The sequence below is a fragment of the Actinoplanes rectilineatus genome (genome assembly GCF_000962825.1).
In the GTDB taxonomy this organism is placed as follows: domain Bacteria; phylum Actinomycetota; class Actinomycetes; order Mycobacteriales; family Micromonosporaceae; genus Actinoplanes; species Actinoplanes rectilineatus.
The window spans coordinates 56,624-109,614 of the sequence record NZ_JZKF01000006.1 but is presented as its reverse complement, the minus strand read 5'-3'; the positions used below and the strand labels follow the sequence as shown (position 1 = coordinate 109,614).

The following is a 52,991-nucleotide window of genomic DNA, read 5'->3' as shown; positions in this document are numbered from 1 at the left end:
AGCCGCGCGATCCGGTACCTCCAAGGCCCGGCGACCCTGGACGACCTCGGCGTCGACGCCGCGTTCATCGACCTGGCCGACGAGATGCTACGCACTGGGCACGTCAACGACTACGAGCTGCGGTTGTCCGCTGCGATCGTGCAGATCGGCCTGTTCGGGAAGGTCCGCTACCCGTGACCCTCGACGAGGCGATCGCGCACATCGGCGGCCCGGTCCTCGCCCACGACTTTCCGTGCCTCTTCGAGGGCGAGATCGTGGAAATGGACGAGCGCCGGCGCATGGTCCGGCTGCGAGTACGCCGCAAAACCATGCCTTACGACTTCCTGGCCCGCACCCAGTGGTGGTCGCCCGCACGCCTGACCGTGCCCGGCTGGTGGGCGAGACGGCAGGCGTGCCCAGCCGAACAGGCGGACCACACCGCTGGCCGGGCAAGCTGAGCGCGTTCCCGGGGTGTGGCAACCCGCGGCGGTGAACCTGGTGATCACCAGCAACCAGGAGGAAACCGTGACCATCAACCCGGAACTCATCAAGGCCGCGAACATCGCTGTTCTCGTCATCCTTGAGGCGCACGCGCCGACAGTCCCACGAACGCCAGACCTCGATCATCTTGCCGACGTCATCGTGAAAGAAATCGCCTCTCCCGCTCACGTCGGCACCGGCCCCAGGCCCGACCAACCTGTCGAGCCACGCCTCAACGATGACGAAGAGAGCGCAGCCTGGCGCCGGGAACGAGTGCTTCAGGTGATACCCAACCCTGCCGGTCGCGGAACGAACTGGTTCTGGAACCTGTCCGAGGACGAGCAACAGGAACTCGCCGGGAAGCTGGCGGAAGCGGCTGCGGCCAAGCTACGCGGAGAGAACTGACCTGAGGCCGAGGGCCCGTCACTCCCCTGGGGTGGCGGGCTTTTGCGGGTCCGGGTTCTTACGCGGACGTCCCGGCTGACGCTTCTCCCGGTAGTACGGCCGCAGCTGGGCAAGAAGCCCGTCCTGGTCGGCGACCAGTGCCCGCAGACACGCCTGAACCAGCTGCTGCATCGACCAGCCCGACCCTTCCAGTACCCGTCTCGCCGCGTCGAGTTCGGCTCGTGGGGCGCGGACGTCTACGCGCGGGTCGTTGCGGTCCTCGGTCACGGGGCCAGTGTCTCATTGTGACCACCAAAATCCCCCGCAGGTGCACTCGCACGGGGTCGTGATCGTGGAGGCCGGTCGGTAAACTGGAGACTTAATCTGACCACCAATTCTGATCAGGGGAAACGTATGCAGCCGGAAACCCAGAAGCTGATCGACGACCTCATGAGCGGCATGCCCGAAAGCTGGGACAGCGACTACGCGCCCGCGCACCTCGTCGTCGCCTACGTCCGCGAACTCGAACGCCGCGTCACCGCCCTCGGCGGGAACCTCGAGTGGTACCCCGGCACCACCGACGCCCGCGCCAAATTCGTCACCGCCGCCGCGAAACACGTCACCACCGAAGGCGTCGACGAATGGAACGACATGGTCGACGCCTGGAACGCCTACCTGCGCCAGATCGAGGCGAACGCCTGATGGACGCCTTCACCATCACCATCCGCCACCCCGACGACGAACACCTCACCATCGAGGTCAACGGCCGCACCGTCTCATCCGCCAACCACGACGAACACGGCTGGTCCGGCATGGACGCCGTCGAGAAGACCGCCCGCGCCATCGCCAAAGCAGCCGGCGTCGCCGTCGAAGAGGCGTGGGGCGCCGACGAGGAAGAGGGGCCGACCGAATGACCGACCACCAGTTCACCGAAGGCGACCGCGTCTACCACCGCCAGCGCCGCGAGGTCGGCATCTACGTCAAGCCGGACTGGTGCCGCAAAGACAGCATCGTCGACTTCCCCTCCGACGACTGGTGCCGGGTCACCACCGACCAGCTCATCCCGGCCGACGAGGTGCCCGCGTGACCGTCACGATCCCCCGCGCCGAACTCGACGCCGTGATGCGCCAGTTCGATGCGGTCTGGCCCACCCAAGGCGACACCACCACCCAGACCGTCCGTGAAGCTGTCATCGTCATCCGGGCCGAGGTGGACGGCATCTCCAGCACGAAGTTCGAGGAACAGTTCCGCCGAACCCAGATGACCAGATTGGCCGCCGACCTGGACGCCCTCGCCGACCGCTACGAGAAGGAGACACCCGCATGACCGACGTCCGAGCCTGGGTCTACGAAGGTGACTCCCTCGCCACCCACGTTGAACGCCTCACCGACACCGACGACAACAACAGCTACTACCTGCTCCCCGACCCGCTCGTCACCGCGTACGAGACTGCCGAGAAGCAGATCGCCGCGGCCCGGACGGCGATCGAAGCCCACATCCGGGACAACCGGCTCCAGAAGTACGACCCGGCATGGACAGAGATCGGATCATGACCGTCCAGCCCACCTACGCCTGGTGCTTCTCCCACGGCAGCCTCCACACCTTCCGCGCCGACGGCATCTGGTGCAACGCCACCTGGATCGACCTCGGCACCAACAGTGAAGAAGCCGCCCTCCGCGTTAAGTCCGCCCACTTCGGCGACGCCCGGTTCCTCGACGACCTGAACCCCGACGCACGCACGGCGGTCCTCAACCAGGCCAACGCCCGCGACGACGCCGAGTTCGCCGCCCGGCCGTGGTGTGACGGCTTCCGCTACTCCGCCCGCTGCGGCTCCATACTGCGGCACGCCCCGCACGCCGAGGGCGAACAACCCGCCTGGCATGACGAGAACTGACGAAGGAGACCACCATGACCGCGATCACCCCGCTCGACCTCACCGTAGGCCAGCAACTCCGGCTCGGTGGTGACCCGCACCCATGGACTGTCCGCGCGGTCAGCGAATACTTCGCCGTCCTGACCCTCGACCTGGCCAGCCGGACCGACACTATTCAGCGGCTCTACACCGTCCTCGACTGGCGCAACGGCGTCCGCGGACCCTGCAACCTGTCCGGGCAGGCGTGGGGTGACGGCACCTACAGCACGGCCGAATGCGCGGAGATGCTCGCCGAGTTCGAGGCCGGCCGCCTCGAGGTGTCGCACCGCAACCAGGTGCGCATCGACATTGCCGAGGTGCTGGCGTGACCCGCCCCACCAGCCACGAAGCTGCCATCCAAGCACTCAACCTCCTGGCCGACCGCCTCGACAAGGCGGACAAGACCGGTGTGTGGACGCCCGAGGTCGCCTACATCATCGCCCTCGGCGAGAACATCCAGGCAGCCCTCGACGGACGCCCGGCCGTTCACGAGGCCATGCGGGGAAGCGACGTCGAAGCATGGCTCAAGCGGCACCGCGAGGCGTACCGCGAGCCGGACGGCACGGTGACCGGGGCGTGGCATGCGATCGACGGGATCCTCGACGACTACCGCGACCACGCCGACACCGGCACACCCCTCAGCAGTGAGGTCCAAGGCCCGGCCTGGCTCTGACCGCCGGCTGTGGTGCTCGACAGGTGCGAGCGCCGCGGCAGACGACCAGACCACGACAGGAGACCCGCGATGCAAGAGCCCGACGATAAGCACCTCGTCCTGATCGGCAACCTCGTTGACAACGACCCGTGGCACCTCGAACTCTGGGCCCGCGACGACGCCCAGGCGAAAGACTCCACCGAACGCTGGTACCAGGCCGGACTCGGCGAGGACGTGCTCGTGCACCGCCTGTCCTGGACGAAGCTGGAAGCGCTCGCCAGCACGCGCATGGACACCCTCACCGTCCTCGGCGAGGTCCGTCCGTGACCGGCCACTGCCCGTGCTGCGGCGTCGACTACAACCCCACGCCCGGCCACGACAACACGCCCAGCCGCTCCGGTGTGTGCACCCGCTGCGCCCGCCACTACGGCTGGGAACCCACGGCCGAACCGCCGATCTGGCTCCTCGATATTGATGGGGTCATCAACGCGTCCCGCGCCGGCTGGTCACGTGCCCCGCACTCCACCCAGGTGTGGTCGAGCATGGACCGCCGCGAGTACCGGATCCGCTGGGAACCGCAACTGATCGCCGCGATCCGCCGCATCCACGACAGCGCCCTCGCCGTGGTCCGCTGGTCGACCACCTGGTGCCCCGACATCACCGCCGTCCAGGACCGGCTCGGCACCGGCGCCTACGAGACCGCGTTCGGCGACCGGCCGGCGCACCTGGTGTGGGCGGAGCTGAAAGTGCGTGCCGCCTTGGACGTCCTCGAGGGCGGGCGTCGGCTCATCTGGACCGACGACGTCGAGGTGGACGCAGCCCGGGACCTGTTCCCCGAGCTGGGCGAGGCGGAGAAAGCAGGTCGGGCGCTGCTGATCGCACCCAACCCGTCCCGCGGGCTGCGGCCCGAACACATCGACCTCATCGAAGCGTTCTGCAAGGAGGAGCAGTGACCGACACCGCGGAGGTGCTGCACGCGAAGATGCGGGCCCTCGCTCTCCAGCTGCTGCGCCGCAGTGATGATCCGGCCGTCAACGACTGCGGACAGCTCATCTACGACACCCTCACCGGCGACTTCGACGCGCGCGTCGACGAGGTGCAGTTGTGACTCCGGGGTTGGCTGGGGCGACGAGGAGTCCTCCGCGTCGAAGGTGCGCAACTTGCACCGCTTGGAGTCCGAAAGTGAGCGTGAAGCGCTTGCAGCTCACAGGCTCCCACCAGCAGATACGAACAACTACTACGGAAGGCGTGTCCGGGATTGTGCACGTGAACACACATTGATCACAACCGGGTGTGCGGATCGAACATGTGGCCTAACCAGGCCCGTAACCCATAGAAAACGGGCACGATCCACACCAGACCGAACCCTCCCCGTAACCCACCCGCGAGATCGAGGTTGGCCCACGTAGACACCGATCAACACACCGGGAGGCGACCATGCACGGAGACACCACCCGCGAACACATCGCCCTCGGCACCCAACACCCCGCCGAACGCGGCCTCCCCCAACACGACACCGAAGCCCACACCCAACGACGCGGCGAACACCTCACCTACCTCAGCCTCGGACTCACCACAGGCCTCGCCATCACCGCCCTCGCCGCCGTCATCCTCCTCGACTCCCACGTCTGGGCCGAAGTCGAATACCGGCTCCTCGCCTTCGTCCTCGCCCTTTGCGTCTTCTCCGTCAGCATCACCGCCGGAGTCGCCGGCCAACTCGAAAAAATGCTCCGCCCCCAGCGCACCATCACCCGCCGGGCAGCGATCCGCGCCGACGAAAACGCCCGGCGCATCGAAGCGAACGCGAAGCTGATCGCCGAGAACAACAGGCTCGCCGCGACCCTCACCACCGGCCACAGCGACGTTCTGGCCGAAGTGCAGGAAATGCGTGCCCAGATGGCGCAGGTCGTGGCTGCCGTTCAGAAAATGCCCACCTGGGAAGACGGCGTCAAGCAAGGAATGGCCCTCGGCCGTGCCGGGGCGAGCCTGGCCGACCTCGACCAGCTGCCAATGAGCACCGGCAAGCGCACGGAATGGCCCAACAACTGACCGTTCCCGCGCTCGTTGGTGAGCCTCTGCCGCCCGGGTGGACTACTCCACTCCACCACTAGGCCACCTAGGCGGTATGCCTACTGTCAGGTGAATGATCTCCCCGCGTCCGGGTGCAACCATCTATCAACAAATTGCGGCCCACCTGCGGGAACAGATCGTCACCGGGAAACTTCGACCCGGACAACCATTGCCGTCCGCCCGCAGCCTCGCCCAGCAGTACGGCATCACCCGCGAAACAGCCACGAAGGCCCACGACATTCTTCGCAGCGAAGGACTCGTCACCCGGGCCAGGGGCCATGCTTGGGTGGTGCGCGAACAACCTGAGATGCGCGACCTCACCCCACCGGCCGGCGCAACCGTGACGGCCCGGCCGGCGACCGAGTTGGAACGGGCCGAGCTGGACCTGCCGGATGGGGTTCCGCTCTTGGTGGTGGCAGATCCGGGCGGTGGGGTGACGGTGTTTCCGGCGGACCGGTGGCGGCTGGTCTGGCCCGGCTGACACGCCTCAAAAGCCGGGCTGGTTGCCCCACCGTTACCCCAAAGCAAGATCTGGCCTGCCGTGGATATCAGCGAATAGGATGGCCGAATTCTTCAGCCAGCGCCTTCAGGTCGGGTTCGCCGAATCTGTCGACCATGCGCTTGAACTGGGCGGCCTTGTCGGCGCCGAAGCGGGCCACGCTCGCCGCGAAGGAGGCCGCCGTGACGAAGCCGGGGGTGCCGCCCTTGCTGTGGAACTTGTCGGCGTACATCACGATCTCCTCCTCCGGGGTGTCGGCGAGGTAGTCGGCCACCGGCAACGGCAGGCCCTGCTGCACCACGTCGTCCCTGGTCACGCCGACGCCGGTGTGGTGGGCGCAGAACCGGCTCAGCACGTCCGGCAGTTCCAGCCCGTGCAGCCACTGCTCGCCGAGCACGCCGTGCCGCACGTAGTGCTCGCCGGCCGCCAGGCGGTAGACGCCGATGTCGTGCAGCAGCGCGCCGGCCCGGACCAGGGCGAGGTCGACGCCGGGCGGGGCCACCTGTTCGGCGATGCGGCAGACGATCCGGCAATGGGTCCAGACGAGGTCGAACGCCTCGGCACTGGGGGCAGCCTGTTCGTGCAGCTCACGGATTTGCTGGTCACTGGAAACGATCACCATCCCATGATCCCAGACCGTACGGGGCAACGAGGAATTTACATACATGAGACCGTGGCGGGCATGGCCCATCTCTCTCGCATCGGCGAGGCGGCCGCGATCAGTACCGCCGCGATCGTCGCCGCCGCCGTCGCCGTCCCGACCGGAGCATCCGCCACCCCATCGATCACCTGGTCCGCCTGCACCGAGACCGAGCTGTCCGGTTTCGACTGCGCGGCCTACGAGGTGCCGCTCGACCACGACGAGCCGCGCGGCGCCACCACCACGATCGCCCTCGCCCGGCGGCCCGCCGATGATCCCGCGCACCGGATCGGCACGCTCTTCGTGAATCCGGGCGGTCCGGGCGGCGCCGGGCGCGGCATGGTCACCCGGGCGGCCGACATCGCCTCGCCCGCGGTGCTCGCCCGTTTCGACCTGGTCGGTTTCGACCCGCGCGGCATCGGGGGAAGCGACCCGGTGCAGTGCCATCCGACCGAGGAGGAGGCGGCCGCCGTCCTGGACCGGGTCACCGGTGTGCCGCTGACCGCGGCCGAGATCAGCGAGACCCTGGCTGCCCGGTACGAGTACACCGAGGCCTGTAAGGCGAACATGGGCCCGCTGCTCACCCACATGAGCACGGTGAACGTGGCGCAGGATCTCGACCGGCTGCGCCGCGCGGTGGGCGACGACAAATTGACCTACCTCGGGTTCTCCTACGGGACGCTGCTCGGCGCCACCTACGTGAACCTGTTCCCGCAGCGGGTCCGGGCGGTCATCCTGGACGGCAACGTCGACCCGGAGCAGCGCACCGATCACCGCCTGGAGAACAAGTTCGACCGGGCCGGCGGGTTCGAGATCGCCCTGTCCGGTTTCCTGGCGGCCTGCGACGAGGCCGGTGCGGCCTGCCCGTTTGCGGGTGACGCCCGGGTGAGGTTCGACGCACTGCGCGAGCGGTTCCGGCAGGGTCCGGTGACGATCCCGGGACTCGGCGAACGCACGATCGACGATTTCACCGAGTTCATCGGGGAGACGCTGTACGACATGGCCGAGTTCCCGGAGACGGCGGCGACCCTCCAACTGGTGTACGAGGTGGTGTTCGGCCAGTCCGCCAGGAAGATCACCGACGTCACCTTCCCGAAGTCTTCCGGACTCCCGTCGGACGACGCGTACGGGTTCAACTCGCTGGACGCCTCGCTCGCGGTGAACTGCTCGGACAACCCGCTGCCCCGGAACCCGGCCGCCTATCCGGCGATCGCGGACCGGTTCGAGGCGGCGCACCGCACGTTCGGGCGGGCCGAGGCGCTGAGTGAGGCCGGCTGTGCGAACTGGCCGCGGATCACCGAGCGTTATCACGGTCCGTGGAACAAGCGGACCGCGAACACGGTGCTGCTGCTGAACCCGACCTTCGACCCGGCTACGCGGTACGACTTCGCGCTCCGGATGAGCCGAGAGCTCGGCAACGCGCGGCTGCTGACGCTCGACGGGTTCGGGCACACCACCCGCTACAGCCAGTGTGTGACCGACTGGAAATCCCGCTATCTGCTGAACGGCGACGTGCCCCCGGCGGGCACTCGGTGCACCCAGGACACCCCGCCTTTCCCGGGCTAACCAGACAGAACACCCCGCGGCGCCGGCCCTGACAGGGCCGGCGCCGCTCTGCGTTCACAGCGTTCTTTGAGCTTCCTCTGAGGTTCGCAAACCTACCCAGGCCCTAGGAAAGGGCTTACCGTAACCATTCAAGTTCATCGATGAGTCACCCGCTGTTCACCTTGAGTACCAGGAGGTCGCACCACTATGCCCCGGCTCGCACTCTTTGCGATAGACCTTGTCGCGGTGTCCATCCTGGTCTTCGGCCTGTACTTCCCCCGTCACCGCCGCCGTGACCTGGTCGTCGCGTACCTCGGGGTGAACGTCGGCGTGCTCGCCGTCGCCGGCTCGCTGAGCTCCAGCACCGTCGGTGCGGGACTCGGCCTCGGCCTGTTCGGCGTACTCTCGATCATCCGGCTGCGCTCGACCGAACTCGACCAGCACGAGGTGGCGTACTACTTCTCGGCCCTCGCGCTCGGCGTCCTCGGCCCGCTCAGCGGCGGTCCCGCCTGGCTGGCCCCCTCGCTGATGGGCCTGATCCTGGTGGTGATGTTCCTCGGCGACCACCCGCGGCTGCTGCGCACCTACCACCGGCAGACGCTGGTGCTGGACACCGCGATCGTCGAGCAGACGGCACTGATCGCCAAACTCGAGCAGGTCCTCGGCGCCCGCGTCCACAAGGCCACCGTGGAACGGGTCGACCTGGTCAACGAGACGACCATCGTCGAGGTGCGGTACTCGTACCCCCAGAACCGCAAGGCGGACGCCCTGGCCGGAGCGCACCGATGAAGGTCCTGGATCCCATCTCGCTGGCCGAACTCACCGAGAAGGCCGCACTGCAGACCCGGGTCGACCGCAAGTACGTGCTGCCCCGCGACGCCGCCCTGCAGATCATGGGAACGGTCGATCCGCGGACCCGGGTGCTGGAGATCGGCGGCGAGCGCGCCTTCCGCTACCGGTCGGTCTACTTCGACACCCCGGACCTGATCAGTTTCCGCCTCACCGCGCATCGCCGCCGGCGCCGATTCAAGGTCCGGACCCGGACGTACGTGGACTCGGCCGCCTGCTGGTTCGAGGTCAAGACCGAGGGGTACCGGGGCGGAACGGTCAAGGACCGGCTGCCCTACGAGCTGGACCACCAGGACAGCGTCGAGGCCGGGCTCCCGTTCGTCGAGGAGATCCTGGGCAGCGCCTATCCGCTGGTCCCGACGCTGGTCACGCACTACCGGCGGACCACGCTGTACCAGCCGGCCGGGAACTCGCGCGCCACCGTCGACGTGGACCTGAGCTGGACCTGCGCCGACGGCATCGGCCTGTTCCTGCCGGACATCGCGATCGTCGAGACGAAGACCAGTTCCGCCGCTTCCCCGATCGACCGGTTGCTGTGGGCCCGTGGGCACCGCCCGGTCAGCATCTCCAAATACGCCACCGGGCTGGCCGCGCTGCGCCCCGAGCTGCCGGCCACCCGATGGAGTCGCACTCTGAGGCGACATTTCCGCTAGTCACCATCCACGTAAGGAAGAATCGTGCGAAGACTCCCCCATCTCGCCGCCGTCAGCGCCGCCGCCCTCGCCGTCCTCGTGGTGCCGGCGGCACCCGCCCTCGCCGCCGGCCCCGCCGCGGCGGCGGCGCTCGCCGCCAACGTGGCCGACCACGACGTCGCCGCCGACCACACCTGGTCCGAGTCGGACGTCGCCGCGGTCACGCTGACCGGCACCTCCGCGACCACCACCAGCTCCAACGTGACCGTCTCCGGCAGCACCGTCACGGTGAACGCCGCGGGCACCTACCGCTTCGCGGGCTCCCTCACCAACGGCCAGATCGTGGTGAACAGCACCGGCTCCGGAGTGGTCCGGCTGATCCTCAACGGGGTGACGATCACCAACAGCACCACCGCCGCGATCAACGTCACCGCGGCCACCCGGGTCCTGGTCCACCTGCAGTCCGGCACCACGAACCGGCTCACCGACGGCACCACGTCGGTGGACGGCGCGCTGGTCTCCTCGTCGGACCTGACCATCGACGGCCCCGGCGCGCTGGTCGTCACCGGCAACGCCAACGACGGCATCGCCGCCAAGGACGGCCTGGTGATCACCGCCGGGACGATCACGGTGACCGCCAAGGACGACGCGATCCGCGGCAAGGACTACGTGGTCGTCGACGGCGGCACGATCACCGCGACCGGCAGCGCCGGCGACGGGATCAAGGCCGACAACGAGGAGAGCGCCACCGCCGGGTACGTCTGGATCGGCGGCGGCACGGTCAGCGCCACCGCGGCCGACGACGCGATCACCGGCCAGACCGACGTGCTGGTCAACGGCGGCACGATCACCGCGCGGACGTCGGCCGGCAAGGGCCTCAAGGCCGGCACGCTGGTGGCGATCAGCGACGGCCAGGCCACGGTGACCGCCACCGTCGACGACGGCCTGCACTCGGACGGCAACATCACCGTGGACGGCGGCAGCACCACCATCTCCAGCGGCGACGACGGCGTGCACGCGGAGAACATCGTGACCGTCGCCGGCGGCTCGGTGAACGTCACCAAGTCGGTGGAGGGCATCGAGGGCCTCAAGGTGTACTTCACCGGCGGCACCGCCGGCGCCACCGCCTCCGACGACGCGGTCAACGCCTCCGACCCGGCGTACGAGGAGATGCAGAACTCCCCCAACGCGCTGATCCAGGTCAGCGGCGGAACGGTGCTGGTCAACGGCGGCACCGACGGGCTGGACTCCAACGGCGCGCTCACCCTGACCGGCGGCAACGTGGTGGTCACCGGCTCCGCGACGCGCGGCGGCGGTGAGGGCGGCCTGGACTCCAACGGCGCGCTGACCATCACCGGCGGGACCGTGCTGTCGGCGGGCATCAGCGCCTCGACCAGCACACTCCCGACCGCGGGCCAAGGCTGGGTGCAGGTCACCTTCAGCGCCAACCAGGCGGCCGGCACGATCGTGCACCTGGCCACCACCTCGGGCACGCAGATCGCGACCTACCAGTCGACGAAGGCGTTCAAGAGCGTGGTCTTCTCGTCCAGCCAGATCACCCGGGGCACCGTCTACGCGGTCCGGACCGGGGGCAGCGTGTCGGGCACGGCCGTCGGCGGCGGCCTCTACACCGGAGGCACGTTGTCCGGCACCCAGGTCACCACGGTCACGGCAGGCGTGCGGTCGTAAGGGGTACGCGGTGAGAGCACTCCCGTGCTCTCACCGCTTCCTCACGGCATCGTCCAGTCGATGACAGCGCCCGCATAGATCCACTTGGTGGACTCGACGCCGACGACCATCACCCGGTCCCCGCGCCGGATCCGCCCGCTGCGCCACGCGTCGTCGAGGAAGAGCGGCACCGCGGCGCACCCGACCGCCCCCATCACCGGCAGGCTGTCGATCACCTTGCCGTCGAGGGCCTTCCAGGCGCCCTGGTCCAGGCCCTGGTCGGTGAGCGAGTCGCGCATCCAGCCGACGTTGCCCTCCGGGACCAGGCAGAGGTCGACGGTCTCGACGTCCACCTTCGCCGCGGCGAGCGTCGCGCCGATCCCCTCGATCACCATCTGCGGGGTGAAGTCGCCCGCCCCGACCACGTCGACCCGCAGGTCGACCAGGCGTTTGGCCTTCAGCTGCTCGGCGATCGGCGCGTGCGTGCCGCCGCCGACCGCGTGGATGCCCGGTTTGCGGTCCCCGCCGATGCAGGCCGTCGCCCCGGCCGAGACCCCGCCCGGCCCCTCCCCGGCCCGCATCACCAGCGCGCCCGCGCCGTCGCCGAACATGTAGACCGGGATCCGCTCGCGCATCCGGATCTTCGCCGGGTCCTGCCCGAGGAACACCGGGATCAGCACCGGTGAGATCGCCTCACTGCCGATCAGCAGGGCGGTCCGGTACGTCCCGTCGGCGAGGAACCGGCGGGCGATCTCCATGGCCTGGACCACCCCGGCGCCGCCGGACCGCAGCTCCATGGTGGCGCACCGGACCAGGCCCAGCCGCTCCTGCACCAGGTTGACCACCGGCGGCAGCACGTAGTCGGGGGTGCCGGTCGCCAGGATCATCAGGTCGATCTCGGCGGCGTCCACCCCGGCCGACTCCAGCGCCCGCTGCGCCGCCTTGAGCGCCATGTCCGAGTTGTTCTCGGACTGTGCGCCGGTGGCCGGGTCGGCGATCCAGTGCCGGCTCGTGATCGCCAGCCCCTCGAGGACGTCGGCGGGCAGCGGGCCGACCAGGCGTTCGATCTCCGATGTCGGGATCGGATCGCCGGGCTGATAGCCGCCGGTCCCGATGACGTGCACGTTCGTCATGCCGGCACCTCGGCCCGCTCCGGTGTGCCGGCCTCCATCGCGTCCACCGCCATCCGGTGGATCACAAGGTCGACCAGGTTGTCCACGGTGAACAGGCTCATCACCCTGCGGGCCTTCAGGGTGCCGCGCAGCTCGTCCGGGTCGATCTGCGGCATCACCCGCAGCAGCTGGGCCAGGCCCTTCTCGGTGATGATCTCGTCGGCGTCGCCGAACTCCTCGTCCGGGATGCCGCCCTGCACGTACTCGGCGAGCTGGGCCGCCTGGATCTTCACCTTGAGCGCGCGCTCCAGGCGGAACAGGATGTCCAGCAGGTCGATCGACTCGGCGCTGAGATCGTCGAGCAGGGTCGCGTCGGGGGTGACCTCGTCGGGCTCGGCGCCCAGACCGTCCACCACGGCGGTGGTGACGATCTCGGTGATCTCGTGACGGTCCATTGGTCTCTCCTTCTGTTGTCAGGGACGGCCCACGCCGAGGCCTCTGTTGTCAGCGACGGCCCACATCGGGGCCTCTGTTGTCAGCGACGGTCCACGCCGAGGCCTCTGTTGTCAGGGACGGCCCGCACCGAGTACGGCCGCCGCGCCGCCGTCCACGGTGAGCAGCGAGCCCGTCATGTACGACGACTCCGGCCCGGCCAGGAACCGGACCGCGTCCGCGATCTCCTCGGTCGTACCGAGCCGGCGCGCCGGAATCTGCTTTCTGATGCTCTTGCCGCCGTCCCCCTCGACCAGGGCGGACACCAGGTCGGTGGGGACGAACCCGGGCAGTACCGCGTTCACCCGGACACCGAACCGGGCGGCCTCCAGGGCCGCGCAGCGGGTGAAGGCGTTGACCGCGCCCTTGCTGGCGGCGTAGTTCGACTCGCCGATCCAGCCGCGTTCGCCCATCACCGACGAGACGTTCACGATCGCACCGGCGCCCTTCGCCATCAGGTGCGGCAACACCGCCCGGGTGCAGTGGAAGACCCCGCCGAAGTTGACCCGCATCACGTCCAGCCAGGCGTCCATCGCCATGTCGTAGAGCAGCGCGTCCTGGCTGACACCGGCGTTGTTGACCAGGATGTCCAGGCCGCCGAGCTCGCGGATCACCTGCTCGGTCATGGCGCCGACCTCGCCCGCGTCGGCCACGTCCCCGGCCACCGTGATCGCCCGGCCACCGTGCTCCTCGATGTCGCGGACCACGGACTTGGCGGCCCCCTCGGAACTGCGGTAGTTCACCGCCACCGCCACACCGTCGCGGGCCAGCCGGCGGCACACGGCGGCGCCGATGCCGCGGGAACCACCGGTGACCAGCGCCACCTGACCGGAAATGGTCATCCTCGGACCTCCCTGCGCAGCACCAGGCTGATCTCGGTGCTGCCGATCGACGTGCTGTTGACCACCGCGAGACCGGGACGGCCCGGGTGTTGGAGGGCGAGCGCCGTGCACAGGGCGCCGCCGGCCCCGACCGGATCACCGAGGACCCGCCGGGGCGAGAGCAGCTCGGGACCGCCCCCGGGGAACAGGCGCCGCAGCGCCCGGGACTCCGGGCGGGCCAGCGCACCCCGGCCGGTGGTGGCCAGCCACACCGAGCCGACGTCGGACGGCTGCGCACCGGCCTCGGCCAGAGCCGCGCTCATCGCCCGGAAGGTGGCGTCGCCCAGCCGGCTGCCGGGCTCCCGTCCCACCCGTCCGCTGCTGATCCCGCTGCCGGCCAGGGTGCCGAGGATCCGCGCGCCCCGGTGTTCCGCCGACGACCGTCGTTCCAGGACCAGACCCACACCGCCCTCGACCACGGTCAGGTCCAGACCGGAGGAGGCGTACGCGTACCGCACCGACGGCGTGAGCACGTCGGTGGCCACGCACAGCAGCGTCTCGGCGTGGCCCATCCGCAGCAGGTCGGTCGCGTACATGCAGGCGGCCGGCCCGCTGGCGTGCCCGACGGTCAGGGTGGAGGTGGGCCCGTACAGGCCGAGGTGCAGGGCGATCTGCCCGGCGGCCTGGTTGTAGACGGTGTTCGGGAAGACGCCCGGGTCGGCGGCCGCGTGTCCTTCGGTGAGCACCGGCAGGCTGAACCGTTCCATCGCCTCCATCGGCCCGGTGCCGGTCCCGAAGATCACCCCGACCGACTCGGTGCCCGTCGTGAGGCCGGCATCGGCGAGCGCCCGGGCGGCCACCACCACGCTGACCATGCTCAGCCGGTCCATCCGGCGGCGTTCCTTACGGCTCAGGTAGGGGTCGACGTCCAGGTCGAGCATCGGGTCGTCCGGCGTCCGGCCGTCCCGCCAGGCCGCACGGACCTCGTCGGTGCTCTGCCCGGACGGGGTGAGCACGGCGGTGCCGGTGATCACCACCTCGTCGGTCACCGGGACCGGCGGCGCGGCCACCCTCCCCGGCCGGGCCAGCACCAGGGCCGCGTTGGCACCGGCGAACGCGAAGTTGTTCGACACCGCCACGTCCGTGGTCAACGGCAGCGCGCCGTCGAAGACGTAGTTCAGATCGCACTCCGGGTCGCGTTCCCGGAAGTTCGCGGTGGGCGGCGCCACCCGGTCGGCCAGGGCCCGCGCGGTCACGATCGCCTCGACCGCGCCGGCCGCGCCGAGCAGGTGCCCGATCACCGACTTGGTGCTGCTCACCAGCAGACGGTCGGCGGCCTCGCCGTACGCCGCCCGGATCGCCAGGGTCTCCGCCACGTCGTTCTTCGGCGTCCCGGTGCCGTGCCCGTTGACGTAGCCGACCTGCTCCGGCCGCACACCGGACAGTCGCAGCGCGGACTTTATCGCGCGGGCCGCCCCGGAACCGTCCGGACGCGGCGCGGTCGGGTGGAACCCGTCGGCGGACAGCCCGTACCCGAGGATCTCGGCCACCGCGGGCAGTCCCAGCCGGTCCGCGGTCGCGGCGCGCAGCAGCAGCACCATGCCGCTGCCCTCGCCCAGCGAGAGACCCTCCCGGTTGCCGGAGTACGGGGCCGCCGGTGTCGGCGAGAGCGACTCGAGCGCGTTGAACCCGGCGAGCACCACGTCCGGCAGCGCGTCGGCGCCGCCGGCCAGCACCGCGTCGGCCCGGCCCAGCCGCAGCAGGTCGACGCCGAGCCCGATGGCGTTGGCGCCGGACGCGCAGGCGGTGTTGAGGGCGAGTACCGGCCCGGTGATCCCGAACGCGGTGGCCACCCGCTCGGCGATCGGCTGCGGCGTCACCAGCCGGGCCAGTTCCGGATCGCGGTCGCGCAGCCACGCCCGGCCGGAGAGCAGACCGCCGTTGCAGGTGCCGAGGACCAGGCCGATCCGCTCGCTGGCCACCGCACCGGCGGGCAGGGCGGCGAACGCCTCCGCCGTGGCCATCAGCGCGAAGTCGAGGGCCCGCTCGCGGAACCCGGACGGGCGCTGGTACTCCCAGCGGGCCGCGGGGGAACTGTCCGCCTCGCCGCCGATGTAGGAACCGCCGTAGCCCTCCAGCGGCCGGATCCGGACCCGGCCCGCGCGGGCGCCCTCCCAGAGGTCGGCGGCGGCCGGTCCCTGGGCGGTGACCGCCCCGAGTCCGGCGACGGCGACCCGGTCCCAGTTCACGGCGCGCCCACCACCAGCGCGACCTGCTGGCCCTCGAGGCCCCGGGCGATCGCCACCGCATGGCGTACCGGCGTCTGGCGGGCGGTCCGCGGCAGGTCGGTCAACGGGCACTCCGGGTCCTGGCGGCGCAGGTTCGCGGTCGGCGGGATCGCCCCGGTGCCGACGGCCAGCGCGGCCACCCCGGCGTTCAGCGCGCCGGCACCCGCGACGAGATGACCCGTGACCGGTTTGACGCCGCTCACCGGCGGCTGACCGCCGGCGCCGAACACCCCGGCCAGAGCCCTGGCCTCGGAGACGTCACCGAGTCCGGTGGCGCAGGCGTGCGCGGCCACGTACCCGACGTCGGACGGGTCCAGCCGGGCCTCCCGCAGCGCCGCCCGCACCGCGGCCTCCAGCGGGGCGCCGTCCGGGGCCGGGCACAGCAGGCCGGTGCCGTCGAAGGTGCTGCCGAACCCGGTGACCTCCGCGTGCACCCGGGCGCCGCGACGGGTCGCCGACCCGTGTTCCTCCAGCACCAGCCAGGCCGAGCCGTCACCCAGGACCGAACCGGAGCGTTCCGTGTCGTACGGCCGGAAGGCGTCCTCCTCCCGGGAGGTGGAGAGCACGCCCAGACCCTCCATCTTCGACAGGGTCCACCAGGACGCCGCGTCGTCGAAGCCCCCGGCGATCGCCACGTCACTCTCGCCGCGCCGGATCGACCGGAACGCCCGCCCGATCGCGGTCAGCCCGGCGTCCGCGGTGCCGTGGAAGTACGCGTTGGCACCGCGTACCCCGAACAGCTGGGAGATGTGGAACAGCGCGGCCGACTGCAGTCCTTCGACGTAGAACAGCGGATAGAACGCCGAGCGCGCGTTCTCGCCGAGCAGCAGGTGGTCGGCGGTGCCGTCGGCGGTCCGCGCCACCAGGCAGGCCTCCAGGAAGTGGTCCGGGTTCGACACCTCCTTGTTGCCGCCGACGAACACCGCGGCCCGCTCCGGGTCGCAGCTCTCCAGCGCCCCGCCCGCGTCCCGGACCGCCAGCACCGCACCGGCGATGGCGAGCTGGTCGTTGCGGGTGGTCGCCTTGAGCATCCGGCGCGGCGCGTAGTCACCGGCGTGGAAGTCCGGCAGTTCGGCGGCGTACCGGATCTCCAGCGAGGACGCGTCGTACCCCTTGATCGGGCCGATCGCGCTGCGCCCGGCGAGCATCGACGCCCAGCTCTGCTCCCAGCCGGTGCCGGCCGCGGTCAGCAGTCCGACACCGGTGATCACGACGCGTCTCATCGCAGCACCAGGCACGCGTTGGTGCCGCCGAACGCGAACGCGTTGACCAGGGTGGCCCGGACCCGCCGGGCGCGGGCCTCGTTCGGGGTGTAGTCCAGGTCCAGCTCCGGGTCCGGGTGCCGCAGGTTGACGGTGGGTGGCACCAGCTGCTCGCGCAGCGCGCCGATCGCGGCGATCAGGTTCACCCCGCCGGCCGCCGACGTCAGGTGACCGGTCATCGACTTCGGTGAGCTGATCGACAGCTCGTGGGCGTACGCCCCGAACAGCGCCTTGATCGCGGCGGTCTCGCTGGCGTCGTTGCCGGGTGTGCCGGTGCCGTGCGCGGCGATGTAGTCGATGTCCCGCGGGTCCAGCCCCGCGTCGGCGATGGCGTCGCGCATCGCGGTGATCGCGCCACCGCCGTCCGGCGGGGAATCGGTGATCCGGTACGCGTTGAGCGTCGACCCGTACCCCGCGAGCTCTGCTTTGATCTCCGCGCCCCGGGCCAGGGCCGCCTCCCGTTCCTCGAGCACGACGACGGCTGCGCCCTCCCCGAGGACGAACCCGGTGCGGGTGGCGTCGAACGGCCGGCAGGCCGCCTCCGGCTCGTTGTTGTGTTCCGTGGTCAGCGCCCCGAGCAGGGAGAACCCGAGCACGTCCATCCAGGTGGTGAGCGCGTCGAAGCCGCCGGCCAGCATCACGTCGGCGTCGCCCTCCTGGATCCGCCGGTACGCCTCGCCGACCGCGTGGGCGGAGCCCGCACACGCGGTGCTGACGCTGATCATCGGACCGGCGGCCCCGGCCAGCCGGGCGACCCAGGACAGCGCCACGTTCTGGCTGCGCAGCAGCACGTCCCGCGGGCTCTGCCGGGGGATGTCCGCGCCCCGGCTGCGCACCAGCCGGTACGCCATGTCGACGGCCTCCTGCAGCTCCGGACGGCCGACCGTCCCGCCGAGCGCGACCCCGCAGCGGTACGCGTCGCCGTCCATCACCCCGTCGCCGGCGTCCTGGACGGCCTCCTGGGCGGCGGCCACCACGAACGAGGCGGCCCGGGAGAGGTGGCGTCCGGGCACGCCCTCCGGTGCGGCGAAGTCACGGACGTGACCGGCGATGCGTACGTCGAAGGACCGGGCGTCGAAGGAGGTGAGCGGGCCCACCCCGTTGCGGCCGGCGGCCAGCCCGGCCCAGGTGGACGGGGCGTCGTTGCCCAGCGGCGTGACCGCGCCGAGCCCGGTGACCACGACCCGGTTCATGCGGCGCCGACCAGCATCGCCTGGGCGACCGCGTAGTCGCCGGTGTGCGACAGCGTGATCTCGACGCGGCAGCCGCGGGCGTCGGCCAGGGCGCGGACGGCACCGTGCAGGCGTACCGAGGGGCGGCCGAGCGCTGCGTTGACCACTTCCACGTCGGTCCAGCGCATCGCCGGGCCGAGGCCGCTGCCGAGGGCCTTGAGGACGGCCTCCTTGGCGGCGAAGCGGGCGGCCAGATGAGGGTAACGGTCCCGTTTCGCCCCGCAGTAGTCCCGCTCGGCCGGGGTGAAGAGGTCGATGTCGGCGGTCGCGTGCTCGGTCAGGAGACGGCGCAGCCGCGACACCTGGACGATGTCGATTCCCACCACGTTCTTGCCTCGCTCTACGGTTCGATTCGGTGCTGCATGCACTGAACGCTCGACCGCGGGCCGTTGTACGGCGAAGCCGGAAATTTCCACCTCGCATCGCTCACAGCAAAACTTCAGCCCGGTGCAAGCTGGTCATTCAGCTGACAACAATAACTTTCACCGGTATAGCCGACATTTCGCTGATTTCTCTGATACCCGTTTTATCACTCCGTAAATAAGATCAAATCGGGCGAATACTGAGAAGAACGTCACTATCGACCACCGTGAGCTTGGCACCCGGCACATCGACGTGGTTACCGTCGTGGCCGTCCCGCAGTACGGCGGGCACCGAGGGCGGATCGCCGAATCCTGCCGCCGCCCCCGGACGCGACTCGACGGCAGGAGCGGGGGACCCAGGATTCTCGGCGCGTGACGACGCGCCTCGGGGTGAAGCCGCGTGATGCACCGGCCGGGCCACTCTGCCCGAACCCGACAGCTCACCTCGTAGGCGTGGAGGAAACCCATGTCTCGGATCGGTAGTAGACGAACGCGCCTTGCCCTGGTTCTGATCACCGCGGGCGTGACCGGAGCCGGCGTCCTGACCGGCGCAGCCCCCGCGAACGCCGCCACGGTGAACTGGGACAAGATCGCCCAGTGCGAGTCCGGCGGCCGGTGGCACATCAACACCGGCAACGGGTACTACGGTGGCCTGCAGTTCAGCCGCAGCACGTGGAAGTCCAACGGCGGCGGCAAGTACGCCGCCACCGCGAACAAGGCCAGCAAGAGCGAACAGATCGCCATCGCACAGAAGCTGTACAAGAAGCGCGGACTGAGCCCCTGGCCGGTGTGCGGCAAGAAGGCCGGCGTCTACAAGAAGACGACCACGAAGGTCACCGCCCGCAAGACGGCCACCAAGACCACGGTGAAGGCGACCGGGAAGACCTACGTGGTCCGCTCCGGCGACACACTCGCGTCGATCGCCAAGAAATTCAAGGTCAAAGGCGGTTGGCGTACGCTGTACCGCCTCAACGACGACCGTCTGAAGAGCCCGAGTCTGATCTTCACCGGTCAGCGGATCCGGCTCTGACGGTGTTCTGACGTCCGCTTCGTGACGTCGACTTCGTGACGTCGTTCTCTGTGACGTCGGCGGGTGGGGCGCCACTCCCCCGGGTTCCCCGCCCGCCTTCTCTTCTCCTCAGATGATCGCCTCTCCTCAGATGATCGCCCGGATCAGCCGGGACGCGTCCGCACTGGACGGGCGATCACTGACCTGCCCGTCCCCGATCTCCACCAGCCGCCAGCGGCCGTCCGTCCGCCGCACCAGATCCGCGGTCACGAACGGCGACGCCAACTCCCGGATCGCCGCCGCCACCACGGTCAGGTCCACGTCACCCGGCAGCCGGTCGGGCGAATCCGGGTGTGCGCTGACCAGCCGGCACTCCCCGTCCACCCACCAGGTCCGGGCCTCAGCCCCACTGAAATCCTCGAACCGCCGCAACACGAACCCGCCGGTGAACTCGTCGTCGCGCAACTCCCGGAACCGCCGGGCCACCCGCCACGCCGCGTCGACGTCGGTCACGTCCGGGATGAAACACGCCTCGTCCCAATAGTGCTTCATCGACTTCGTCCAGTCCCGCAGCACGGCCGCGCCCTTGCCGAGCCCCGCGCACGCCTCCAGGAACCCGTCCCGCCCGTCCCCCTCGGTCCACACACTCTCCGGCGTGCAGTCCTGCGCCGCCGGATACCACCCCGGCAGCTCGTGCCCCCGCCGGTAATCCTCGGCCCCGGTCCGCAACCGCACCCCACGCCGCTCCAGAGCCGCCGCGAACCCGGCGTAATCCCCACTCCGCAGCATCCATCCGCGATAGACGGCGCCGTCCCCCGCCGGCACCCGCGCGACAGCGGCGTCCGCGGCCTGCGCCGTGCCCCGGGTCAGCGCATCGTGATCGACCACCGCAACCGGTATCCCCGCCGCCCGGGCGGCCGCCGCCTCCCCCGCGAAATGCTCATCAGGCCGTCGGGGACGCAACACGTCGCAGGGAACCAGCAGCATGCCGAGATCATGCCAGGGCCCGCCTTCCGCACCCCCCTGAACCCACCCGGCCGTGCACCCTCCGCCAGCACACCCGCCCTCGACGCGGAGTCACCCCGTACCGCTCCACCGCCGCCCTCACGCGATGGGCGCCTCGGTCTGAGCCCTGCGTCGATCGCCGTGGGCGGCGCCGCCCCTCACGCGATGGGCGCCTCCCTCAGAAGGGATCGCGGGGAGCCCGGCCTCGTACCCTGGACCGCGGCATGCAACGCCAGAGACGGCGTGGCCGGACGATGCCGGCTGACGGCGTGCCGAACCGCGGTGAGCAGTTCAGTACGGGTGAAGGGTTTCTCGAGCAGGTTCGTATCCGGGTCGAGAAAACCCTTGTCCGCAAGGAAGGGGGTGGCATACCCGGACATGAACAACACCTGGGCATGCGGCTGGACGGCACGGATCCGCCCAGCGAGCTCGGATCCGAAGATCCCCGGCATCACCACGTCGGTGAGCAGCAGGTCGACCGACAGATCCGGCTCCGATGCCACGGTGACCGCTTCGGCGGTGCTTTCAGGAGCCACGACACGGTAACCGGCGGCCAGGAGAAGCCGTCGACACACTTGGCGCAGTGCCGGTTCGTCCTCGAGGAGGAGCACCGTCTGACCGGACCCGTGAAGATCGACGGGAGTCTCGTCGGCCGCGAGGGCATACGCGGGACGTTCAGTGACCGGCAGCATGATGTCGATGGTGGTCCCGACGCCCTCATCGGAGGTGATCCCGACGGTGCCGCCCGCAGACGTGACGATGCCGTAGACCATGGCCAAGCCGAGACCGGTGCCGCGCCCCGGCGCCTTGGTGGTGAAGAACGGCTCGAAAACCCGATCGATCACCTCCCGAGGCATTCCTGTGCCGGTGTCGCTGACCCTCAACCGGACGTATTCTCCCGGCGTCGACGAGGGGAAACCGGACACGTACTCCCCGTCGACCACGACATCCGCCGTCTCGATGATCAGACCGCCACCGTCCGGCATCGCATCACGCGCATTGACGGCCAAGTTGACCAGAATCTGTTCCAACTGTCCCGCATCGATGAGGACGGGTTTGCATTCCGCGGAACAGCGCGTGTTCAGGACGATGTGCTCACCGAGGGAACGGAGCAACATCGCCTCGACGTCTCGTACCACCTCGGAGACGTCGACGACGACGGGCCGGGCGACATCCTGCCGGGCGAAGGCCAGAAGCTGCCTGGTCAGGCTCGCACCACGGTGGGCCGCACGTTGAATCTGCGTCCCGTCCCGGTGGAGGTCGTGCAGCCAGGAGACGTCCGCCGGATCGCCCCCGGACGAGGCCAGGCGTTCGGCGGAGATGTCGGTGATGAACTCGGCGAAGTTCATGATGATGGAGAGAAGATTGTTGAAATCGTGCGCGATGCCCCCGGCGAGCTGGCCGAGGGACTCCATCTTCTGAGCCCTCTGCAACTGGTTCTGCAGACGCTCCCCCTCGGCCTCCTCGCGGAGTCGTTCCCTTTCTGATTCCATTCTCAATCGTTCGCTGACGTCGCGGACCGCAGCGGAGACGAGAAGTCCGGAATCCGTACTCAGACCACTGAGACTGATCTCAGCCGGGAAAACGGTGCCATCCTTGCGCCGCGCGAGAAGCGGCTCTCCCCCACCCATGGCACGATGCTCCGGAGCGGTGAAATAGCGCTGTCTGATGGCACGATGCCTCTGCGTCATGTGCTCGGGAAGAAGGATTTCGACGCGCCGTCCCGCCAATTCGCCCCGATCGTATCCGAAGAGGTGGGAGGCCTGCCTGTTGGAGAAGACGATGACTCCCTCCTGGTCGACCCCGAGCATCGCATCAGGAGCGGAGTCGATGAGCTGCTCGAAAAGGGCATCGCCGACCCTGGTAGATCCCCTGTTCGATTTTCGCCGCCGTGAACCGGACAATTCGATCCCCCTGACCGGTCGCGCCGACCGCACTTCCCGGCGATTCCACATCAAGCTGAATGCAATACTGTGAGGATTTCCGCCAGGCGGCCCCGCAGAGGCTGGCAGTGGAGAAAATCTACCCTACGGAATCTCCCGCGTCCGCGATTCCAGAAAAGCATATCCTCAGACAGATCGGCGCCGCGGAACACCGGAAGACTGTGCCCTGTATCGAACGTGCCTCCCCCAGCGGGCCGCCAGGCGGCGACCGTGCAATGCGGCTTAGAAGTTGATCAAGCCGTGACCAGCAACTATGCGATCCCCTTCGCCGTAGCGATTCGTCGGCTGTTGGCGGTGACCGGTGACGGTGACGGTCGCATCAGCGCGGCTCAGCCGTTTGTCGCAGCGTGGGGCCACGTCCAAGGTCAACTTAGGCTGGGCGGCATCGCGCGACTGCCGACCGTCGCCCACGGTCGTTTCCGACTCGCGGACGGACCGTGCTCGCGGCCACCGTCGCCGCCGCACACCAGAACGGGTGGCCAGCGCCCGGCCCGGACAACCAGCCGATGCCACCTGGGGAGCGGCGGAGCGGGCACGATCAGGCGACGGCGTGCTCTCACATCGAAGCGGAGACCCGGACCTTGACGAGGCCGCATCGTCGCATCCCATCGACGGCGGACGGGGCGCGCGCAGCGTACCCCCTAATGTGACGACATGCTGGAGCCGCCGCAGGACGTCGATGACGCCGCAGTGCTCGCGGCCCTGGCCGCCGGATGGGGTGTGCACGCCGGGCGGGCGGACTATCTGCCGGTGGGTGCGGGCAGCCACCATTGGACCGCCGATGGACTGTTTCTGAAGGTCGACCGGGAGTCGGCGGCGGTGCGCCGGTCGCTGGAGACGGCGCGGGCGTTGCGGCTCGACTTCGTGCTGGCGCCGTTGCCCACACGGGACGGCGGCATCCTGCAGCCGGTGGCCCCCGGGTGGATCATGGCAGCGTTTCCGCTGGTGGACGGGGTTGCTGGAGAGTTCGGTCCGCATCCGCCGGAGGACCGTCCCGAGATCGCCGCGATGCTCACCGAACTGCACCGGTCCACGCCGAGGGTCGCGCACCTGGCGCCGTGCATCGACCTGCGCCTACCCGGACGCAACGATCTCCTGACCGCGCTGGCCGAATCGGATCGTCCGTGGACGTCCGGTCCGCAGGCCGAACCCGCCCGTGCCCTGCTGCGCCGTCACGCCGACCGTCTCCACGGCTGGCTGGCCGATTTCGATCGGCTCACGGCGACGCTTCCGCCACCGGACGCGTGGGTGGTGACGCACGGCGAGCCACATCCCGGCAACGTGCTGCGCACCGCGGACGGCCTCACACTGATCGACTGGACGACGGTCGGGATCGCCCCACCGGATCGGGATCTGTGGATGCTCACCGACGCGTTCGCCGACCTCGCGACGCCGGTCCGTGAACCGTCCCCGGTCGCGTTCTACCAGCTCGGATGGATCCTCGCAGACGTCGCCGCGTTCACCGCCGACCTGCGCCGCCCGCACGGTGACGGCCCCGACGAGGCCGCGGCCCTGCGATACCTCGGCGGCTATCTGGAAGGCTGATCGTGGAAGGTCGCCGTCCCCCGACCGGCGCCCAGATCGAGCACCAGCCGATCCCAGCCCGCCGGATCCAGCACGGTCGTGCCGTGGAACTGCGCCCCGGCGAAATGCGCCACACCGCCCGCGCAGCCGGTCAGGTCGACATCGATCAGGGTGGCCCCGGACAGCCGCAGGTGCAGCCCCTCCCACCGGCCGGGCCGCAGCCGCGCCGCGATCACCCGCTGGGCCCTCCGGCGGGCCTCGATCTGCCGGTCCTGCTCAGCGGTCCGCCGCGCGGTCAGATCAAACCGCAGCGGGGTACGCAGGAAAGCACTCACCGCGTCGACCACCGCCTGGCGCCGGCCCGGGTCCGCATCCCCGATCTCGGCCAGCGCCTCCGGGTCCGCGCGCAGCTCCCACTCCGGTCCCGCAACGATCACGCCGTCGCGCACCTCCCAGCCCCACGGCAGGGTCACGTCGTCAGCGGCTGTCCGCGCCCCCTGCAGCTCGACCTGTGGTGAATCCAGATGGGTCATCCCACCGAACCGGACGTCCCGGAAGTCCGCGGCCGCTGCGAACCGGGCCTTGCCGAACCAGGCCGTCCCCGCGAACACGGCTTCCCGGAACGACACCGGCGCCCCGAAACGCACACCGTCGCCGCCCTCGAGATATCCCTGGTACTCACCCATCACCACGGCCACCGGCCACCGCGGGTCGGCCTCGTTGAGCTCGTCCCAGGGCTGCGGCCGGATGTCGTCGACCGTGTCCCAGGCCTCGTCGTCCTCCCAGAGCTCCTCTTCGCCCCGCCCGAACCAGGCCATGTCCCGGAATTCGGCCCCGGCGAACGAGGTCTCACCATGGAACCGGGCCCGCCCGAACACCGCGAGAGTGTCGAACCGGGCCCGCTCGAAATGCGTCTCCCCGTCGAACACGGCCCGCGCGAAGATCGCCTCCCCGTCGAACACCGCCCCGGCGAACGAGGTCCGCCCTTCGAACCGGGCGTCGGCGAAGTTCACCGCCCCGAACCGCCCACCGGCGAAGTCCACGTCACGCAGCGTCGCACCGGAAAGATCCAGCTCGACACCTTTGAGAGCGGTCAGCGCCCGCACCGCGGCCCGCTTACGCGCACCGTCACCGCCCTGGTCCCGCAGCACGGCGACATACTCCGCCGCCCGCTGGTGATCACCCGAACTCACACACTCACAGTAATCGACGATCAGCCACCGTCCGATGTGACCCGTTGCACTCACGGCCGGGGCGGCGCTCCATCTCCGCCTCCGGCGCCGCGCGCAGGGTGGCGACCGTCTCGTATTCCAGAGCCTGCCTGCGGATCAGAACTGGCCGGGTGTCTCCAGCCGCCGGTAGAAGGTCATCCGCGGCGGCTCGGTCGCGCCGGCCGCCTCGACGAGGCGGTGGGTGTCCGGCTGGGTGGCGAAGAACTGATGAAAACCCGCCTCGTCCGGCCATTCATCGATCACGATGACCTCGCCGTTCCCGGCGGCGAACATGTGCCGGGTGCAGCCGAGCGCCTTGCCCGCCTCGGCGATACCGTCCATCAGCTCCGGTTCGGCGGCGGCGAACCGTTCGAGGGCGGCGGGATCGCCGTCCAGGCGCAGAACCATGATGACCGACATGTGACCTCCGGGGGCCGGACGAATGGACTCCGGTCAGGATGATCGGCGGCCCACGCCGGGGCGGTGTGTCCGGCCGGCGTTCACCAGCCCGGGTGACGGGCCGGTGTGATGGACGAGGGGTGTGACAACTTCAGCGGGCGACAGCCTGCCGCACGCTGAGGACCCGGGCGAACACGAAGGTGAGCACACCGGCCACCACGACGGTGAGCAGGCCGACCCGGAGGCTGGTCAGGTCGGCGACGAAGCCGACGAGCGGCGGTGAGACCAGGAAGCCGACCCGCAGCAGCCAGCTCACGATGGTCAGGCCGGTGCCGTGCGGCAGCCCGGGGAGTTCGTCGGCGGCGTGCATGGCGGCCGGCACCAGCGTGGCGAACCCCAGGCCGGCCAGGGCGAACCCGATCAGCGCGGTGGCCACCGTCGGGAACGCCAGGGCCCCGCCCATGCCGAGGGCGGCCAGCGCGGCGCCGACGCGGGCGACCGTCCGCTGTCCGAAACGGTCCACCACGCGGTCGCCGGCGAGACGTCCGGCGGTCATCGCCGCCTGGAAGACCACGACGGCCAGTCCCGCGGTGGCGGCGGCCGCGTTCAGATAGTCGCTGAGGTACAGCGCGCCCCACGACGCTCCCGCGTCCTCAACCAGCGCACCGCACGCGGCCAGCACACTCAGCGCGGCCAAGATGCGAACGACCGTGCCGCTGTACCGACGCCAACCACCCGCAGAAGACGAAGAGGACGTAGAGGATCCCGACGAGACCGGAGAGGAGTCACGGTCCGCGTCGTCGGGGCCGCTGAGCAGGAAACGGTAAGCAACCAGCGCGACCAGACTGAACGTCACCGCTGAAATGGCCAGGTGCACGGAGAGCGACAGATGAAGCCCGGCTGCGGCCGAACCCATCAGCCCGCCGATGACAGCGCCGATGCTCCACACGCCGTGCAGCGAGTTGAGGATCGATCGCCCGTACGAACGCTGCACCCGCAGCCCGTGCGCGTTCTGCGCGACGTCCACGACCGAGTCCAGGGAGCCGACCAGGAACAGCACCCCGGCGAACGCGATCCAGTTCGGCGCGGCCGGGATCGCCAGCGTGATCAGGGTGGTCAGCACGATGCCGAAGGCGCCGACCCGCGCCGAGTGATAGCGCCGGATCACCACCGCGGCGAACAATCCTGAGATCAAAGCCCCGACGGGGTACGCCGCGAGCGCCGTCCCGAGGACCGCGTTGCCGACCCCCAGCGACTCTTTGATCTCCGGGTACCGCGGGACGATGTTGAAGAAGACTGCGCCGTTGGTGAGGAACAGTGCGGCCACGGCGGCACGGGCCTGCCGGAGCTGCCGGGTGGGGGCGGCCGCGAGGGAGGCGGTCAAGGGGATCTCCAGGTGGGGACGATCAAAATAACGGGTCAGCGCAGGTAACGCTCGATGGCGTGGCGGATCTGGTCGGGGGTCATCGGGTCGGTGGACAGGACGCTGTGCAGGACGAGGCCTTCGATCAGCGCGTCCACCTCGCGGGCGGTGGCCGGGTCGAAGTGACGTTCCAGGGCGTCGCGGCTGCGCTGCATCCAGGCCTGGGTGACCGCCTTCAACGCCGGGTTGCGGGCGGCCGCCACGTACAGCTCGACGGCGAGGATCAGGTCGCCGGGTGAGCCGATCAGGTCGTCGCGGACCAGGCCGATCACCGCCTCGACCGCGCCCGCCCGGTCGGTGGCCGCGCCCAGCCGCTGGTCGAAAACGGTCGCGGCCTGCTCGGCGTGCCGGGTGAAGGCTTCGGCGAGCACCTGATCCAGCGAGTCGAAGTGGTACGTCATCGACCCGAGCGGCACGTCGGCGACCCGGGCGATCTCCCGGTGGGTGGTGCCGGCGACGCCCTTGTCGGCGATCACGGTGAGCGCGGCGTCGATCAGCCGGTCGCGGCGTCCCGGGTCGTGCCGCCGGGCGCGACGGGACGGCTCGGCGGTCACGGGTCGTACCGCCCGGTGCGAAGAAACGGTTCGGCGGTCACTCCTCGTCGATGGTGCGGACGATCCGGGCCGGGTTGCCGACCGCCACCACGTTGGCCGGCAGGTCCTTGGTGACCACGGCGCCCGCGCCGACCACGGTGTTGTCGCCGATGGTGACGCCGGGCAGCACGATCGCGCCGGATCCGAGCCACACGTTGTCACCGATCGTGATCGGCTTGGCGGCCTCCCACTTGTCGCGGCGCGGTCCCGGCGCGATCGGGTGGGTCGGGGTGAGCAGCTGCACGTTGGTGCCGATCTGCACGTCCGCGCCGATGGTGATCGCGGCGACGTCCAGCGCGACCAGGCCGAAGTTCGCGAACGTCCGTGCGCCGACCCGGATGTGTGTGCCGTAGTCGACCCGCAGCGGCGGCCGGATCTCCACACCTTCGCCGACCGCGCCGAGCAGGTCGCTCAGCAGCCGACGGCGTTCGTCGCTGTTGCGGATGGGGGTGGCGTTGTATTCGTCCATCAGGTCGAACGCGCGCAGCGCCGCCTCGCCGAGCTCCGGGTCGTCGGCGATGTAGAGGTCACCGGCGAGCATCCGCTCCCGCATGGTGCGGCTGTCAGACTCCGTCATGTGTACGAGCGTACACATGAGCGGTCCGGCGCGGCGCGCTGATTCACCGGATGACCGCGGCCACGTGACGCTTCCGCGGGACGTGCGACCGGGGCCTGACCGCGGCCGCTCGGGGTCTCCGGGGGCGACGGGACGGGCGGATGGCCGTACCTCCGGAACGGGTGACAAAATCCCGCACATGGCACTGTTCACGCTCGCGGAAGCCCGCGCGGAGCTTGATCGGCTCCAGCCGATCCTGCGGGAGATCGTCGCGCGGCGCGCGGACATGGTCGAGTTGACCGCGGCGCTCGCGGTCGGCGGCGCACCCAGCCTGCTCGGCGGCCTACCGGAACGCAAGGCGGCCGAGGCGCGGCTCAACGAGCTGATGACCGAGGTGCAGGAGACCGGTGCCGAGCTGAAGGGCATCGCGCCGCTGCTCGTCGACTTCGCCGGTGAGCTGGACGGCGTGCCGGTGCTGTGGTGCTGGCTGGAGGGTGAGACCGGCATCGACTGGTACCACCGCACCGACCTGGGCTTCGCCGGCCGCCGCCCGCTGTGATCCCCGAACATCCCGCTCGCCTACATCATGGCTGCAGGGCTCACCACGGAGAGGCAGACCCGTCATGCCGAGCGAGGGCTTGATGCTGGATTTCTGGGCGGTCATCGGTGACGGTTCGCTGAGCGACGCAGCTGCGGTGTCCCAGCGCCTCGGCGAGATCGGCAAGCGGCTGGACGGCGCGTCGCCGATGGCGATCGTGCGGTTCGACGGGCAACTTCGGGAATACCTGTTCCAGCTGGACCGGCGACCGTTCGCCGAGATCCAGGTCAGCGTGCCGGGCGTCGGCATGTTGCCGCAGACCGAGGACCATTTTCTGTACGCGAGATGCGCCTGCGTACTGGCAGGTCTCCGGGAGTACCACTCCGTGCTGCAGGGCCGGACCGGATTCGAGACCTAAGTCCGGCCTGAGCTGGCCGGGGAAGGACTGCTCTATCTCGCGGCCGTGGCATACGAGGCGCGAACCGGACGAGCATTCGTGCAGCAGAACGAGTTTCCGCTTGAGCGGATGTCGAACGCCGCAGGATGGGATGTCGACGAGGGCTGACGGGCGAAGGCAGCGACCACGATCCGGCGGGTCACGCAGTGGCGACGACCGGCAGGCTCATCAGCCCGGCACGGGTCGTTCGAAAACCGCAGCGGTCGATATAGAAGTGCCGCAGCGGGGCCTCGAAGTCGACGTGCAGCCATGAGCAACCCGCGGCGCGCGCCTCGTCAGCCGCGGCCTGGACAAGACGGGTGCCGACAGCGTGGTGCCGGCGGTCCGGGGCGACCGCGGTGTCGAGCAGGAACGCGTGTTTACCGCCGTCCCAGCAGACCTGGACGAATCCGATCAACTCGCCGTCGTCGAAGGCACCCACCCATGTGAGCGCGTGCCTCTCCAAGCGTTGAGCCCACGGCTGGACCTCGTCCGGAGCATCGCCGAACGCCCGGGCATGCAGCGCGCTGAGCTGCCGGTCGTCGACGGGGAAACGGGGCACCAGCCGAACGCCGGGATCGTAGCCCACGGGATTCGCTCCTCGGTTGATTGGCGGGATCTGTTCGAGCGGGAGAACAGCGGCGCGCACGATGGGAACGGCGCCTCGGGCGAGCGGCGGTGAGGGTGGCGTGCTGGGACAGGGTGCTGCCGTGCAGGCGCCGGAGTGGACCGTCACTCGATGGTTCAACAGTGCGCCGCTGACCCTGCACGGCCTGCGCGGACGGGTGATTCTGCTCGAGGTGTTCCAGATGCTGTGCCCGGGATGTCTTCAGCACAGCCTGCCCCAGGCCGTCCGGCTGGACCGGGCCCTCCGCGGGGACCGGGTCGTAACGGTGGGGCTGCATTCCGTCTTCGAGAATCACACGGAGATGACGCCCGCGCATCTGGGCGGGTTCCTGGCGCAGAGCCGGATCACGTTTCCGGTGGCCGTCGACGCGCACCGGTGGGACGGGGAGATCGAGTCGCCGGTGACGTTCGACCGGTACCGGATGAAGGGCACGCCGACGACCGTTCTGATCGATCAGGACGGGATGATCCGGTTCCACGAGTTCGGGCGGTTCGACGACGGCACCGTCACCGGTCTGATCAGGCGGCTGCTACCACCGTCGCCGCGTGGATGACGCCGTCACCGTGGCGGCGGGACCGGTCCGGAGGAACGGGACGAGTCCGGCTGCCGCCTCACCGCCGCCGACACCCCGGACCGGGCGTCGTCATTGCAGCAGACCCTGCCATGGGTACGCTCGAAGCACCTGATGACTGACGAGGACGGCACGGTTGGACCTGACAGAGGCTCGAGAACTCGCCACCTCCCTCATGGTTCAGCATCGCCTCCGCGGCTGGCGTCTGGTGTTCGACAACGCGAAGAGCCGCGCCGGGGTGTGTCGGTCGGACCGCAAGGAGATCGGGCTGTCCCGCCCGCTGATCGGCCTGTACTCGCCGGACCAGGTCCGCGAGACGATCCTGCACGAGATCGCGCACGCGCTCGCGGGCCCGCGGCACGGTCACGACGCGGTGTGGCGGGCCACCGCCCAGCGGATCGGGGCGTCCGGCGCGCGTTGCGTGCCGGAGGACGCACCTCGGGTCGACGGCAGCTGGGTCGGCGTCTGCCCGGCCGGGCACCGCACCACCGCGCATCGCCGTCCGATGCGGGTCAAGTCGTGCCGCAGGTGTTCGCCGCGGTTCGACCTGGCCGCCCTGATCGAGTGGACCCATCACGGCCGTCCGGCGCCGATGCACCCGGACTACGAGGCCGAGCTGGCCCGGCTGCACACCCGGGTGGAGGCGGCGCCGGTTCCGCTCGAGGTCGGCGATCGGGTACGCCTCACCGGCAGCGGACGGTACGGCGGATTGAGCGGGACGATCGTGAAACGGGGCCGCAGCCGCTATCAGGTGCGGACCGCGGCGGGGGTGCTGAACGCGCCGTTCACCGCTGTCGAGCACATTTAAGGGTCTGTTGAGATTCCTTTACGGCTCCGTTCGTCTTTGTTTTCGGAATGCGCGGACGACCGTTTATGGTCGGGTGGTTCCACCCGCTATGCAGGAATGAGCAGCACCATGAAACGTCGGAAACCTCTCATCGGCGCGGTTGTCGGGACGGTCACCGCCGGTCTCGCCGCGTTCGGCCTGTCGCATGCGGCGACCAGTTCCGCCGCGACCGGTTGCGGCACGCTTTTCGACGATTTCGACTACGCCTCGACCAGCGACGCCAAGCTGAAGAGCCGGGGCTGGTCGCTGCGTAGCTCCACCGGAGCGCCCGGGGTGTCCGGCGCCGCGTGGAAACCCGGCAACGTCGCCTTCCCGACCGTCGACGGGCAGAAGGTCGCTCAGCTCACCGCGTCGACCGACGGCACCGCGGCCGGCACGAGCCATGCCGAGATGGTGCTGGGTGGGCTGCGGTTCATGGAGGGCACCTACCTGGCGCGGATCCGGTTCGCCGACACCCCGGTCAGTGGCCCGGACGGGGACGTCCTGAACCAGACGTTCTTCGCGATCTCGCCGCTGGCCCGGGACAACGACCCGGATTACAGCGAGCTGGACTTCTCCGAATATCTGCCGAACGGTGGCTGGGGCACCAGCGGTGCGACGAACTTCGAGACCAGTTACCACACCTATCAGGTCGATCCGTGGAAGTCCGACGCCCAGTCGGATCAGCAGACGAAGAGCCTCGACGGCTGGCACGACGTGATGGCGACCGTCGGCAACGGAACGGTCACCTATTATATCGACGGTGAAGTCGTCGCCACGCACGGCGGAAGGTTCTATCCGCGACAGCGGATGTCGATCAATTTCAACCAGTGGTTCATCGATCTCACCGGGCACCGGGCCGGCAGTGGGACGAGCACCTATCGCGAGCTGGTCGACTACGTCTATCACGCGGAGAGGCGGGTGCTGACCCCGGCGCAGGCGACCTCGGCGGTGACCGCGCTGCGCAACGGCGGCACCAGGCACACCGACACCGTGGTCGCCGCCGACTGCGACGTGAAGGCGCCGGTGACCGCCACGCCGACGCCCGGCAAGACCACCGTCAAGGCCACGCCCAGCCCCGGCAAGACCACGCCGAGCCCCGGCAAGACCACCGTCACGACCACCGCGGCTCCGGCCGGCGGGCTCAAGTCGGCGTCCAGCGCCAAGTGCATCGACGTTCCCGGCGGCAAGGCCGTCGACGGCAGCCTGCTGAAGACCTGGACGTGCAACGGTTCGGCCGCGCAGCGCTGGGTGCCGAAGTCCGACGGCACGCTGCGCGCTCTCGGCCTGTGCATGGACCCGGCCGGCGGCGCCCTGACCGACGGCACCCGGATCCAGCTCGCCACCTGCAGCCGGAACCCGGTGCAACGCTTCACCCTGAAGAGTTCCGGCGCTCTGGTGAACGTCTCCTCCGGCAAGTGCGTAGACATCGCCGACAGGGGCGCCGCACTTCAGCTCAAGGCCTGTTCGGCGGCGAAGACCCAGAAGTGGGTCAAGGGCTGATCAGGACAACAGTTCCAGATCTTCCAAAAGATTCGGGTGTACGGGCTTCCAGCCGAGTGCGTCGCGGGTGTGGGCGCTGGATGCGGGCTGGTCGGTCGCGAAGATCGCGCCGAGCGGCCCGTACGTCTCCACCGGCACGGACTGGACCGGTAGGCCCAGCCGGCGGCCGATGACCTCGGCGATGGCACGTACCGTGTCGCCCTCGTCGGCGACGGCGTGCCACGCGGTGCCGGGTGCGGCGGACTCCAGGGCCAGCCGGAACAGGACGGCGGCGTCGCGGGCGTGGACGGCCGGCCAGCGCTGGGTGCCGTCACCGGGATATCCGGAGACCCCGGACCGGCGGGCGATGTGGGTCAGCATTCCGGCGAAGCCGCCGTCGCCGTGGTGGTGGACGGTCCGTGGCAGGCGGACCGCGGCGCTGCGGACCCCGCGGCCGGCCAGGGCGAGGGCCCCGGCGACGGCGATGCCCCGGCCGCCTACCGGGCCGTCGGTGGGTTGCGGGTCGAATTCGAGGGCGAGGCGGCCGGGGACGGCCGGGGTGCCGGCGACCACCACGAACGGCCGGTCGCTGCCGGTCAGGGTCTCGCCGATCGCGGCGATGGCGGCGCTCTCCTCGGCGACCGTACGAGCAAGGGCCTCGGCACTGCTGAAGTCGTTGCCGAAGGCCAGGTGGACGACGCCGTCGGCGCGGCCGGCGCCGTCGCGCAGGACGTCGAGGTCGGCGAGTCCGCCGCGGAGCGCCGTGGCGCCGGCCGTGACGAGTGCCTGCGCGGAGGTGTCGGAGCGGGCCAGGCCGAGGACGGTGTGGCCGTTGCCGAGCAGTTCGGCGACGACGGCGGATCCGACCAGGCCGGTGCCGCCGGTGACGAAGACGTGCATGGGAACTCCCGACAAGTGATGGGACTCTTGTCCCATCACCGTACCACCGTGACGGGACAAAGGTCCCGTCACTAGGATGGGCGGATGGCACGGTGGGAACCCGGAGCACGGGAACGACTCGTTCTGGCCGCCGTCGACCTCTTCACCGAGCAGGGCTACGACACGACCACCGTCGCCCAGATCACCGAACGGGCCGGCGTCACCAAGAGCACCTTCTTCCGGCACTTCACCGACAAACGTGAGGTCCTGGTCGCCGGTCAGGACGCCCTGAGCCGGCTGCTCACCGAGGGGATCACCGAGGCGCCCGCGGAGGCCGGCCCACTGGAGGCGGTCGCGGCCGGGCTGGACCGCGCGTCGACCGCGATGGGCCCACTGAGCCGCGAGATCGCCCCCCGGCTGAAGGCCGCCGTCGCCGCCAGCGCCGAGCTGCGCGAACGCGACGCCCTCAAGAGCATCGGTCTCGCGGCCGCGATGACGTCCGCCCTGGTGGCACGCGGTGTGCCGGAGGTGACCGCGTCGGTGGCGAGCGAGCTGGGCGTCCTCGCGTTCAAGCGGGGCTACGCCGCGTGGTCGGAGAACCCCGGCGACCAGAGCACCGACCTGGCCCGGCACACCCGCGCGGCGCTCGCCGACCTACGGGCGGCCACCGCGGCACTGGGCTGACAGAAGGTCGGGCCACACAGGCCGGGGCACCGGGGCACCGGGGCCGACAGGACCTCAGGCCGCGCGGGCCGGTGCTGCCACCATCAGCGCGCCGCACTCGTCCGCCGGCAGCGGCCGGGCCATGAAGTAGCCCTGGCCGTACCGGTACCCCATCTCCCGCAACCGGTCCTGCTGCTCCCGGCTCTCGATGCCCTCGGCGACCGCCTTCAGCTGCAGGTGCTCCGCCAGCTGGGCGACCGCCGCCGCCACCGCCAGCCGGCCACGGTCGGCGCCGTCCGCAATGCCGTCCACGAACGACTTGTCCAGCTTCAGCACGTCGACCGGGAACGCCCGGAGCAGGCTCAACGACGACTGGCCGGTGCCGAAGTCGTCGAGCGCGAGACGTACCCCCTCCTCGTGCAGCGCCTGCAACGTCTCGGTCACCTGCCAGCCGTCCACCACCGACGACTCGGTGACCTCCAGGACCAGGTCCGCCGGCTGCAGATCATTCGCGTCGAGGACCGCCACCACCTCGTCCACGAAACCGGGCTCCCGCAGCTGACGGACCGCCACGTTCACGTTGATCGCCGCGATCGCCGCGTCACCGTGCTCGTCCCGCCAGCGACGCAACTGCGCACAGGCCTCGCCCAGCACCCACGACCCCAACGGCACGATCAGACCGGACCGTTCCGCCACCGGGACGAACTCGGCCGGTGACACCGGGCCACGCTGCGGATGCTGCCAGCGGACCAGCGCCTCCGCACCGCTGATCCGGCCGGTCACCAGGTCGTACACCGGCTGGTAGAGCAACCGCAGCTCGCCGCGGGTGATGCCGTCGTGCAGCTCCCCCGCCAGCCGGGCGTGGTTGGCCAGATCGTGGCGCATACTCGGCTGGAACCGTGCCCACGAGGCCTTGCCGGCGTCCTTCGCCGCGTACATCGCGATGTCCGCGTTGCGCAACACCTCGTCGGCCGTCTCACCGAGCTCGCCGATCGCGATGCCGGCACTCGCGGGCAGCATCAGCTGCTGCTCGCAGGCCTGCACCGGCAACCCGACCAGGGCCTGGAACCGGGTGGCGGCCCGCTCGGCGGCGACCGGGTCGTCCACCGGCAGCAGGATCGCGAACTCGTCGCCGCCCAGCCGCGCGGCCAGCTCACCGGGCCCGCAACCGTCCTGCAGCCGCTGCGCGATCTGGTAGAGCAACTGGTCGGCCGCGGACGGGCCGAGCGTGTCGTTGACCATCTTGAAGTCGTCGATGTCGAGCAGCACCGCGGTGGCGGGCAGATGCTCGTCGAGCCGCTCGGCGAGAGCCAGGCTGTACCCCGTACGGTTGCGCAGGCCGGTGAGGGAATCGCTCAGCGCGAGTCGCTCCAGCTCCTCCTGCTGACGGCGGATGCCGCGCAGCGCCAGGGTGTTCTCCCGCAGCGACAGCAACTGCCGGGCCACCACGATCGCCGCGATCAGCACCGCGCCGATGATCACCGCCTGGCCGCGCAGGTCCAGGTCCCGGGCGGAGACGTTGATGACCAGGACCGCGGTCACCGCCACCGCGAGGACCTGCAGCGGGTCGGTGAGAGACCATCGTGCGCCAGTCACCGTCCACCGGGTGGAGAGGCCGTTCAAGACCCGGTCCTGACGGTACGCCGCAGCGCACATCCCCAGGCCGACCAGCGGGTAGCCCAGCGCCGACAGCAGCATCACACCCCAGTCCGTGCCGCCCAGGAACAGCACCACCGCGACGATGCCGACCAGCGGGCCGATCGCCAGGACGGACAGCGCCGCCGGGTCGACACGGCCCTCCGGGTTGACCGCGGCCCGTCCGAACACGACGAGCGCCAGCAGACAGGTGACACCGACCGCGGCGGCCGCGGCCCGGGTCGTCGGCGGCATCCCGTCCGGGGCCAAATCGAAGGCGGCGTACCCGAAGACGAGCACCCCGGCCACGGCGACCGCCGCGCCGTCGAGCAGCAGGCGGTACCAGTCGAGCAGGGTGCGGCGGCTGGGCGGCACGTACCGGAACGCGAGCATCGCCAGGACCAGGCTGACCAGTGTGGGCACGGCCTCGTAGAGCGGCATCCCGTCGGTGTCGCGCCACGCCCGGAACATCGCCGCGACGGTGGTGACCACCAACGCCACCGAGGAGTACGCCCAGAGCCGCCAGAAGCCGCGGACCGCTCTCGGCGCGCGGGGGTGGACGCTGACCCGGTAGCAGCCGGCCGTGGTCGCCAGCAACGCGACCGGGCCGGCGGCGTACACCAGAAGGGACTCTCCGGCGATCAGCTCGACGACGACGGTCAGCACCGCGGCGGCACAGACCAGCACGGTCAGCAGGCCGCCCCGGCCCGTCCCACGCCCCGATCCGTTCATCGCTGCCGCCCGGCTCCTCGCCCGATGGGGTCACTGTCGAGCCCGGCAGGCCCGAACTCGGCCACGCTGAGCCGAGTGATCGTCTCGCATCTCGGGCCTCCACGGGAAGTGTCAGACCGGTGCCGTATGCTCCGGCGCGGCGAAGTCGTAGCGCAGAGGTCGTCGCGCCTTGGCATCGAGCAGGAGGACGCCGGTTCGAATCCGGTCGGCTTCGCCACCTGCGCGACGAAACGGTGGGGAGGTTCGGTGGGGGGCACACCATCGGAGGGCATGCCCGTCCGATGCCCGGCGATCACCGATCCGGAACGTGGTCTGGCCGACGCGCGTGATTTCGACGCGATCCTGACCCGGCTCTCCTCCCCCGTCCCGGTCACCGGCGCCGAGGAGTTCGACCGGGGCCTGATCCGCGCGGACGGCCGGGTCGACCTGTGCAAACAGGGCGTCGGCCCGGTGCAGGTGGCCCGGGTGGTACAGACCGCGGTCGCCTCCCCGCACGCCACCCACCTGCTGCTCGGCACCAACGCGCTGGGCACCCCGGGCGCCCGCGAGCTCGCCGGGGCGCTCACCCCCGGACACCGGATCAGCACCGTCTACCTCGGCTGCAACCGGATCGACGCGGACGGCGCGGCGGCCCTCGCCGACCGTCTGGCCGACGACGACGGTGTCCGCGCGCTCTGGCTCAAACGCAACCCGATCGGCGACGCCGGGGTGGCGCACCTGGCCGCCGCGCTCGCCTCCAACACCACCCTGCGGACCCTCGATCTGGTGAACACCGGTCTGACCGTCACCGGCCTCGCGGTGCTGGCCGACGCGCTGGCCGCCCGCCCGCCGGTGATGCAGCGCCTCTTCCTCGGCGGCAACGCCCTGCGGGCCGACGCGGTGCCCACCCTGGTGCGCCTGGTCCGCGACGGTGGTGTCCGCGAGCTCTACCTGGCCGTCAACCAGCTCGGCGACGACGGAGCCGCCGTGCTCGCCGACGGCGTCGCCGGTTACGGCATGACTCTGGGCCTGGGCGGCAACGGCATCACCGACATGGGGCCGCTGGCCGCCGCGCTGGGCTCGTGGACCGGCCTGGACCTGTCCCGCCCGCCGTCCGAACGGGCTCTCGGCGGCCGGTCCAACGAGGTCGGTGACGGCGGGGCCGCACTGCTGGCGGAGGCGCTGCCGGGCAGTGCGCTGCGCCGGTTGGACGTCCGCTTCACCGGGGTGACCGGCCGCGGCGCCCGGCTGCTGCTGGCCGCCGCCGGCCGGCTGGACCACCTGGGCATCAACGGTGGCGTCCCGCGACGGATGCGCCGGAGCGCGCCACGGTCCGGCACCCCGCCGCACGCCGACATCAGCGCGATCGCGAGTGTGTACCGATGAGTGGCTACGACCCCCTGAACCTCACCGAGTGGGCCCGGATCCGGCACTACACGATGCCGGCCCGGATGATCGCGGAGTGCGCGGAGGCCCGGGAGCGGGGCGACTGGCGGGCCGCCTGCGATGCCGGGGCCGTCGACGTCACGTTCGACGACGAGGCCGCGAGGCCTGTTGCCGCTCTGCTCGCCGGTCTCGCCCCCGACCTGCTGCGCTGGCACCTGCCGCGGATGCTCGGGGGCAACGCCGCGCTCTTCACCGACTGCGCCGGCTACGTGATCGCGCCGGACGGTCCGCTGCGGCCGGACACACCGGTGTTGCTGGTCCGGCCGCCGGTGTCGACCATCGGGTCGCAGCGTCTCACTCTGGAGGTCGGCGAGCTCGCCGATCTCGACGACGACGAGGCCTGGTATTTCCTGGCGCCCTGGCAGTGGGACGCGCGGCGGGCCGGTGAGTTGCGCGCCGCCGTGGGCGGTTCCGGGTCCGTGAACGGGTCCGTAAGCGGCTCCGCCGCCGTGAACGGGTCCGCGGATGGTTCTGCCGCCGTGGACGGTTCCGCCGGGCGGCTGCCCCGGTTCACGCCGGACGGTGAGCCGCTTCCGGTCGAGGAGTTCGGCCGTGGCGACGACGCGCCGGCCCGCGCCGAACGGCACCTGCTCGCCCCGGGCGCCCCGGAGACCTGGGCCGAGGCCGGGGTCGACCTGCTGGCCGCCCCGGAGTTCCAGCAGAGGTTGGACATCCTGCGGATCGACCCGGCACGGCTGGCCTCCGACGTCCGCCGCCTGGGTCTGCCCGCAGCGGTGGTCCGGATCGGCTGGAGCTCCTATCTGAGCGTCGAGCTGTCCGGGGAACGGATCCGGGCCACCGCGAGCCAACCCGGGTGGAACGAGCGCAAGCAGTTCGACGGCATGGCCCCGCTCCTCCCGGCGGCACTCCAGCCCTCGCCAGACCTCGATCTGATCTGGCACGGCCGGATGCCGGTGGACGCGTTGCACCCGCTGGTCCGCGAGGCACTGTTCCCCGGGCACTCCTCCGCTGCCGCTTCCGCCCGAAACACCGAGACCTCCGTTCCCGCCGCCCGAAACACCGAGACCTCCGTTTCCGGCGGGGATTCCGGGGTCGTCGCCCGGTCCGGAGCCTTCGATTCCTCCGGGGTCTCCGTCACCCTGAGGGCCGCCGCGGCCTTCCGCGGTGGCGGCCGTTCCGCGAAGCGCTCGGCGGCGGACGAACCGATCCGGGTGCGCTGCCGGGACGGCCAGTGGCATGAGGTCGCCGTCGACCGGGGCAGCCTGGTTCTTGCCTCACACACGCCTGCGGAGCAGCAGCGGGAACGTGCGATGCGCGCCTTCGGTGGTGCCGTCACCGGCTGTTTCGCCGCGGCCCAGGCGTGGAACGGCGCGTCCGGTCGGCTGCCCCGGCGGTTGCGTGACCACCGGCAGGACCTCTGGCTGCGCATTCAGCACGGTGGCGACCGGGAACTGTTCGCGCTGCTCGACGCCGGACTGAACCCGCACCTGCGGGACAGTCGCGGGCGCACGCTGATGCACATGCTCCGGTCCTTCGACCATGCCCGGCTGCTGCCCCGGCTCCTCGAGGCCGGCGTGGACGTCAACGCCACCGACCGCGAGGGCAACACCCCGCTGCACTACGCGGTTCTCGAGGTGTGGCCGGCTGCTGTGATCATCGCGCTGGCCGACGCCGGGGCCGACCCGCACGCCCGCGATCAGGACAACCGGACGGTGATCTCCTACATGGACGCCATCCTCAAGTACTTCAGGCAGAACGACACCAAACGTGGTCCGGTGTTCCGGGCCGCGCTGCAATACGTGAAGGAGCGCGCGTGACCTCCGGCCTGGACGCTGCCGACGAGCTGCTGACCCGCATCGGCGCGACCCGCACCGAGCCGGTCGAGGACCAGCGGGCCGCGGCACTGGCGCTGATCGTCGCCGCGAACCTGCCGGTGCTGCTCTGGGGCGAACCCGGCATCGGCAAGTCCGCCACCCTGACGCAGCTGGCCGAGAGCCTGGACGCGCCGATGGAGACGGTCATCGCCAGCGTGCACGAGCCGTCCGACTTCTCCGGGCTGCCGATCGTCGGCGACGACCCGGCCGTCCAGGGTGTGCCGATGGCGCCGCCGGACTGGGCGGTCCGGCTGGCCACCGCCGGCCGCGGCATCCTCTTCTTCGACGAGCTGTCGTCGGCGCCGCCGGCCGTGCAGGCCGCCCTGCTGCGGGTGGTGCTGGAACGCCGGGTCGGCAGCCTCACCCTGCCGCCCGCGATCCGCATCGTGGCCGCGGCGAACCCGCCGGCCAGCGCCGCCGACGGCTGGCATCTGAGTCCGCCGCTGGCCAACCGGTTCGTCCACCTGCACTGGACGCACGACCCGCGGGTGGTCGCCCGGGGCCTGTCCGGTGTGTGGCCACGCATCGAGGTGCCCACCGTCTCCCTCGACCGGGCGGGCAGCGCCCTGGCCCGGGCCCGCGGTGTGATCGCCGGTTTCCTCACCGCCCGCCCCGGCCTCACCCACCACCTGCCCACCGACGCGGAGGGCCGCGGCGGCGCCTGGCCGTCCCCGCGTACCTGGGACATGGCGTTGCGTCTGCTCGTCTTCCACTACTGCGCGGGCACCGGCCCCGAGGCGCTGACCACCGCCCTCGTCGGCGCGATCGGCGACGGCGCGGGCTTGGAACTCACCGCCTACCTCGAAGAGCTGGACCTGCCCGACCCGGAGCGGGTGCTCGCCGACCCGGACGCGTTCGCCCTGCCGGACCGCGGTGACCGGCAGCTGGCCTTTCTGACGGCGGTGGTCGCGGCCGTCGAGGCGACCGTCACCCGGGAACGCTGGGAGGCCGGCTGGCAGGTCCTCGCCAAGGCGGTCGACGCGGGCGTGCCCGACGTGGCCGCGCGGGCGGCGTTCGACCTGGCCCGGATGCGCGAGCCGCACTGGCCGGTCCCGGCCGCGATCGACGCGTTCGTCGACGTACTCAGCGCCTCGGGGATGCTCACCGGTGCCGGCTGAGCCGTCCCACCCCAGCGAGCCGCCCACGCCGGCCGAGGCAGCGCGAGCAGTCGGTCCGGAGTCCACCGCGGCTTCCCACCGAACCGAGCCGGCTCCGACCGCGGCCGCCCAACCGGCCGAGACCACACGAGCGGCCGAGACCACACGACCAACCGAGATCGCACGACCGGCTCGCAGTGGGCGGACTGCGGGGCGGGGGACGGCTGAGGCGGCGCGGGTTCTCGACCGGACCAAGCTGCTCGCCGCCCGCCTGCGCGCCGCGGACCGGCAGCCCTATCTGGCGTCCGCGCTGTACAGCCTGACCGTCGTGCCCACCGACGCCGTGCCGACGATGGCCGTGGACCGGCACTGGCGCTGTTACGTGTCGCCCGCGTTCGTCGACTCCCTCGAGGTGCGGGAGCTGGCCGCGGTCTGGGTGCACGAGGTCGCCCACCTGCTGCGTGACCATCACGGCCGGACCGACCGGCTGCCGCCCGGGCTGCGCGCCGATCACCGGCGGGTGAACGCCGCCCAGGACTGCGAGATCAACGACGATCTGTCGTCGCTGCCGCGGGGTGCGCTCAAGCCGGCCCTGTTCGGTCTGCCCGACGGCCTGCTGTTCGAACAGTATGTCGACGACATCCCGGCCTCTCCGGACATGCCGGAGTGTGGTTCCGGCGCGCACGGCCGGGAGATGCCGTGGGAGCTGCCGGGTGACGGGCCGGTCGGTGCGGTGGAGGCGGCCGCGATCCGCCGGCAGACCGCGCAGGCGCTCCGCAATCATGTGAAGGCCCGCGGCCGGGTGCCGGCCGGCTGGAGGCGCTGGGCGGACGAGGTCCTGGAGCCGGCCGTCGACTGGCGCCGGGCGTTGACGGGTGCGGTGCGGGAGGCCGCGTCGTGGGCGTCCGGTGCGGTCGACTACACCTATCAGCGGCCGTCGCGGCGGGGTGCCGCCGTGCGGGGTGTGGTGTTGCCGAGTCTGCGCCGTCCGATGCCCCGGGTCGCGATCGTGGTCGACACGTCCGGGTCGATGGGCGACGACGAGCTGCGGGCCGTGCTGGCCGAGGTGTCGGGTGTGCTGCGCGCGGTCGGTATCGGCCGTAACCGGGTGGCGGTGCTGGCCTGTGACGCCGACGTGCACGCGGTCCGGCGGGTCTCCTCGGTCGGCGAGGTGGTCCTGGAGGGTGGCGGTGGTACCGACATGCGGGTCGGCATCGAGCAGGCGCTCGGCGCCCCGGACCGCCCGCAGATCGTCATCGTGCTCACCGACGGTTTCACGCCCTGGCCGGATCGTGCGCCGGGCTCGGCCCGTGTCATCGCCGGCCTGGTCGGCGAGTCGCCTCCCGCTCCCCCGTCGTGGATCGAGTCGATCCACATCAGCTGACCGTCACCACGGCCGGTTCTAACTTTCCGTAGTTGCAGTGCATCACGCGGTGTGCTGTCAGTGCCGTCGGCACGACCCGGCACGCCTGGTCGGCGAGTGCTCATCACCAGACCTGAGGCAAAAAGCCAAGGACTTAAGAGCCTATAAGCCCCTATTCGGTACGCGAAAACGACCGCGCCCCCACAGCAATCCCCTCTTCGCGCGATCCGACTTGTCCGAATAGAGGAGTTTTCCGGAAATGCTAAGAACTACATTCTGTAGCCATGGGAGTCAACGACACACGCACCGTCACCAGCCGCCGCCGCTTCATCTCCACCCTCGCCGCGGGAATCGCCCTCGGCACCGCCCTCACGACCGGCCTCGCCGCCCCCGCGCAGGCCGCCACCGTCACCGAGAGCGGCAAGAACCTGGCCGGCTGGACCACCGAGGTGGGTGACGGCGTGTTCGCCGCCGAGGGTCAGGCCGCTGTGAACAGCGCCGACATCACGGTCGAGAACCGGGCCGCCGACTCCCGGGTGCGGGCCAACATCCTCAACCGCGGCGTCATGGCGCACGTCATCTCGTACAAGCGGGTCACCGACACGTCGATGATGAAGACCGTGCAGAAGGCCAACTACCAGTTCGCCATGCCGTACGTGCCGTCGACCGCCGGCGGCGAGCGCAACGCGCAGACCGTCGAGGGTGGCCTGTTCGTCTGGGACGGCCTCGACACCCGCGTCGACCACGGCACCGCCTTCCAATGGGTGCTCAACCCGTGGGACCCGAACTTCGGCCAGATCCAGATCTGGACCAGCGCGAACGGCGGCAGCTGGGCCAACGGCGGCTACCTCAAGCCGGACACCGCCTGGCACACCGTCGCGATGACCGTCGACCCGGTGAAGAAGAAGGTCGAGCTGGTCATCGACGGCAAGAACCTGAACGCGCCGTACTCGGTGACGCCGAAGTCCGGCTGGGGCACCGACGTCTCGGCCCGCCTGCAGGTCGAGGCCATCTCGATCTACCCGGGCGCCACCGCCACCTGGGCACCGCAGCACGAGGTGCTGGTCCGCAACTGGAAGTGGACCCGCCAGTAGGACCTGCCCACGACTCCCGACGTGGCCCCCGGAACAGTGTTCCGGGGGCCACATCGTCGTACGCGGCAACGGGGCCGCCCTCTGTGGACGGTGTGCCGTAGGTTGTCGCGGTGATCGATCTCTCCGCGCCGGTGTGGGATCCGCCGCCGCAGCGCCCCAGCATCGTGCCGGCCGCCCTCGTCCAGTGGCAGGTCCGCGACCTCGGCAGCGCGCTCAAGTCCCGGTTGTACTGGGTCACCCGGGACCGTGCCGACGACGGCGCCCGCGACCTGCCCGGCCTGGGCGGCGCCGCACTGATCGCCTCCGGGCCGATGGACGTCGGCGGGACACCGATGTGCGGTGTGAGCCTGGAGACCCTCGACTCGAACCTGGTCCTGTCCGGCCACCTAACGGTCCGTGCCGACCTGAGCTCCGAGCCGTGTGCCGACCTGCCCGCGCTGGAGTCCGCCCTGATCGCGGACGCGCACGGCGTACTCGATGGCATTTAAGGATGTTTTAGGTCTGATGTCATTGTCGGTGATCGATGGATGGTGGTGTCGTCGTGGTATGCGACGACGCAGACTCCTCACCGCCGGCCTGACCGCGGCCGTCACCGCCGGACTCGGCACCGCCGGCATCACCCGCGCCGCGGCTGCGGCCCTCGACCCCACCCTTCCCCCGGGCGGCAACTTCGACCTGGCGATCTGGCAGCTGCAACTGCCCACCGGATCGCCGGGAAACCCGGACACCGTCTCCCCGGCGCGCCTCAAGGGCGCGTCCGGATACACGAACCCGGCCTACTTCTGGACCGACAAGAACGACGGATCGATGACGTTCTGGGCGCCGGAGAAGGGCGTCACCACGCCGAACTCGAACTACGCCCGTTCCGAACTGCGGGAGATGAACCGGGACGGCAGCGCCGCCGACTGGACACTGTCCGGCGACCACACGCTCAGCGCCCAGCTGCGCGTCGTCTCGGTGACCAAGAACGTGGCGGTCGGCCAGGTGAAACTCGGCACCGGCGGCACCTCGACGAAGCCACTGCTGGAGTTGTACTACCGGGCCGACGGCGACATCCACCTCGGTACGGAGGACTCGCCCGCCGGCGGGCAGACGCTGCACAGGGTGGGGAATGTGGCGCTCGGGGTGAAGTGGACGTACACGCTCAACGTCTCGGGCAACACCGCCGCGCTGACCGTGAACGGGGTGCGGACCACCTACACGATCCCGTCGTCGTTCAACCCGTACCGGCAGTATTTCAAGGCCGGCTCGTACAACCAGTCCTCGTCGGAGAGCACGACGAACGGCGCGAAGGTCAAGTTCTACAGTCTCACCGTCCAGCACGGCTGAGCGCCGCCACCCGCTTCCCGGCGTCCACCGGGGAGCGGGCTATTTTCGGGCCGTGCCACTTTTCGCGTTCGCCGGGCGTACCCCTGAACTGGCCGCCCTGCGCGAAGCCGTCACCGCACCGCCCGCCCTGATCCTGATGTCCGGCGAAGCCGGCATCGGCAAGAGCCGCCTCGCCCAGGAGGCGGTCGCCGGAGCGCCGGGCCTCGTCCTCGTCGCGCACTGCGACGACATGCGCGAACCGCTGCCGCTCGGACCGGTCCGCGACGCGCTGCGCCCGCACACGCCGGACCCGTTCCCCGACGACCCGGTCGCGCTGGTCGATGCGGTGACCGCACGGCTCGGCGCACTCGGCCCGGCGGTCCTGGTGGTCGAGGACGTGCAGATGGCCGACCCGGTCACCCTGGACTTCCTGGACCGGCTGGCCGCCCGGCCGGTACCCACCATCACCGTCCTGATCACCCAGCGCGACGACGAGGCGCCGCCGGCCTGGATCCCGCCGTCCACCGTCCGCCGTCTCACCCTCCCGCCGCTGAGCCACGACGACGTCGCCGCACTGGCCGGCGCGGAACCCGACGACCCGTACGTCACGCGGCTGTTCGCCCGGACCGCCGGCATCCCGTTCCTGATCGAGGAAGTACTCCGGTCCGGGATCGCCCTCGACGACGAGGTACCCGCGCTGCTGCGGGACGTGCTGCTCTACCGGATGCGCCCACTCGACGAGCCGGCCCGGGAGATCCTCGGCGCGGCGGCCGTGGTCGGCATGACCGCCGACGAGCGCCGCCTCGCCGCGGTGCTGCGCCTCGACCCGGCGGTGATCCGGCAGGCGTTGGACGCCGCACAGACCGCCGGGCTGCTGCACGAGGAGGACGGACGCCGGCACTTCCGGCACACCCTGGCACGGCAGGTCGTGTACGAGCTGCTGCCCGCCACCACCCGGCGGTGGCTGCACCTGCAGGCCGCCCGGACCCTCGAGGAACAGTCCCCGAAACCGGTCGCCCAGCTGGCCCACCACTACCGGCTCGCGGGCAGCGCCGCCGACCACGTGCGCAACGCCTCGGCCGCCGCCGACCTGGCCGTCGAACAGGGCGACGACGCGACCGCGGCCCGGTTCCTGCTCGGCACGATGGCCGAGGCCGACCTGCCCCGCCCACTGCGGGTCCGCCTCGCCGTCAAACTCGGGCGGGCCGCCGTCGAAGGCGCGATGCAGGCCGAGGCGATCCCGGTGCTGCGGCGCATCCTCGCCGACCGGCGCCTGCCACCGGGCGCCCGCGGCGAGATCGGACTGGTGCTCGGGCGGGCACTCCGCCAGCAGGGCGAGGCGCTGGCCGGATACGTCGAACTGGAGAAGGCCGTGCCGTACCTGCGGCACCGCGACCGCAAGGCCGGCGCGCTGGCGATCCTGTCCGCACCGGACACCGTGGTCGGCCGGCACGCCGACGACCATCTGCGGTACTGGGAACAGGCGGCGGCACTGTCCGGCTCGCTGCTCGCGGTCCGGATCGCCGGCGTCTCGCTGCGCCTGGAGCTGGGACTGCCCGGCGTGTGGTCGGACGTCGACGCACTGCTCGCCGACGACTCCCTGACCTCCTCACCACGGGAGTACGCCCGCGCGTGCCTGAACTGGGCCCAGGGCGCCCTGCACGTCGGGCACCTGGACCACGCCACGACACTGCTGGCGCGGGCCCGGCAGGCGACCGAACAGGAACGCCTGCTGCCGGTGGCCGAACTGACCGCGTTCGCCATCGACCTCGCCCACGACCGCGTCGACGGGCTGACCGAACGGTTACGCGGGTTCGTGGCCCGGCCGGCCCGGATGCCGCTGACCAACCTGGACGCCCGTGTCATGCTGGGCCGCCTGCTGGCCCGTTCGGGCGAGGTCGCCGAGGCCACGGAGATCCTGACCGCGGTGGCCGCCGACGCGGCCCGGGCCGGCGCGGTGTCCCCGCTGATCCAGGCGCGAACCGCGCTGGCCGGCTGCCTGCTGACTGTCAGCGCGGCGCGGGCGGAAGCCGAGGCGGCGACGACGATCGACCTGGTCCGGGCGAAGGGCATCTGGGCGTGGGCGGGCGAGGCGGTCACGGTCCGGTGCCGCGCGCTGACCGCGTTGGATCGCGCCGCGGACGCTCAGGCGTGCGCGGCCGAGCTGCGCGAGGGCACGGCCGGCCGCGACGCGCCGGCTGCCGAGGCGACCCTCGCCGCGCTGTCCGAGCCGGCGGGAGACGCGCTGTCCGAGCCGGCGGGAGACGTCCGCCCCCGAAAGTGACGACGCCAAGACCCGGACCACCGAGAACGGTGCGGACGGGCCGGTGACGCGCCCCCGGCGGCCGCGGCCCTGACGGGCCGGTTCGTGCCGCGTTGAGCACGGCCCGGCGGGGAGGGCGGCGCTGCTGGGCCAGAAGTGACCCCCGCGACAAAGCTTCATGTCTCGTCTAGCAAGATCGCCTATGTGTGGAATGCGAGGAATGTTCGGTCACTGGTTGCCGTAGGCGCCGTCATGGTACTGACCGCGTGCACCAACGGCGGGGCGCCGGCGGCCTCGCCGTCGTCGGGAGCGCCGTCCGCCGGGCCGTCGGCGGCGGCCGTGGTCGCGCCGGAGCAGACGCGGAGTGCCCTGCGGGCGAAGTACGGGATCCCCGACTTCGCGGACGCCCCGGCACCGCAGCCGATCACGCTGGCCGGCGGGGACTCCGTCGAATACCTGCACCGGATCCCGACCGAGCAGAAGGTCGCGTTCCTGACCATCGACGACGGTTACCTGAAACTGCCGGAGGCTCAGGAACTGATCGCCGCCGCCGGTGTCCCGGTCACGCTGTTCCTCACCACTGACGCGGTCAAGGACGACCCGGACTATTTCCGGCCGCTGATCGACGCCGGTGCGGTCGTCGAGTCGCACACGATCAGCCACCCGAACATGAGCGGCAAATCCTACGAGTTCCAGCGCAAGCAGATCTGCGGTTCGGCCGACAAACTCGAAGGCTGGTACACCCGGCGCCCCACGCTGTTCCGCCCGCCGTACGGCAACAAGGACGCCAACACCCTGCGCGCCGCCAAATCCTGCGGCATGACGGCGGCGTTCATGTGGACCGAGACCGTGCACAAGGGGAAGGTCCGCTACCAGGGGCCGAAAGGCGTCAAGCCCGGCGACATCATCCTCATGCACTTCCGGGAAGCGTTCCGCGCCGACTTCGTGAACGCGCTCAAGGCCATCCACAAGGCCGGCCTCACCCCCGCGCTGCTCGAGGACTACATGCCGCCCACCGCGGGCCCGGCATGACGCAGGATGGTCATCATGACCGCTGACCCCGAACGGGCCTGGCTCGGCGTGGTCGCCGCCGACCACGCCGCCTCCGGTGCCGAACAGGGCTGGATCCAGCTCCACCACGGCAAACGCCACGGGGTGGCCCGGTTGAGCCGCGGCGACGGGTTCGTCTTCTACTCCCCCACCCGGTCGCTCGGCGACAAGAAGCCGCTGCGCCAGGTCACCCAACTCGGTGTGGTCGCCGACGACGAGCCGTACCGGGCCGCGCCGATGAACATGGGCGACCACGGGATCGTGCAGCCGTGGCGGCGCGACGTCGTCTTCGCGGCGGTGCGGGCGGTCGGCGTACACGATCTCGATCTGGAATTGACCCGGGACCGGAACTGGGGTTATGGCCTGCGGCTCGGCCTGATCCCGCTGTCGATCGCCGATTTCCTGACGTTGCGCACGGCGATGACCATCTGACCGTCTGCCGGGTCCAGCCGAGCATCGCCGCGGCGGTCGCCGGGTTCGTGGTCCGCGGATCGCGGCCCGGCCCGGGCTCCCGGCCCGGTCGTCAGGTAGCCGGTGTACCCGAGAACCAGCGAACGCGGGCCCCGTCGTCCCGGGCTCAGGCGGTCTCCGGGCCTGTCTCCGCCATCGCCCGGCGCCGGTCCGCGGTGGCACTGACCAGCCACGCCGCCGTCAGCAGCATGCCCAGCATGGTCAGCGGACGCCACATGATCGTCGCGAAGAACTCCCACGGCAGCACCGGCAGCCCGGTGCCGGCGTAGTCGATCACGTTGCCGATCAGCGTGCCCAGCACCGCGATCATGTTGAGGGTGAGCAGCCCGAAGCCGACCCCGCCGAGCAGCCCCACGCCGCCGGTCGCCAGCCGGGTCGCCGCCGACCAGCCGAGCGCCGCACCGAGCGCCGCGAACACGAACGACAGGATCAGCGCGCCGAGCGGTTCGGCCCGTTCGACCCACAGCGACGCCGGCGTGTACGTGCTGGTGCCGGTCACGCGCAGCCGCCAGTCACCGGAGGCGGCGGTCAGTTCGCGCCACCCGTACCCCGGCGAATGCACCTCGCCGACCTCCCAGCCGGCGGCGGCCAGACGGTCGCGCAGCGGCGCGAGATCGGCGATGGGCTGGTCGTAGACGGCCTCGGTGTAGCCCGCGCCCCACTCGTCGGAGCCGGCGAACTCGTAGTACTCGTCGTCGTCGAACCAGTACTGCAGGCCGGAGATGTGGTCGGCCCGGTTGACCTCGGCGACCGGGACGCCGGGCGCCACCGTCGCGGCCAGGGACCGCATCCCGTCATCGGTGGGCAGGTCGCCGGCCTGCTGCCACCCCAGCCAGGCGCCGAGCATCGCGGCGATCGTTGCGAAAATCGCGGAGATCCATAGGGTACGCACGGAGCGCCCGAACCGCCGCAGCCCGCTCACGTCCCCGCTCGTCGATTCCACAAGGCCCCCATGTCATCCCGGACATCGATGCAGTCAAGATCAAGACAATAGTCGTGAGTGGACCGCAGGGTGACGTCAGGCTGACCCCGGGTCATCAGCGTCAGCTTCGACCCTCGGCGGCCCCGGCGGCAACCCTCCTTTCGGTGGGCTGACGGGTGCTCTCACCACGTCGAGATCCCAGGTGTCGAGCAGGTCGCCGAATCCCCCCGCCCGGGCGACCCGCTCCACCTCCGGGAAGAGCGCCGACGCCCCACCGGTCAGCGCGCCGATCAACACGTCGACGGTCCACGGCTCCGGCAGTGGATGATGCTCCAGTTCCCAGCGCAGGAACTTGTTGTACGGCCGGACCCGCCCGTACATCGCGAAGATCGTCCACAGCAGCCACGGTCCGGCCTCGTAGTCGTCGAGCCGGGCCAGGTCGTCCCGGCCGTCCCGGCGGCTCTTCGCCGCCCGGTAGACGAAGTTGACGTACCCGTCCAGCTGTTCGCGCACCATCGTGTCCGCCTCCGCCGGTGTCAGGGCGGCCTGCGCCCGTACCAGTGCGGCGATCCGCCCACCGAGCCGGTCCAGCAGCACCCGGGCGCCCCGGTACGAATAGCGCTGCCACCGGTCCGAGGTGTCCGCGAGCTCGTCGACGGTGAGCACCGCGGCATCCAGTGCGGCACTGTGCACGGTCTCCCAGCGGCCGGTGTGCTCGTGCACGACCACGTACACGTCGATGTCCGAATGGTCGGTCGCCATGTCCCGGGCCTGCGACCCGGACAGGATCAGCCCGGCCACCACCGGATCGGCCTCACAGCGCCGCAGCAGCCCCTCGTATCCGCTCGTCACGGCCGTGAGTATGCCCGCCGAGAATCGGGTTGCACGACCCACCATCATGATCGGTATGAGTGGACCGCACATCCTCCAGCCCGCCGGACGCGACGACCCGGAGCTGGAGAAGCGCCTCTCCGACGAACTCGACGCGATCAACAACGCGGCGATCGGCGTCGACGACGAGACGCCCCTGTCGATCCGGGTCACCGACGCCGACGGCGAGCTCGTCGGCGGCATCACCGGCTACACCTGGGCCGGCTGCGGCGGCATCAGCTCCCTGTGGCTGGCCCCGCACCTGCGCGGCCAAGGCCTCGGCGCCCGACTGATGGCCGCCGCCGAGGAGGAGATCCGCCGCCGCGGCTGCGACCGGGTCGTCGTGTCCACGATGTCGTTCCAGGCGCCGGACTTCTACCCGAAGCTCGGCTACCAGCAGGTCGGTCTGCTCCCCCGCATGCCCGGCGAGTCCGCCAAGCACTTCTTCCTCAAGTCCCTCACCTGAGGACCGCACCCGCCACGTCGGTGAGCAGGCGGGCAACCGCCGATCGGTGACACTCGATCGCCGACCGGGTGGCAACAGCGGGAGATTCGACCCACCCGACGGCACGATATTGATCTATGTTAGCCGGTACGGTGCCGTCCATGTCTCTTCCGTTCGACCTGTGGGGTCAGCGCGGCTGGGCCTCCGTCGAGGTGGTCGGCGAGCCGCATCACGGCGCGGCGGCGCTCGGCCTGTTCGGCGGCGGCCTGAAACCGGACGGGTCGGAGATCAGCACACCGGTGCGGTTGCTGCCCGATCCGGCGAGCCCGCACGACCGGAACGCGGTCGGGGTGTGGGCCGGCCCGCACCAGCTCGGGCACCTGTCCCGGCAGGACGCCGCCCGGTATGCGCCGGTGCTGACCGCGTTGACGTCCCGCGGCTGGATCCCGCAGGTCACCGCCCGGGTCTGGGCCGCCGAACCGGCCGGCCAGGACACGCCGAGCGTCGCCGTCAAGGTGGACCTGGCCGAACCGCACATGCTGGTGCCGGTCAATCAGCCGCCGGACGCGCCGCACCGTCTGCTGCCGCTGGGCGACGCCGTCCCGGTCGTCGCCGAGACGCCCTGGCCGGGTCCGGCGGCGGAGTGCTGGGTGCACGCCACCCTGCATGAGCTGCCCGACGGCGTCGAGCTCTGCATCAACGGCCTCCGGTTCGGCCGTCTCGCCCCAGCGGCGAGCACCGAACTCCTGCCGACGCTGCGACACCTCGCCGAGAACGGCCTGCTCACCGCGGTCCGGGCCACGATCAAGGCCGATCAGATCCAGGTGTACGCGGCGCGCTCCCACGAACTTCCGGACAGCTGGTTCGGTGCCGCGTCAACGCCGACGGCCCCCGCCGCGCAGACGGCTCCACTAGCGCAAACGGCTCCGCCGGCTCCCGCGGCACAGACGGCTGCACCAGCACAGACGGCTCCGGCGGCTCCGGCGGCTCCGGCGGCACACCTGGCCCCGCCAGCGCACCTGGCCCCGCCGACGCACCTGGCCCCGCCAGCGCACCTGGCCCCGCCGACGGACCTGGCCCCGCCGACGCGGATGGCCCCGCCGGCCCGGGCCACCGCGCCGGTGATCGCGGTGCGGGGTGCGCCGCCACCGAGCCCGCTGCGCCGCCCGCCGGCCCGGACCGAGGGCCGGGAGACCGTGCCGATGCCGCAGCCCGCGCCGGGTCCCGGCTGGCAGCGGCTCCTGGATCAGCCGGTGGTCCTCGACAGTGCCGGGCCGGAGGAGGAGATCACCGATCAGATCCCGTTCTTCGGCGCCCGCAGCCGCGCCCGCGAACTGTCCGCCGAGGTGACCCGCCTCCGCTCCGAACTCACCGCCCTGCGCGCCGAGGTGTCCCGTCTCACCGAGCGGCTGCGCCAGTCCGCCACCCGCTGAGTAGGACACGCCGATCTGGACACGTTTCGTCATCAGGGTCCGCGTGGTGACTTCAGCCGCCCATCCCGCCCGAAATCACCACACCGTCATGGGTGTGGTGATTTGGGGCGTCCAGCGCGCCCGTAATCACCACACCACCAGGGGTGTGGTGAACTGGGGCGTCCAGCGCGCCCGAATTCACCACACCGTCATGGGTGTGGTGAATTGGGGCGGCCGGGGCGGCCGTAAACACCACGCGGATGGGCTTCGCACGCTGACCACGAAACGTGTCTAATCGGGACGGGGCACGAGCGCGACGATGATCTCGCTCAGGGCGGCCCGCCCCTCGTCGGGCGCGACCATGCCGTCCATGACGCCCCGCACGAGACCGTCGGCCGCACCCAGGATCGCGGGCATCGCCGCCCCCGGGAGCACCCCGCCCCGGGCGAATGGCTGCAACGCCGCCCGGCAGTAGTCGCTGAACCGTCGCCCCTCCTCCCGGAT

The 52,991-nt window shown here is 70.8% G+C and carries 62 protein-coding genes, 1 tRNA gene and 1 riboswitch (2 of these 64 running past the window's edge); of the genes, 41 read left to right on the top strand and 22 right to left on the bottom strand.

The annotated features are described in order from the left end of the window. The 3 genes in view from WH85_RS06445 to WH85_RS06435 are tightly spaced (at most 31 nt apart) and all read left to right on the top strand, a layout consistent with a single transcriptional unit that may run on beyond the window. Positions 1–177 carry the 3' end of a hypothetical protein gene (locus WH85_RS06445; RefSeq protein ID WP_157410813.1) on the top strand. The gene continues 198 nt to the left of window position 1, outside the view, so only the last 177 of its 375 coding nucleotides appear in the window; its start codon lies off the left edge, out of view; its stop codon occupies positions 175–177. Then, positions 174–437 carry a hypothetical protein gene (locus WH85_RS06440; RefSeq protein WP_045740764.1) on the top strand — a complete coding sequence of 88 codons (264 nt, stop codon included), beginning with the start codon at positions 174–176 and terminating at the stop codon, positions 435–437. Before WH85_RS06445 ends, WH85_RS06440 begins: the two co-directional genes overlap by 4 nt. Positions 438–468: 31 nt before the next feature. Further along, positions 469–864, top strand: a complete 396-nt coding sequence (locus WH85_RS06435; RefSeq protein WP_157410812.1) for a hypothetical protein — start codon at positions 469–471, stop codon at positions 862–864. Between the two features lie 18 nt (positions 865–882). On the opposite strand, the gene WH85_RS50060 is transcribed toward WH85_RS06435, so the two are convergent. Beyond that, positions 883–1,131 carry a hypothetical protein gene (locus WH85_RS50060; RefSeq protein ID WP_157410811.1) on the bottom strand — a complete coding sequence of 83 codons (249 nt, stop codon included), beginning with the start codon at positions 1,129–1,131 and terminating at the stop codon, positions 883–885. 126 nt (positions 1,132–1,257) lie between these two features. Between WH85_RS50060 and WH85_RS06430 the strand changes: the two genes are divergently transcribed. From WH85_RS06430 to WH85_RS48100, 13 genes are all read left to right on the top strand, one after another. Then, entirely contained in the window at positions 1,258–1,545 is a 288-nt protein-coding gene (locus WH85_RS06430) for a hypothetical protein (RefSeq protein ID WP_045740762.1), read from the top strand. Continuing rightward, positions 1,545–1,757: a hypothetical protein gene (locus tag WH85_RS06425; protein ID WP_045740761.1), complete on the top strand. Its 213-nt coding sequence runs from the start codon at positions 1,545–1,547 to the stop codon at positions 1,755–1,757. The genes WH85_RS06430 and WH85_RS06425 overlap by 1 nt, the downstream gene beginning before the upstream one ends. Beyond that, positions 1,754–1,930 carry a hypothetical protein gene (locus WH85_RS50055; protein WP_157410810.1) on the top strand — a complete coding sequence of 59 codons (177 nt, stop codon included), beginning with the start codon at positions 1,754–1,756 and terminating at the stop codon, positions 1,928–1,930. Before WH85_RS06425 ends, WH85_RS50055 begins: the two co-directional genes overlap by 4 nt. Next, positions 1,927–2,169 (top strand): hypothetical protein, encoded by a 243-nt coding sequence (locus WH85_RS06420; protein WP_045740760.1) that lies wholly within the window; start codon positions 1,927–1,929, stop codon positions 2,167–2,169. The genes WH85_RS50055 and WH85_RS06420 overlap by 4 nt, the downstream gene beginning before the upstream one ends. Continuing rightward, complete coding sequence (locus tag WH85_RS06415) at positions 2,166–2,396, top strand: hypothetical protein (protein WP_045740759.1); 231 nt, start codon at positions 2,166–2,168, stop codon at positions 2,394–2,396. The genes WH85_RS06420 and WH85_RS06415 overlap by 4 nt, the downstream gene beginning before the upstream one ends. Continuing rightward, positions 2,393–2,737, top strand: a complete 345-nt coding sequence (locus WH85_RS06410; protein ID WP_045740758.1) for a hypothetical protein — start codon at positions 2,393–2,395, stop codon at positions 2,735–2,737. Before WH85_RS06415 ends, WH85_RS06410 begins: the two co-directional genes overlap by 4 nt. 14 nt (positions 2,738–2,751) lie before the next feature. Then, the gene (locus WH85_RS06405) at positions 2,752–3,084 is read left to right on the top strand and encodes a hypothetical protein (RefSeq protein WP_045740757.1); all 333 of its coding nucleotides are present in this window, start codon (positions 2,752–2,754) and stop codon (positions 3,082–3,084) included. Next, positions 3,081–3,428: a hypothetical protein gene (locus WH85_RS06400; protein ID WP_045740756.1), complete on the top strand. Its 348-nt coding sequence runs from the start codon at positions 3,081–3,083 to the stop codon at positions 3,426–3,428. Before WH85_RS06405 ends, WH85_RS06400 begins: the two co-directional genes overlap by 4 nt. 69 nt (positions 3,429–3,497) lie before the next feature. Next, on the top strand, positions 3,498–3,734 hold the full coding sequence (locus WH85_RS06395) for a hypothetical protein (RefSeq protein WP_045740755.1): 237 nt from the start codon (positions 3,498–3,500) through the stop codon (positions 3,732–3,734). Next, entirely contained in the window at positions 3,731–4,360 is a 630-nt protein-coding gene (locus tag WH85_RS06390) for an HAD domain-containing protein (RefSeq protein WP_052720198.1), read from the top strand. Before WH85_RS06395 ends, WH85_RS06390 begins: the two co-directional genes overlap by 4 nt. Beyond that, a complete protein-coding gene (locus WH85_RS50050) occupies positions 4,357–4,515 on the top strand; it encodes a hypothetical protein (RefSeq protein ID WP_157410809.1) in 159 nt (52 codons plus the stop codon). The genes WH85_RS06390 and WH85_RS50050 overlap by 4 nt, the downstream gene beginning before the upstream one ends. Positions 4,516–4,844: 329 nt before the next feature. Then, positions 4,845–5,456: a hypothetical protein gene (locus tag WH85_RS06385; protein ID WP_045740754.1), complete on the top strand. Its 612-nt coding sequence runs from the start codon at positions 4,845–4,847 to the stop codon at positions 5,454–5,456. A 94-nt stretch (positions 5,457–5,550) separates the two neighbouring features. After that, positions 5,551–5,958: a winged helix-turn-helix domain-containing protein gene (locus tag WH85_RS48100; protein ID WP_045740753.1), complete on the top strand. Its 408-nt coding sequence runs from the start codon at positions 5,551–5,553 to the stop codon at positions 5,956–5,958. A 67-nt stretch (positions 5,959–6,025) separates the two neighbouring features. On the opposite strand, the gene WH85_RS06375 is transcribed toward WH85_RS48100, so the two are convergent. Next, positions 6,026–6,598 carry an HD domain-containing protein gene (locus WH85_RS06375; RefSeq protein ID WP_245673846.1) on the bottom strand — a complete coding sequence of 191 codons (573 nt, stop codon included), beginning with the start codon at positions 6,596–6,598 and terminating at the stop codon, positions 6,026–6,028. A 60-nt stretch (positions 6,599–6,658) separates the two neighbouring features. Here WH85_RS06375 and WH85_RS06370 point away from each other — a divergent pair, with 60 nt between their 5' ends. From WH85_RS06370 to WH85_RS06355, 4 genes are all read left to right on the top strand, one after another. Next, complete coding sequence (locus tag WH85_RS06370) at positions 6,659–8,182, top strand: alpha/beta hydrolase (RefSeq protein WP_052720197.1); 1,524 nt, start codon at positions 6,659–6,661, stop codon at positions 8,180–8,182. A gap of 225 nt (positions 8,183–8,407) precedes the next feature. After that, entirely contained in the window at positions 8,408–8,950 is a 543-nt protein-coding gene (locus tag WH85_RS06365) for a DUF4956 domain-containing protein (RefSeq protein WP_245673845.1), read from the top strand. Beyond that, positions 8,947–9,663 (top strand): polyphosphate polymerase domain-containing protein, encoded by a 717-nt coding sequence (locus WH85_RS06360; RefSeq protein ID WP_045740750.1) that lies wholly within the window; start codon positions 8,947–8,949, stop codon positions 9,661–9,663. The genes WH85_RS06365 and WH85_RS06360 overlap by 4 nt, the downstream gene beginning before the upstream one ends. A gap of 24 nt (positions 9,664–9,687) precedes the next feature. Continuing rightward, positions 9,688–11,331 carry a carbohydrate-binding domain-containing protein gene (locus WH85_RS06355; protein ID WP_052720196.1) on the top strand — a complete coding sequence of 548 codons (1,644 nt, stop codon included), beginning with the start codon at positions 9,688–9,690 and terminating at the stop codon, positions 11,329–11,331. Between the two features lie 41 nt (positions 11,332–11,372). Here the strand turns inward: WH85_RS06355 and WH85_RS06350 are convergent, their stop codons facing one another. From WH85_RS06350 to acpS, 7 genes are all read right to left on the bottom strand, one after another. Beyond that, a complete protein-coding gene (locus tag WH85_RS06350) occupies positions 11,373–12,443 on the bottom strand; it encodes a 3-oxoacyl-ACP synthase III family protein (protein WP_052720195.1) in 1,071 nt (356 codons plus the stop codon). Continuing rightward, positions 12,440–12,877 (bottom strand): acyl carrier protein, encoded by a 438-nt coding sequence (locus tag WH85_RS06345; protein WP_045740748.1) that lies wholly within the window; start codon positions 12,875–12,877, stop codon positions 12,440–12,442. The genes WH85_RS06350 and WH85_RS06345 overlap by 4 nt, the downstream gene beginning before the upstream one ends. A 111-nt stretch (positions 12,878–12,988) precedes the next feature. Then, entirely contained in the window at positions 12,989–13,756 is a 768-nt protein-coding gene (locus WH85_RS06340; protein ID WP_045740747.1) for an SDR family NAD(P)-dependent oxidoreductase, read from the bottom strand. After that, positions 13,753–15,984: a beta-ketoacyl-[acyl-carrier-protein] synthase family protein gene (locus WH85_RS06335; protein WP_045740746.1), complete on the bottom strand. Its 2,232-nt coding sequence runs from the start codon at positions 15,982–15,984 to the stop codon at positions 13,753–13,755. The genes WH85_RS06340 and WH85_RS06335 overlap by 4 nt, the downstream gene beginning before the upstream one ends. Continuing rightward, positions 15,981–17,246, bottom strand: a complete 1,266-nt coding sequence (locus WH85_RS06330) for a beta-ketoacyl-[acyl-carrier-protein] synthase family protein (protein WP_045740745.1) — start codon at positions 17,244–17,246, stop codon at positions 15,981–15,983. Before WH85_RS06330 ends, WH85_RS06335 begins: the two co-directional genes overlap by 4 nt. Continuing rightward, the gene (locus WH85_RS06325) at positions 17,243–18,478 is read right to left on the bottom strand and encodes a beta-ketoacyl-[acyl-carrier-protein] synthase family protein (protein ID WP_045740744.1); all 1,236 of its coding nucleotides are present in this window, start codon (positions 18,476–18,478) and stop codon (positions 17,243–17,245) included. The genes WH85_RS06330 and WH85_RS06325 overlap by 4 nt, the downstream gene beginning before the upstream one ends. Next, positions 18,475–18,843: a holo-ACP synthase gene (gene acpS / locus WH85_RS06320; RefSeq protein ID WP_045740743.1), complete on the bottom strand. Its 369-nt coding sequence runs from the start codon at positions 18,841–18,843 to the stop codon at positions 18,475–18,477. Before acpS ends, WH85_RS06325 begins: the two co-directional genes overlap by 4 nt. 329 nt (positions 18,844–19,172) lie before the next feature. Further along, positions 19,173–19,347, top strand: a riboswitch (cyclic di-AMP (ydaO/yuaA leader). 55 nt (positions 19,348–19,402) lie between these two features. Here acpS and WH85_RS06315 point away from each other — a divergent pair. After that, positions 19,403–19,909 carry a LysM peptidoglycan-binding domain-containing protein gene (locus tag WH85_RS06315; protein WP_052720194.1) on the top strand — a complete coding sequence of 169 codons (507 nt, stop codon included), beginning with the start codon at positions 19,403–19,405 and terminating at the stop codon, positions 19,907–19,909. A 126-nt stretch (positions 19,910–20,035) separates the two neighbouring features. Here the strand turns inward: WH85_RS06315 and WH85_RS06310 are convergent, their stop codons facing one another. Together WH85_RS06310 and WH85_RS06305 are read right to left on the bottom strand one after the other, a co-directional pair. Continuing rightward, positions 20,036–20,875 carry an ATP-grasp domain-containing protein gene (locus tag WH85_RS06310; RefSeq protein WP_045740742.1) on the bottom strand — a complete coding sequence of 280 codons (840 nt, stop codon included), beginning with the start codon at positions 20,873–20,875 and terminating at the stop codon, positions 20,036–20,038. A 176-nt stretch (positions 20,876–21,051) separates the two neighbouring features. Then, positions 21,052–22,848, bottom strand: a complete 1,797-nt coding sequence (locus WH85_RS06305) for a PAS domain S-box protein (RefSeq protein ID WP_083448827.1) — start codon at positions 22,846–22,848, stop codon at positions 21,052–21,054. 642 nt (positions 22,849–23,490) lie between these two features. On the opposite strand from WH85_RS06305, the gene WH85_RS06300 reads away from it, so the two are divergent. Further along, positions 23,491–24,381, top strand: a complete 891-nt coding sequence (locus WH85_RS06300; RefSeq protein WP_052720192.1) for an aminoglycoside phosphotransferase family protein — start codon at positions 23,491–23,493, stop codon at positions 24,379–24,381. On the opposite strand, the gene WH85_RS06295 is transcribed toward WH85_RS06300, so the two are convergent. From WH85_RS06295 to WH85_RS06275, 5 genes are all read right to left on the bottom strand, one after another. Continuing rightward, a complete protein-coding gene (locus WH85_RS06295) occupies positions 24,366–25,553 on the bottom strand; it encodes a pentapeptide repeat-containing protein (protein WP_045740741.1) in 1,188 nt (395 codons plus the stop codon). The two genes, WH85_RS06300 and WH85_RS06295, sit on opposite strands and share 16 nt — an antisense overlap. A 135-nt stretch (positions 25,554–25,688) precedes the next feature. Beyond that, a complete protein-coding gene (locus tag WH85_RS06290) occupies positions 25,689–25,991 on the bottom strand; it encodes a hypothetical protein (RefSeq protein ID WP_045740740.1) in 303 nt (100 codons plus the stop codon). 130 nt (positions 25,992–26,121) lie between these two features. Continuing rightward, the gene (locus WH85_RS06285) at positions 26,122–27,354 is read right to left on the bottom strand and encodes an MFS transporter (RefSeq protein WP_045740739.1); all 1,233 of its coding nucleotides are present in this window, start codon (positions 27,352–27,354) and stop codon (positions 26,122–26,124) included. 35 nt (positions 27,355–27,389) lie between these two features. Next, positions 27,390–27,947, bottom strand: coding sequence for a TetR/AcrR family transcriptional regulator (locus WH85_RS06280; RefSeq protein ID WP_045740738.1), 558 nt, complete (start codon positions 27,945–27,947; stop codon positions 27,390–27,392). Between the two features lie 37 nt (positions 27,948–27,984). After that, positions 27,985–28,563: a sugar O-acetyltransferase gene (locus tag WH85_RS06275; RefSeq protein WP_045740737.1), complete on the bottom strand. Its 579-nt coding sequence runs from the start codon at positions 28,561–28,563 to the stop codon at positions 27,985–27,987. 178 nt (positions 28,564–28,741) lie between these two features. On the opposite strand from WH85_RS06275, the gene WH85_RS06270 reads away from it, so the two are divergent. Both WH85_RS06270 and WH85_RS06265 read left to right on the top strand, forming a co-directional pair. Continuing rightward, complete coding sequence (locus tag WH85_RS06270; RefSeq protein ID WP_045740736.1) at positions 28,742–29,101, top strand: DUF2203 domain-containing protein; 360 nt, start codon at positions 28,742–28,744, stop codon at positions 29,099–29,101. Positions 29,102–29,183: 82 nt separating this feature from the next. Further along, positions 29,184–29,498, top strand: coding sequence for a DUF4240 domain-containing protein (locus WH85_RS06265; RefSeq protein ID WP_169792417.1), 315 nt, complete (start codon positions 29,184–29,186; stop codon positions 29,496–29,498). A 178-nt stretch (positions 29,499–29,676) separates the two neighbouring features. Here WH85_RS06265 and WH85_RS06260 read toward each other — a convergent pair whose 3' ends face one another. Further along, a complete protein-coding gene (locus WH85_RS06260; protein ID WP_245673844.1) occupies positions 29,677–30,165 on the bottom strand; it encodes a GNAT family N-acetyltransferase in 489 nt (162 codons plus the stop codon). A gap of 1 nt (position 30,166) precedes the next feature. Between WH85_RS06260 and WH85_RS06255 the strand changes: the two genes are divergently transcribed. The 3 genes from WH85_RS06255 (at position 30,167) to WH85_RS52170 (ending at position 33,044) form a co-directional block, all read left to right on the top strand. Then, positions 30,167–30,697 carry a TlpA family protein disulfide reductase gene (locus WH85_RS06255; protein ID WP_211275295.1) on the top strand — a complete coding sequence of 177 codons (531 nt, stop codon included), beginning with the start codon at positions 30,167–30,169 and terminating at the stop codon, positions 30,695–30,697. A gap of 193 nt (positions 30,698–30,890) precedes the next feature. Further along, a complete protein-coding gene (locus tag WH85_RS06250) occupies positions 30,891–31,523 on the top strand; it encodes a SprT-like domain-containing protein (protein ID WP_245673843.1) in 633 nt (210 codons plus the stop codon). Positions 31,524–31,631: 108 nt separating this feature from the next. Beyond that, entirely contained in the window at positions 31,632–33,044 is a 1,413-nt protein-coding gene (locus WH85_RS52170; RefSeq protein WP_157410808.1) for a ricin-type beta-trefoil lectin domain protein, read from the top strand. Here WH85_RS52170 and WH85_RS06240 read toward each other — a convergent pair whose 3' ends face one another. After that, positions 33,045–33,923 (bottom strand): SDR family oxidoreductase, encoded by an 879-nt coding sequence (locus WH85_RS06240; RefSeq protein WP_045740732.1) that lies wholly within the window; start codon positions 33,921–33,923, stop codon positions 33,045–33,047. It lies immediately after the preceding gene. An 84-nt stretch (positions 33,924–34,007) separates the two neighbouring features. Between WH85_RS06240 and WH85_RS06235 the strand changes: the two genes are divergently transcribed. After that, on the top strand, positions 34,008–34,586 hold the full coding sequence (locus WH85_RS06235) for a TetR/AcrR family transcriptional regulator (RefSeq protein WP_045740731.1): 579 nt from the start codon (positions 34,008–34,010) through the stop codon (positions 34,584–34,586). 54 nt (positions 34,587–34,640) lie between these two features. Here the strand turns inward: WH85_RS06235 and WH85_RS06230 are convergent, their stop codons facing one another. Beyond that, positions 34,641–36,932, bottom strand: coding sequence for a putative bifunctional diguanylate cyclase/phosphodiesterase (locus tag WH85_RS06230; protein ID WP_045740730.1), 2,292 nt, complete (start codon positions 36,930–36,932; stop codon positions 34,641–34,643). A 141-nt stretch (positions 36,933–37,073) separates the two neighbouring features. Between WH85_RS06230 and WH85_RS06225 the strand changes: the two genes are divergently transcribed. The 11 genes from WH85_RS06225 (at position 37,074) to WH85_RS06175 (ending at position 48,799) form a co-directional block, all read left to right on the top strand. Then, positions 37,074–37,149: transfer RNA gene (locus WH85_RS06225), tRNA-OTHER, on the top strand. A gap of 53 nt (positions 37,150–37,202) precedes the next feature. Further along, positions 37,203–38,297 (top strand): leucine-rich repeat domain-containing protein, encoded by a 1,095-nt coding sequence (locus WH85_RS06220; protein ID WP_045740729.1) that lies wholly within the window; start codon positions 37,203–37,205, stop codon positions 38,295–38,297. Further along, on the top strand, positions 38,294–40,135 hold the full coding sequence (locus tag WH85_RS06215) for an ankyrin repeat domain-containing protein (RefSeq protein ID WP_045740728.1): 1,842 nt from the start codon (positions 38,294–38,296) through the stop codon (positions 40,133–40,135). Before WH85_RS06220 ends, WH85_RS06215 begins: the two co-directional genes overlap by 4 nt. Continuing rightward, positions 40,132–41,310, top strand: a complete 1,179-nt coding sequence (locus WH85_RS06210; protein ID WP_083448825.1) for an AAA family ATPase — start codon at positions 40,132–40,134, stop codon at positions 41,308–41,310. The genes WH85_RS06215 and WH85_RS06210 overlap by 4 nt, the downstream gene beginning before the upstream one ends. Continuing rightward, entirely contained in the window at positions 41,300–42,673 is a 1,374-nt protein-coding gene (locus WH85_RS06205) for a vWA domain-containing protein (RefSeq protein ID WP_245673842.1), read from the top strand. The genes WH85_RS06210 and WH85_RS06205 overlap by 11 nt, the downstream gene beginning before the upstream one ends. A 263-nt stretch (positions 42,674–42,936) precedes the next feature. Next, positions 42,937–43,746 (top strand): hypothetical protein, encoded by an 810-nt coding sequence (locus tag WH85_RS06200; protein ID WP_045740727.1) that lies wholly within the window; start codon positions 42,937–42,939, stop codon positions 43,744–43,746. 110 nt (positions 43,747–43,856) lie between these two features. Beyond that, positions 43,857–44,234 (top strand): hypothetical protein, encoded by a 378-nt coding sequence (locus tag WH85_RS06195; protein ID WP_045740726.1) that lies wholly within the window; start codon positions 43,857–43,859, stop codon positions 44,232–44,234. Between the two features lie 58 nt (positions 44,235–44,292). Next, the gene (locus WH85_RS06190; protein WP_045740725.1) at positions 44,293–45,075 is read left to right on the top strand and encodes a polysaccharide lyase family 7 protein; all 783 of its coding nucleotides are present in this window, start codon (positions 44,293–44,295) and stop codon (positions 45,073–45,075) included. Between the two features lie 52 nt (positions 45,076–45,127). Beyond that, entirely contained in the window at positions 45,128–47,338 is a 2,211-nt protein-coding gene (locus WH85_RS06185) for an ATP-binding protein (RefSeq protein WP_045740724.1), read from the top strand. A gap of 231 nt (positions 47,339–47,569) precedes the next feature. Beyond that, positions 47,570–48,349 carry a polysaccharide deacetylase family protein gene (locus tag WH85_RS06180; protein WP_083448824.1) on the top strand — a complete coding sequence of 260 codons (780 nt, stop codon included), beginning with the start codon at positions 47,570–47,572 and terminating at the stop codon, positions 48,347–48,349. 15 nt (positions 48,350–48,364) lie between these two features. Further along, complete coding sequence (locus WH85_RS06175) at positions 48,365–48,799, top strand: EVE domain-containing protein (RefSeq protein ID WP_045740959.1); 435 nt, start codon at positions 48,365–48,367, stop codon at positions 48,797–48,799. Between the two features lie 145 nt (positions 48,800–48,944). Here WH85_RS06175 and WH85_RS06170 read toward each other — a convergent pair whose 3' ends face one another. Together WH85_RS06170 and WH85_RS06165 are read right to left on the bottom strand one after the other, a co-directional pair. After that, positions 48,945–49,760, bottom strand: coding sequence for a hypothetical protein (locus WH85_RS06170; RefSeq protein ID WP_157410807.1), 816 nt, complete (start codon positions 49,758–49,760; stop codon positions 48,945–48,947). Between the two features lie 96 nt (positions 49,761–49,856). Further along, the gene (locus WH85_RS06165; RefSeq protein ID WP_063775467.1) at positions 49,857–50,612 is read right to left on the bottom strand and encodes a nucleotidyltransferase domain-containing protein; all 756 of its coding nucleotides are present in this window, start codon (positions 50,610–50,612) and stop codon (positions 49,857–49,859) included. A gap of 55 nt (positions 50,613–50,667) precedes the next feature. Here WH85_RS06165 and WH85_RS06160 point away from each other — a divergent pair, with 55 nt between their 5' ends. Together WH85_RS06160 and WH85_RS53665 are read left to right on the top strand one after the other, a co-directional pair. After that, complete coding sequence (locus WH85_RS06160) at positions 50,668–51,096, top strand: GNAT family N-acetyltransferase (protein ID WP_045740722.1); 429 nt, start codon at positions 50,668–50,670, stop codon at positions 51,094–51,096. Between the two features lie 140 nt (positions 51,097–51,236). Further along, positions 51,237–52,508, top strand: a complete 1,272-nt coding sequence (locus WH85_RS53665) for an HIRAN domain-containing protein (RefSeq protein WP_045740721.1) — start codon at positions 51,237–51,239, stop codon at positions 52,506–52,508. Between the two features lie 270 nt (positions 52,509–52,778). Here WH85_RS53665 and WH85_RS06150 read toward each other — a convergent pair whose 3' ends face one another. Beyond that, positions 52,779–52,991: the final stretch of a TetR/AcrR family transcriptional regulator gene (locus WH85_RS06150; protein WP_211275294.1), read on the bottom strand. Its footprint extends 378 nt past the window's final position; only the last 213 of its 591 coding nucleotides appear in the window; the start codon falls outside the window, past its right edge; its stop codon occupies positions 52,779–52,781.

What these genes read in the sequence shown, in the direction of transcription:
- WH85_RS06250 (WP_245673843.1), top strand. Translation starts at nt 30,891, where the DNA reads ATGGTTCAGCATCGCCTCCGCGGCTGGCGTCTGGTGTTCGACAACGCG.
- WH85_RS06160 (WP_045740722.1), top strand. Translation starts at nt 50,668, where the DNA reads ATGAGTGGACCGCACATCCTCCAGCCCGCCGGACGCGACGACCCGGAG.
- WH85_RS06410 (WP_045740758.1), top strand. Translation starts at nt 2,393, where the DNA reads ATGACCGTCCAGCCCACCTACGCCTGGTGCTTCTCCCACGGCAGCCTC.
- WH85_RS06330 (WP_045740745.1), bottom strand. Translation starts at nt 17,246, where the DNA reads ATGAGACGCGTCGTGATCACCGGTGTCGGACTGCTGACCGCGGCCGGC.
- WH85_RS53665 (WP_045740721.1), top strand. Translation starts at nt 51,237, where the DNA reads ATGTCTCTTCCGTTCGACCTGTGGGGTCAGCGCGGCTGGGCCTCCGTC.
- WH85_RS06425 (WP_045740761.1), top strand. Translation starts at nt 1,545, where the DNA reads ATGGACGCCTTCACCATCACCATCCGCCACCCCGACGACGAACACCTC.
- WH85_RS06415 (WP_045740759.1), top strand. Translation starts at nt 2,166, where the DNA reads ATGACCGACGTCCGAGCCTGGGTCTACGAAGGTGACTCCCTCGCCACC.
- WH85_RS06180 (WP_083448824.1), top strand. Translation starts at nt 47,570, where the DNA reads ATGGTACTGACCGCGTGCACCAACGGCGGGGCGCCGGCGGCCTCGCCG.
- WH85_RS06200 (WP_045740727.1), top strand. Translation starts at nt 42,937, where the DNA reads ATGGGAGTCAACGACACACGCACCGTCACCAGCCGCCGCCGCTTCATC.
- WH85_RS06350 (WP_052720195.1), bottom strand. Translation starts at nt 12,443, where the DNA reads ATGACGAACGTGCACGTCATCGGGACCGGCGGCTATCAGCCCGGCGAT.
- WH85_RS06240 (WP_045740732.1), bottom strand. Translation starts at nt 33,923, where the DNA reads ATGCACGTCTTCGTCACCGGCGGCACCGGCCTGGTCGGATCCGCCGTC.
- WH85_RS06300 (WP_052720192.1), top strand. Translation starts at nt 23,491, where the DNA reads ATGCTGGAGCCGCCGCAGGACGTCGATGACGCCGCAGTGCTCGCGGCC.
- WH85_RS06220 (WP_045740729.1), top strand. Translation starts at nt 37,203, where the DNA reads ATGCCCGTCCGATGCCCGGCGATCACCGATCCGGAACGTGGTCTGGCC.
- WH85_RS06430 (WP_045740762.1), top strand. Translation starts at nt 1,258, where the DNA reads ATGCAGCCGGAAACCCAGAAGCTGATCGACGACCTCATGAGCGGCATG.
- WH85_RS06270 (WP_045740736.1), top strand. Translation starts at nt 28,742, where the DNA reads ATGGCACTGTTCACGCTCGCGGAAGCCCGCGCGGAGCTTGATCGGCTC.
- WH85_RS06275 (WP_045740737.1), bottom strand. Translation starts at nt 28,563, where the DNA reads ATGACGGAGTCTGACAGCCGCACCATGCGGGAGCGGATGCTCGCCGGT.
- WH85_RS06175 (WP_045740959.1), top strand. Translation starts at nt 48,365, where the DNA reads ATGACCGCTGACCCCGAACGGGCCTGGCTCGGCGTGGTCGCCGCCGAC.
- WH85_RS06215 (WP_045740728.1), top strand. Translation starts at nt 38,294, where the DNA reads ATGAGTGGCTACGACCCCCTGAACCTCACCGAGTGGGCCCGGATCCGG.
- WH85_RS06310 (WP_045740742.1), bottom strand. Translation starts at nt 20,875, where the DNA reads ATGCTGCTGGTTCCCTGCGACGTGTTGCGTCCCCGACGGCCTGATGAG.
- WH85_RS06375 (WP_245673846.1), bottom strand. Translation starts at nt 6,598, where the DNA reads ATGGTGATCGTTTCCAGTGACCAGCAAATCCGTGAGCTGCACGAACAG.
- WH85_RS06370 (WP_052720197.1), top strand. Translation starts at nt 6,659, where the DNA reads ATGGCCCATCTCTCTCGCATCGGCGAGGCGGCCGCGATCAGTACCGCC.
- WH85_RS06345 (WP_045740748.1), bottom strand. Translation starts at nt 12,877, where the DNA reads ATGGACCGTCACGAGATCACCGAGATCGTCACCACCGCCGTGGTGGAC.
- WH85_RS06235 (WP_045740731.1), top strand. Translation starts at nt 34,008, where the DNA reads ATGGCACGGTGGGAACCCGGAGCACGGGAACGACTCGTTCTGGCCGCC.
- WH85_RS06230 (WP_045740730.1), bottom strand. Translation starts at nt 36,932, where the DNA reads ATGAACGGATCGGGGCGTGGGACGGGCCGGGGCGGCCTGCTGACCGTG.
- WH85_RS06265 (WP_169792417.1), top strand. Translation starts at nt 29,184, where the DNA reads ATGCTGGATTTCTGGGCGGTCATCGGTGACGGTTCGCTGAGCGACGCA.
- WH85_RS06395 (WP_045740755.1), top strand. Translation starts at nt 3,498, where the DNA reads ATGCAAGAGCCCGACGATAAGCACCTCGTCCTGATCGGCAACCTCGTT.
- WH85_RS06360 (WP_045740750.1), top strand. Translation starts at nt 8,947, where the DNA reads ATGAAGGTCCTGGATCCCATCTCGCTGGCCGAACTCACCGAGAAGGCC.
- WH85_RS48100 (WP_045740753.1), top strand. Translation starts at nt 5,551, where the DNA reads ATGATCTCCCCGCGTCCGGGTGCAACCATCTATCAACAAATTGCGGCC.
- WH85_RS52170 (WP_157410808.1), top strand. Translation starts at nt 31,632, where the DNA reads ATGAAACGTCGGAAACCTCTCATCGGCGCGGTTGTCGGGACGGTCACC.
- WH85_RS06305 (WP_083448827.1), bottom strand. Translation starts at nt 22,848, where the DNA reads ATGTGGAATCGCCGGGAAGTGCGGTCGGCGCGACCGGTCAGGGGGATC.
- WH85_RS06385 (WP_045740754.1), top strand. Translation starts at nt 4,845, where the DNA reads ATGCACGGAGACACCACCCGCGAACACATCGCCCTCGGCACCCAACAC.
- WH85_RS50055 (WP_157410810.1), top strand. Translation starts at nt 1,754, where the DNA reads ATGACCGACCACCAGTTCACCGAAGGCGACCGCGTCTACCACCGCCAG.
- WH85_RS06255 (WP_211275295.1), top strand. Translation starts at nt 30,167, where the DNA reads ATGGGAACGGCGCCTCGGGCGAGCGGCGGTGAGGGTGGCGTGCTGGGA.
- WH85_RS06290 (WP_045740740.1), bottom strand. Translation starts at nt 25,991, where the DNA reads ATGTCGGTCATCATGGTTCTGCGCCTGGACGGCGATCCCGCCGCCCTC.
- WH85_RS06190 (WP_045740725.1), top strand. Translation starts at nt 44,293, where the DNA reads ATGCGACGACGCAGACTCCTCACCGCCGGCCTGACCGCGGCCGTCACC.
- WH85_RS06405 (WP_045740757.1), top strand. Translation starts at nt 2,752, where the DNA reads ATGACCGCGATCACCCCGCTCGACCTCACCGTAGGCCAGCAACTCCGG.
- WH85_RS06325 (WP_045740744.1), bottom strand. Translation starts at nt 18,478, where the DNA reads ATGAACCGGGTCGTGGTCACCGGGCTCGGCGCGGTCACGCCGCTGGGC.
- WH85_RS06340 (WP_045740747.1), bottom strand. Translation starts at nt 13,756, where the DNA reads ATGACCATTTCCGGTCAGGTGGCGCTGGTCACCGGTGGTTCCCGCGGC.